Here is a 57671-nt window from a genome sequence, read left to right on the forward strand (position 1 = left end):
GACGTGAAGCGCTTCTGGCTGCACCAGGCCAACCTCAGCATGAACCACCTGATCGTCAAGAAACTGCTGGGCCGCGATGCGACCGAACAGGAAGCCCCGGTGATTCTCGACACCTACGCCAACACCAGTTCCGCCGGTTCCGTGATTGCGTTCCACAAGAACCAGGACGATCTGGCCGCCGGTTCCCTGGCGGTGCTCAGCTCGTTCGGCGCCGGTTACTCGATTGGTAGCGTGTTGCTGCGCAAGCGCTGATTCTGCGGCTTGAAAAGATCGCAGCCTGCGGCAGCTCCTACAGGAACGGATTTCAACGTGATACCGCGGTGAATCCGGTCCTGTAGGAGCTGCCGCAGGCTGCGATCTTTTTTGCGCGGAGTTTTTGTCTTGAGGGCTTTTGTGGCGAGGGGGCTTGCCCCCGTTCGGCGACGAAGTCGTCGTAAAACAGGCCGCTGCAGGCATGTCTGGCAAATCGCGGTGGCTGGTTCCGGGACCGCTTCGCAGTCCAGCGCGAGCAAGCTCGCTCGCCACAATTGAATGGGTGCAGGCTGGGATAAGAAAACAGTCTCGCGTTGATGCATCGGAGGATGATGGGGACCGACACATCAACACCAGGCTGTAAAAGGGGCCCGGGCTTCCTTGCCCGAGTCGTGTGGCGGGGTGAATCAGAACTTGGCTTCGGCATCCAGTTGCAGGGTGTTGATGTCCGAATCCTTCTTGTTGATGTTGGCGTTGGTCTGGTCCGAGGTCGCCATGTAGTAGGTCGCGCCCAGGGCAAAGTTCTTGTCCAGGTCGTAGCTCACTTTCAGCTTGCTGCCGCGCGAACCGGTGAAGCCGTTGGCGAAGTCGGAGTCGGTGAAGGCACCCACCACAGCGTTACGCTGCACGTCGCGGTAGTTGTAGTCCACGTTGAAGCCGTAGAGCTTGGACTTCACACCGGCCAGCCAGCCAGTGTCCTGGTCGTTGCTGGCATCGGCGTTGTTCACGTACTGACCGTAGATCGACAGCGGAACCGGCAGGTTGCTGAAGTCCAGCTGACCAAAGCCTTCATACAGTTTGAACTGTTCGCCCGGGCTGTTGCCGTTGACGGCCAGTGCGCATGGCGCAGTAACGGTACCCGAGGTCGGGCAGGCGCTGCTGTCATCGTTGTCGTAGGCGTAGAGACTGCCGCCCAAAGTCATTTTCATGCTGTCGGTGATGGCGAAGCGCGCACCCAACTGGCCAGCGTACAGACGCAGGTCGTGCTTGAATTGCACGCCTTCGCCGTCGACGTTGTCCTTGAGGGTGTAGTGACCGGCGCTACCGAACAGCTCGGTGCTGCCGCTCAACGGGTACTTGTAGGTGACGGCCAGGCCTTCCGGGTTGATGTCGCTATCCCAGATGATGTCGCCCATGCTCACCCATTGTTGCGGCATCTTGCCGCCAACCAGGTGCAGGTTCTTGATCGCGTCCGGGTGGTAGTCGATGTAACCCTGGTCCAGCCAGATCTGCTTCTTGTCGAAGTAGTTGTTCAGGTCCTGGTTGGTCGAGCGAGCGTCGTCGTTGCTGCCGGTGGCGATACGGATGCCGGTGTCGACCTGCGGGTTGATTTCGCTGTAGGCACCCAGGCGGGCACGAATGCGCTGACGATCCTGGTCCTTGTTGTTTGGCACGCCATCGTTGTGGACGTTTTCCTGACGGAAGCGCACGTCGCCCTTGAACTGGGTCTTGGCCGCCCAGGCGAGTTTCTGGTCGAAAGCACTCAGTGTGTCGGTTTTCTTCGCGGTGGCCGCGATTTGCTCGTTGGTCTCTTGCTGAGCCTGACGGGCAATCTGCTGTTCTTTCTGATCCCTGGCCAGCTCGGCTTGCAGTTCGCTGTACTGCGCGTTGGTGATCGAGCCGTTAGCCTTGAGCATGTCGAGCAGTTTGGCGTCGACTGCGGCACTGGCCGGAACACTCATGGCCAGCAACAGGCCACCGCATAAGGCCGCCGCAGTTTTCATGGAAGCAAGACGCATATCAATCTCCGAAGATGAGAGGGGATGACAGAGCCATCCGGGGCACAACCGACCGTAAGGGGCGGAAAACTGTGGCCGGGTATAACCCGGCGCTCTAAAAACAGGCGCCAGTATCGCGATGGATTATTACAGGGCGGTGGCAATGTGATGTCATGTCCATGACGATACAAAGCCGCCGTGAACCATTGAGTTAGAGCACTGTCGTCGCTTTGCCCGTGTGCAAAGTGGAGCGATAGGCGATACTCGCGGGGCTTTCACGCCATGAAGAGTGAGGACGGTGATGCCGTTGCAACGCCTGCAAAAACTGTCAGAAATCGCCCCGCCGACCTGGGATGCCATGGTGCCGGAGAGCCAGCCTTTTCTGCGTCACGCTTTTTTGAGTGCACTGGAAGACAGCGGCAGTGTCGGCCCCCATTCCGGCTGGCAGCCCGAGCATCTGCTGCACGTTGAAGGTGATCGCCTGATCGCCGCGCTGCCCGGTTATCGCAAGTGGCATTCCTACGGCGAATACGTGTTCGATCACGCCTGGGCCGATGCCTGCGAACGCGCCGGCATCGATTACTACCCCAAACTGTTGACCGCAGTGCCGTTCAGTCCTGTCGCCGGGCCGCGGCTGTTGGCGGCCACGGTCGAAGACGGTTTTGAACTGTTGAACAGCCTGCCGGGCTATCTTGAGCTCGAAGGGCTCTCCAGCGCCCACATCAACTTCACCGATCCATTCACCGATGCGGCATTGAGCGAGCAGCCCGGCTGGCTGCAGCGTGTTGGCTGTCAGTATCACTGGCAGAATCGCGGTTACCGGGATTTCCAGGACTTCCTCGACGTGCTCAGTTCGCGCAAGCGCAAACAGATGCGCAAGGAGCGTGAACAGGTGGCCGGGCAGGGCTTCGAGTTTGAATGGCTGGAGGGGCGGGAACTGAGTGAGGCGCAATGGGATTTCGTCTATGCCTGCTACGCCAATACGTACGCGGTGCGTCGGCAAAGGCCGTATCTGACGCGGGAGTTTTTCAGCCTGTTGGCCGAACGCATGCCGGAGTCGATTCGCGTGGTGCTGGCCAGGCAGGGGTCACGGCCGGTGGCGATGGCGTTCAGTCTGGTGGGGGGCGACAGCTTTTATGGTCGTTACTGGGGTTGCCTGGCGGAGTTCGATCGCCTGCATTTCGAGACCTGTTTCTACCAGGGGATGGACTACGCCATCGCCAACGGTTTCCAGCGTTTCGATGCCGGTGCGCAAGGCGAGCACAAACTGATTCGTGGATTCGAGCCTGTCATCACCCATTCCTGGCACTACCTGCGGCATCCGGGGTTGAAGGCGGCGGTGAAAGACTTTCTGGAGCAGGAGCGGCTGGGGGTGCTGGCTTATGCAGAGGATGCGAAGTCAGCCTTGCCTTATCGACAAGGCTGATCTTCACCCTATGGTGTGTCAGTTGTCTTCCTTGCCCAGCCAGCGATACAGCACGCCGCCGACCACTGCGCCGAGCAGTGGTGCGACCCAGAACATCCACAGTTGTTGAATAGCCCAGCCGCCGACGATCAGCGCCGGGCCGGTGCTGCGCGCCGGGTTGACCGAGGTGTTGGTGACCGGGATCGAAATCAGGTGGATCAGCGTCAGCCCCAGGCCGATGGCGATCGGCGCCAGTCCTGCCGGTGCACGTTTATCGGTGGCGCCGAGGATGATCAGGATGAACATCGCGGTCATCACCAGTTCACAGACAAACCCTGCCGCCATCGAATAGCCGCCGGGCGAGTGTTCGCCGTAGCCGTTGGACGCCAGGCCTCCCGCCAGTTCGAAACCGGGTTTGCCGCTGGCAATGAAGTACAGCAGGGCGGCAGCAATCACGCCGCCAATGACCTGGGCAATGATGTAGGCCGGCAACTCCTTGGCCGGAAACCGCCCACCCACCACCAGGCCGAGGGATACCGCAGGATTGAGATGACAGCCGGAAATATGGCCGATGGCGAAGGCCATGGTCAGCACGGTCAGGCCAAACGCGAAGGACACCCCGAGCAAGCCGATCCCTACCTCTGGAAAAGCCGCGGCCAACACCGCACTGCCGCAACCACCCAATACCAGCCAGAACGTACCTACCAACTCAGTCGCCGAACGTTTTAACAGAGACATAAGAAAGTGCCCTTTCGAGATTATGCTGCCTTGAGCATCCAGCCGATGGACTGCAGAACCACCTCCAGAACGTTGCAGTGAGTACAGCACGGTTTTTTCAGAATTCCAGCAGGCATAAAAAACCGCCAGGCCCCGTTGTTGACGGGGCCTGGCGGTTTTTTCAATCTTCGGTATGACGCTTATCCTTGTGGGAGCGAGCTTGCTCGCGATAGCGGTGGATCAGACGCCATTTTTGTCCACTGACACTCCGTCATCGCGAGCAAGCTCGCTCCCACAGGGATTGGCGTGTTGTTCAGGGACTCAATCGATCCCGACAAACCCGCCAGTCTGGTGTTGCCACAACCGCGCATACAAGCCGCCATGGGCGAGCAACTCGGCGTGGGTTCCGGTTTCGGCGATCTTGCCGTTTTCCAGCACCACCAGCCGGTCCATCCGGGCAATGGTCGAGAGCCGGTGGGCGATGGCGATCACGGTTTTGCCCTGCATCAGGGTTTCGAGACTTTCCTGGATCGCCGCTTCGACTTCCGAATCCAGCGCCGAGGTGGCCTCGTCCATGATCAGGATCGGCGCGTCCTTGAGCAGCACACGGGCAATGGCGATGCGCTGGCGCTGGCCGCCGGAAAGTTTCACCCCGCGCTCACCGACATGGGCATCGAAACCGGTGCGGCCTTCGGCGTCCGACAGTGCAGGAATGAAACCGTCAGCCCGGGCCTTGTGCACCGCTTCCCAGAGCTGGGCGTCGGTGGCGTCGGGTTTGCCGTACAGCAGGTTGTCACGGATCGAGCGGTGCAGCAGCGAGGTGTCCTGGGTGATCATGCCGATGCGTTCGCGCAGGCTTTCCTGGCTGACGTCGGCGATGTTCTGGCCGTCGATCAGGATGCGTCCGCCTTCGACGTCGTACAGGCGCAGCAGCAGGTTCACCAAAGTCGATTTGCCGGCGCCGGACGGGCCGATCAGGCCGATTTTCTCGCCAGCCTTGATGGTCAGGTTGAGGCCGCCGATGATCCCGCTCTGCTTGCCGTAGTGGAAGTCCACCTGCTCGAAACGCACTTCGCCACGGGCCACCGTCAGGGGTTTGGCCTGGTCGCGATCGGTGACGCTGACCGGTTGCGAGATGGTCTGCAGGCCGTCCTGCACCATGCCGATGTTTTCGAAGATGCCGGTCACCACCCACATGATCCAGCCGGACATGTTGACGATGCGAATCACCAGGCCGGTGGCCAGGGCGATGGCCCCGACGCTGATCAGCGACTGCGTCCACAGCCACAGGGCCAGGCCGGTGGTGCAGACGATCAGCAGGCCGTTCATGCTGGTGATGACCACGTCCATGCTGGTGACCACGCGGCCGGCCAATTGGGCTTTTTCGGTCTGTTCCTTGATCGCTTCGCGGGCGTATTGCTGTTCGAAGTTGGTGTGGGCGAACAGCTTCAGGGTGGTGATGTTGGTGTAGCCGTCGACAATCCGCCCCATGAGTTTGGAGCGCGCATCGGACGCCACCACCGAGCGATCCTTGACCCGTGGCACGAAGTACCAGAGGGCGCCGATGAAGGCGAAGATCCACGTCAGCAGCGGGATCATCAGGCGCCAGTCGGCTTCGGCGAACAGCACCAGCGAACTGATGGCGTAGATCAGCACGTGCCACAACGCATCCACCGCTTGCACGGCGGAGTCACGCAGCGAGTTGCCGGTTTGCATTATGCGCTGGGCGATGCGCCCGGCGAAGTCGTTCTGGAAGAAATTCAGGCTCTGCTTGAGCACGTAGCTGTGGTTCTGCCAGCGGATCATGCTGGTCATGCTGGGGCTCAGGGTCTGGTGCACCAGCAGGTCATGCAGGCCCACGAATATGGGGCGCAGCACCAGCGCCACCACCACCATCCAGGTCAGTTCGAGGGCGTGCTCGCGGAACAGATTGGCGTTCGGCGTGCCTTGGGCCAGGTCGATGATGCGGCTCAGGTAGCTGAACAGCGCCACCTCGATCAATGCACCAATCAGGCCGACGATCAACAGGGCGGCGAAGCTCGGCCAGACCTGCTTGAGGTAATAGGTATAAAAAGGGAAAACCCGGTCCGGCGGAGACGCCGTCGGTGCTTCACGGAAAACATCGATCAGTTTTTCAAAACGGCGATAAAGCATGAGTTGTTCGCCCGCGCGCGGGCTCTCCTTTTAACGTTTTGAGCGTTGCCGGCAAACGCCGGCAACGGCTCGGACATCCTTGTCCAGCTTAGTCTCAGTCGATGCGCTTGGCCGACTTGATGAACACCGGGTCGGCCGGCACGTCCTTCATGCCGCTACGAACGGTGGTTGGCGAATTGACGATGATGTCGACCACGTCCATGCCTTTGACCACTTTGCCGAACACGGCGTAGCCATCACCCTGGTCAAGGAAGTCGTTGTCCTTGACGTTGATGAAGAACTGGCTGGTGGCCGAGTCAGGCACCGAGGTACGGGCCATGGACAAGGTGCCGCGAACGTTGACCAGGCCGTTGCTGTGTTCGTTCTTGATCGGCGCCTTGGTGTCTTTTTGCTGCATGGCCTGGGTGAAACCACCGCCCTGAACCATGAAGCCGGGGATCACGCGGTGGAAAATCGTGTTGTTGTAGAAGCCGCTGTCGACGTACTCAAGGAAGTTCTTGGTACTGATCGGCGCCTTGACCGGGTCCAGTTCGATTTCGATCTGGCCGTTGGTGGTTTCCAGCAAAACGTGCGGCGCCTTGGCGGGCGTTGCGGCCATCAGGTTGGCGGCAAACAGGACGGTGCCAGCGGCGAGGGCGATTTTTTTCAGCATGGGTCAATGATCCTGAGTGGTGGTGTCGACTGCAGTCAGAAAATCCAGCAGCGTTTGGTTGAAGTGTTCCGGCTGGTCCAGTGGCGTGGCGTGGCGTGAATCGGTGATCACCACCAGCCGCGCATCGGGCAGCAGTTTTACGTAGTTTTCCTTCAGCGCCACCGGTGTGTAGTCACGATCGGCACTGACGATCAGGGTTGGACAGGTGACCTTGGAAAGTCGTTCCTGGACCCCCCATCCAACAATGGCATTGAAGCTGGCGAGATAAGCATGTTTGTCGTTTTTTGCCCAGCGCTCGGCCATTTTTTGTCGCAAGTCGGCCTGCTCGGGCTTCGGGAACAACTTGCTGCCCAATGCCTTGCCGATGGTGCGCAGGCTGAGTGCATGCATCAGGCTCCAGCGCTTGAACCACTGCCAGTAATCATCGCGGCTGCGCAGTTTGACCTCAGGCGCACTGTTGACGATGCACAGGCTCTTGAGCAGTGTCGGCTGGTCCACACCCAGCTGGAAGCCGATCATGCCGCCCATGGACAAACCGACATAGTGTGTCGGGCCGAGATTGAGGTGCTCGATCAGCGCGATCAGGTCAGCGCTGAAACCGGCAATGCTGTAGCGCTCCCGGGGTTTGTCCGAACGGCCGTGACCGCGTACATCCGGGACGATCACCCGGTAGCGGGTGGCCAGTGCCGGGATCTGCCTTTCCCAGTCCAGGGTGCTGGAACCGAGGCCGTGGACCAGCAGCAGCGGCGTGCCGTGGCCATATTCCTCATAGTGCAGGTTGCAACCTTCGTGTTCGAAATAGGCCATGCATACACTCCGTGTCAGGCTTGTTCGGGGGCGGCGAACGGGGCGTCCAGTGGTGCGGTGTCAAAGGTGCGCAGCAGTTCGATGAGAATCTGCGTGGCCGGTCCCAGGGGTTTGTCCTTGTTCGAATACAGGTAAAAGCTCGGGTTGCGGCTACCGCCCTGATCCAACGGTAGCAGCTTGAGCGTTCCTTCCTTGAGTTCCCGTTCGATCAGGTGCCGGGGCAACCAGGCAAAACCCAGGCCGCTGCTGACGAAGGTCGCGGCGGTGGCCAGGCTGCCGACGGTCCAGCGCTGTTCGGCTCCGAGCCAGCCGACGTCCCGTGGTTGCTGGCGGCCCGAGTCGCGGATCACCACTTGCATCTGGCTTTCCAGGTCCTGGAAGCTCAGTTCGCGGTTGAGGCGGTGCAGGGGATGCTCGGGGTGGGCGACCGCAACGAACTCGACGTCGCTCAATTCCGCGCCCAGGTAACCGGGAATACTGAAGCCGGTGATGGCCAGGTCGGCCACGCCTTCGAGCAGGACTTCCTCCACGCCCGACAGCACTTCCTCACGCAGGCGCACCCGGCAGCCACGGCTTTGCGGCATGAACGCGGTCAAGGCGCGGACGAGGCGGGCGCTTGGGTAAGCGGCATCGACCACCAGGCGCACTTCGGCTTCCCAGCCCTGTTCCATGTGATGGGCCAGGTCTTCGAGTTGGCTGGCCTGTTTCACCAGTTGCCGGGAGCGGCGCAACAGCACGCCGCCGGCTTCGGTCAGCACGGCCTTGCGTCCGTCGATGCGCAGCAGCGGCACGCCGAGTTGATCCTGCATGCGTGCCACGGTGTAGCTGACCGATGATTGCGAGCGATGCAGCGCCTCGGCGGCCTGGGCGAAACCACCGTGATCGACCACGGCTTGCAGCGTTCGCCATTGATCAAGGGTCACGCGGGGCGCTTTCATGTTGAGCTCCTCTTGTCCTAAGCTGGCAGCCCTGACTGGAGGCTGCTGAATGAAAAAAATCTGTTGTGTGCTGTTGGCGCTGCTGCCGCTGACGGCGATGGCTTACCCGATCGATGTGAAGAAAGACCTCAACGGCATGAAGATCGATTACCAGACCTACGACACGGATAGCGACATCGGCTCCATCCAGGTGGCCAACTACGGCGACGTCGATGCAAGCTGCAAGGCCGTCTTCATCAATGGCCCGGAAGCCCCGCGTACCCGCAAGATCGACGTACCGGCCGGCAAGCACAAAAATGCCACCGCCAAATTCAGCCGCAACATCATCAAGCTGCGCATCGAGCTGAGCTGCACCCCGAAATGACCTCGATCTACTGTGGGAGCGAGCCTGCTCGCGAAGGCGGTGTGTCATTCAACGTTGATGTCGACTGACACGGCCTATTCGCGAGCAGGCTCGCTCCCACAGAGGCACGGTTTGCTTATAAACGAATTTATTGATGGGTTATAGCAGTTATTTGCGCTTTTTCATCGATATGACTCTGTTTAACCTTCTCTCCATCGACCTACAGCATTCTCAGATGGAGGCTACATCCCATGTCCCGCGTTCTGATCATCGAAAGCAGTGCCCGTCAGCAAGACTCGGTTTCCCGTCAACTGACCCAGACGTTCATCAGCCAGTGGAAAGCCGCTCACCCGAATGACCAGATCACTGTCCGGGACCTGGCCGTCAAGCCAGTGCCGCACCTGGACATCAACCTGTTGGGTGGCTGGATGAAACCCGCCGAGCAGCGCAGCGACATCGAACAGGCGTCCCTGGAACGCTCCAACCAGTTGACCGACGAATTGCTCGCCGCCGATGTACTGGTCATGGCCGCGCCCATGTACAACTTTGCGATCCCCAGCACCCTGAAAGCCTGGCTCGACCACGTGCTGCGTGCCGGCGTGACCTTCAAGTACACCGAAACCGGTCCGCAAGGCCTCCTCACAGGCAAGCGCGCCTACGTATTGACGGCTCGTGGCGGCATCTATGCCGGCAGCACCGCCGATCACCAGGAACCCTACCTGCGTCAGGTCATGGGTTTCATCGGCATCCACGACGTGACGTTCATCCACGCCGAAGGCATGAACCTGGGCGGTGACTTCCAGGAGAAAGGCCTGAGCCAGGCGAACGCCAGGCTTGCGCAAGTGGCCTGACCCGTTAATCGCCAGATAATCGCTGGATGGTCTAGTGATCTGGCGCAACCCTTCAAGCCTGTACGCGCATCGAACCTCCCTTCGCACTTTTAGCTCCTGAGTGCTCTGGCCCGATTGAACGCTTTAGCGAGATCGGGCTTTTTTTTGCCTGTGATTTAACAAGCACCTAAAAAACCTGTGGGAGCGAGCTTGCTCGCGATGACTGAGTGTCAGTCGACAATGATGTTGACTGATCCACCGCTATCGCGAGCAAGCTCGCTCCCACAATGGATTTTTGTATGGTTTGGGGGTTCGCGATCAGTAGCAAAACCCGCTATCGTCGCCGCCATTCGAAACGAGGCGAGCATGGGCTATCTACTTTTTGTCACGCTGATCCAGGCGTTTTCCTTCAGTTTGATCGGCGAATACCTGGCCGGTCATGTCGACAGTTACTTCGCGGTGCTGGTGCGCGTGCTGCTGGCCGGGCTGGTGTTCATCCCGCTGACCCGCTGGCGCTCGGTGGAACCGGCGTTCATGCGCGGCATGCTGCTGATCGGCGCCTTGCAGTTCGGCGTGACCTACGTCTGCCTGTACCTGAGCTTTCGTGTACTGACGGTGCCGGAAGTGCTGCTGTTCACCATCCTCACGCCGTTGCACGTGACCCTGATCGAAGATGCTCTGAATCGTCGCTTCAACCCCTGGGCACTGGTCGCGGCACTGGTGGCGGTGGCGGGGGCGGCGGTGATTCGCTTTGACCGAATCAACCCGGACTTCTTCATGGGGTTCCTGTTGCTGCAACTGGCCAACTTCACCTATGCCGCCGGGCAGGTGCTGTACAAACACCTGGTCGCCCGCCATCCGAGCGATCTGCCGCATTACCGACGTTTCGGCTACTTCTACCTCGGCGCACTGGCGGTGGCGTTGCCGGCGTTCCTGCTGTTCGGCAAACAGAATTTCCTTCCCGAAGCGCCTTTGCAATGGGGCGTGCTGCTGTTCCTCGGCCTGGTCTCCACTGCGCTGGGTTTGTATTGGTGGAACAAGGGCGCGTGCATGGTGAATGGCGGGACCCTGGCGGTGATGAACAACCTGCATGTGCCCGTGGGCTTGCTGATCAATCTGCTGATCTGGAACCAGCATGAAGAGCTGGGGCGATTGTTGCTCGGCGGTTCGGTGATTTTGCTGGCGGTGTGGATCAGTCGGTTGGGGATCAGCAAGGGCGCACAAACTGCGTAGGAGCTGCCGCAGGCTGCGATCTTTTGAACTTGAAATCAAAAGATCGCAGCCTGCGGCAGCTCCTACAGAAGATTTGTGGTGTTACATGACGTGCTTTTCTGGCTCGGGGATGTGGCTGGCGCCCAACACCGCCGGCAGCAGTCCCGCACGTAGATCCGTCCCGCTCGGTTGCTGATACAGGCTCAACCCGAACTCCGGCAGCACCGCCAGCAGGTAGTCGAAAATATCCCCCTGGATCCGCTCGTAGTCGGCCCAGGCCGTGGTGCGGGTAAAGCAGTAGATTTCCAGCGGGATGCCCTGGGCGGTGGTCTGCATCTGGCGGACCATGCAGGTCATGTTTGGCTGGATTCCCGGATGACTCTTCAGGTAGGCCAGCGCATAGGCGCGCAAAGTGCCGATGTTGGTCATCCGCCGGCGATTGGCCGACATGGCCGCGACGTTGCCCTGGGCCTCGTTCCAGGCCTTGAGTTCGGCCTGCTTGCGGGTCATGTAGTCGGTGAGCAAGTGCACCTGAGACAGCTTCTGCTCCTCGTCGTCGCGCAGGAAGCGCACGCCGCTGGCGTCGATGAACAGGCTGCGCTTGATCCGGCGGCCACCGGAAGCCTGCATGCCGCGCCAGTTCTTGAACGACTCGGACATCAGGCGCCAGGTCGGAATCGAGACGATGGTCTTGTCGAAGTTCTGCACCTTGACCGTGTGCAAGGTGATGTCCACCACATCGCCATCGGCGCCCACCTGGGGCATTTCGATCCAGTCGCCGACCCGCAGCATGTCGTTGCTGGTCAATTGCACGCTGGCGACGAACGACAGCAGTGTGTCCTTGTAGACCAACAGAATCACCGCCGACATGGCGCCCAGGCCCGAGAGCAGCAACAGCGGCGAGCGGTCGATCAAGGTCGCGACGATGACGATCGCGCCAAACACGTACAACACCATTTTCGCCAGTTGCACATAGCCCTTGATCGAGCGGGTACGGGCGTGTTCGGTGCGGGCGTAGATGTCCAGCAGGGCATTGAGCAGGGCGCTGACCGCCAGCAGCAGAAACAGGAAAGTGAAGGACAGGGCGACGTTGCCGAGGAAATTCAGACTGGTCTTGCTCAGGTTCGGCACCAGATTGAGACCGAACTGGATCACCAGCGAAGGCGTGATCTGCGCCAGGCGATGGAACACTTTGTTCTGCAGAAAATCATTGACCCAGTGCAAGGCCGGCTGGCGGCTGAGCATTTTGGCCGCGTGCAGGATGAGGTAGCGCGCCACCCGTCCGAGGAACAGCGCAATGGCCAGCAACAGCAGCAGCGCCAGGCTGGAATGTACGAGCGGGTGCTGGTCGAGGGCCCCCCAAAGGTCCAGGACGTTGATCCAGAGCTGTTTGATATCCATGGTTAAAAACGATTCTTCTGTAGGGCGCGAGAGGCGATTAGAGCATTTAAGACGCTTTGTATTGCGTTTTGGGAAAAACAAGGCAACAAAAAACCAACTGTTTACCGCCATTTGCATAAAGAAACTCGGCCTGAGCGCTCGAAACCGTTACCCTATGCAGCTGTTTTTTTGCATTTCTTCGAGGTAGCACCCGTGTTTTCCCAATTCGCCCTGCACGAACGCCTGCTCAAAGCCGTGGCCGAGCTGAAATTTGTCGAGCCAACGCCTGTGCAAGCCGCGGCCATTCCGCTGGCGCTCCAGGGGCGTGACCTGCGGGTGACGGCGCAAACCGGTAGCGGCAAGACCGCTGCATTCGTTTTGCCGATCCTCAACCGTCTGATCGGCCCGGCGAAAATCCGCGTCAGCATCAAGACCCTGATCCTGCTGCCGACCCGCGAACTGGCCCAGCAGACGCTGAAGGAAGTTGAACGCTTCTCGCAGTTCACCTTCATCAAGTCCGGCCTGATCACCGGCGGCGAAGACTTCAAGGTCCAGGCCGCGATGCTGCGCAAGGTGCCGGACATCCTGATCGGTACGCCGGGCCGGATGATCGAGCAACTGAACGCTGGCAACCTCGACTTGAAAGAGGTTGAAGTCCTGGTGCTCGACGAAGCCGACCGCATGCTCGACATGGGCTTTGCCGAAGACGTGCAGCGTCTGGTGGACGAATGCACCAACCGTCAGCAGACCATGCTGTTCTCCGCCACCACCGGTGGTTCGGGCTTGCGCGAGATGATCGCCAAGGTCCTGAACAACCCTGAGCACCTGCAGCTCAACGCGGTCAGCCAGCTGAACGACACCACCCGCCAGCAGATCATCACCGCTGACCACAACCAGCACAAAGAACAGATCGTCAACTGGTTGCTGGCCAACGAGACCTACCAGAAGGCCATCGTCTTCACCAACACCCGGGCCATGGCCGACCGCATCTACGGCCGCCTGGTGGCGCAGGAATACAAAGCGTTCGTGCTGCACGGCGAGAAAGACCAGAAGGATCGCAAACTGGCGATCGACCGTCTGAAGCAGGGCGGCGTGAAAATCCTCGTGGCCACCGACGTCGCCGCTCGCGGCCTGGACGTTGACGGCCTGGACCTGGTGATCAACTTCGACATGCCGCGCAGTGGCGACGAGTACGTGCACCGTATCGGTCGTACCGGTCGTGCCGGTAACGATGGCCTGGCCATCTCGCTGATCTGCCACGGCGACTGGAACCTGATGTCGAGCATCGAGCGCTACCTCAAGCAGAGCTTCGAGCGCCGCACCATCAAGGAAGTCAAAGGCACCTACGGCGGACCGAAGAAGGTCAAGGCCTCGGGCAAGGCTGTCGGCGTGAAGAAGAAAAAGACCGACGCCAAGGGCGACAAGAAGAAAACTGCCGCCAAGACCCCGACCAAGCGCAAGAGCGCCAACCGGCCGAAGAGCGATTCCCTGGTCAGCAAGGACGGCATGGCGCCGCTCAAGCGCCGCAAGCCGGAAGCGCCAGCGGCTGAGTAAGCCACTGTAAGCGACCCAGGAAAAACCCGGACAGTGTCCGGGTTTTTTTATTCCTGGCGTCTATCAGCTTTCGGCTTTCTTCTCGGCAGCGCCCAGCTCCTTCAAGCGCTGGTCGATCAACTGGCACTTGTCCGGCAAGTCTTTCGAGGCAGTGCCCAGATCCATTTTTTGCAACTCGTCATTGATCTCTTTGGCCTTGGTCGGGTTCTGCTCGGTGAGCTTGGCCACTTCCTGGGCCAGTTGTTCGCGTTTGGCGTTGGCTTCCTCGGGAGTGCAGGCCCAGGCGGGCAGGGCACAAGCGAGGGCAGCGGCGAGAGTGAGCTTCTTCAGCAGTGGTTTCATGGGCAAGGGCCTCAGCTTCGGTCAAGGCGGGTTATCCGGTTGAGCGCTGGCCCCTGGGGAAAGTTCAGTCTGTGATATTTGCGTGGGTTGTCAGGACCCCTTCGCGGGCAAGCCCACAGGTTTTGTGAACAACACGGAAAACTGTGGGAGCGGGCTTGCCCGCGAAGGCCTCGCCTCGGTGCCTGGGGCTAATCACCATGGCAGCAACTCGACCTGGCCTGTTCCTCATATTTGTCATGGTGCCGCACCCACTCCATGATCTCCTCCTCGTTGCGCCCCTTGGGCGTCAGGTCGAGGTAGTTGTAGGCGCCGACCAGCATGTCCAGGCCGCGGGCATAGGTGGAGTAGGTGTGGAAGATTTCGCCGGCTTCATTGCGATAAAACACGCTGAGTCCGGGGAGTTCTTCCTCGGCGCCGTCGGTTTTTTCGTAGTTGTACGTAGCCTTTCCTGCGGCGACCTCTTCGGCCCGGGCACAGACGCCAAAGTCGTAGTTGAAGTCGCATCCTGCCGACGACACCCAGTCGAACTTCCAGCCCATGCGCCGCTTGAACGCCTGGAATTCGGCGAACGGTGCGTGGGAAACCGCCACCACGGAAATGTCGTGGTGGGCCAGGTGCTGGTTGGCGCCGTCGATGTGATCGCTGAGGTACGAGCAACCGGGGCAGCCCTCGTCCCAGCCCTCGGCGAACATGAAGTGGTAGATGACCAACTGACTGCGGCCGCCGAACAGGTCCGCCAGTTTCAGTTCGCCATTGGGCCCCTGGAAATGGTAGTCCTTGTCGATTTTCACCCAGGGCAGGGCGCGGCGTTCGGCGCTGAGTTTATCCCGTTCCCGGGTGAAGGCCTTCTCGTGGATCAGGTGCTGTTTGCGGGCGGCGAGCCATTCTTCCCGCGAAACGACGGGGTGATTCTGGATGTTCATGTTGTTTTCTCCTGCGTGGGGCTGGGAGGTGACGTACACAGCCTAGTCGTTTGGCTCGGGTGGAATTCGACATACCGCCGGTCGGTCGTCAGCGAAAGCCTGGCTGAACGGCTGCCGGGCGTACCGGTCACAACCTTTAAGGCCCGTTCAATTGCACGGGCATCCATCGAACGGACACCGGAGGTTGAATCAGGATGACGACTTACAACTGGGACTTGATTGAGCGCTTGCTGCATGAAGTGCAAAACAGCGCGGGCCACAACTTCACGCCGCGGCCTTACGCCGAACAGCATGCGGCGCAGAAGGCCGCGGAAGGCGAGTCGATTGAAAATCTTGATCACTTGAAAACGGTGGCTGGCGAGTACGAAAAGCTGCTGCTGTTGCGTGGCTATATCGAGCCTCGGCCGGAGGACGAAGGTGGTACGGGTGCCAATTACATTTTGACGGCGCGGGGTTCGCGTTTGTTGAGCCTGATCGACAGCAGTATTCCCGGTAATGATCACCCGCGGCAGGTGCTCGATGAGCAGGACGATGCGCTTGATGAAGCGACATTCGATGAGGTGGCGTCGAAGGCGCAGATTGCTTGAGATGCCGTTGTGCCCTTGTGGGAGCGGCGGTGCGACGATTCGACTTGCTCGCGAAAGGGGGCTGTCAGTCACATCCATGCTAGATGTGACGACGTCTTCGCGAGCAAGTCGAATCGTCGCACCGCCGCTCCCACAGGGGGGGTGTTTTGCACTTAGCCTTGTTTCGCCGCTTTCAGGCACTTCAGGTCACTGAAGTCCTTTCTTACACCTTCGATTTTCTTCAGTAATCGCTCACGCTGGCTCGGTGTGCTTGCCGCCATGAGATCCACGAACAGCGAACGTGCCTGGGCCTCGGTGTTGGCAAAGGCCTGACGATAGGCGGGTGTCCACAAACTCTCGCGATTGATCAGAAGTGTCTCGATTCGTTGTGGGAATTGTGGACTGTGGCGTTGCGCAACGGCCGCGCTGAACTGTTTCTGCCAATGGACACGATTGGCCAGCCACTGCGTATTCTGATCACCCAAGGCCCTGGACCATGTGGCCACCCGCTGTCGCTGGGTGTTGCTCAGTGGGCCGAGCCAGTCGTTCAGGCGCTTCTCCATGCGTGCGCTGCGCTCCTTGATCTGCTGGTCGAGGGTGGGCTTGAGGTATTCCTCCTGGCGTTTGCGCCGGTCCCTGGCGAAGGCATCGTTCATTTCGGCGACTTGCTTGTCATCCAGCCCTTGCAGCAACTCGATGGCCGACGGGGTGATTTCCCGCGCGGTCTCGGCGATCGCCTGTTCGGCTTCGTGGGCACGGGCCTTCAAGGCGGCATCGGTGACCTGGTTGGTCGCGATCATGGTTTGCAAGCGGTCCAGCCAGTCGAGGTAGCCGGGCAACTGGGTGGTGCAGTGCCAGCTCAGGTGTTCCTTCAGGCGTTCGTCCAGCCAGCTTTTCTGCTCGCCGTTCATGTCCAGGTAGTCGCTGAGCGTCCACGGGATGATCACATCGAGATTGCGGTAGGCCAGGCCCACGCGGCTGCAGGCGCCGAGGGCGAGGGCAACGGTCAACACAACGGCGATATGTTTGAACCAGCGGGACATGGGCGGATCCTTGCGAAAGCCAGTCTTCGGGGTCTGATTCTCTTGTGAACCCAGGAGAGGGCCGGCAGTTCAGCCGATCAATAGAATGCGTGTTCGGCCTTGAGCGTCACCAGCCCGTCGCATTGGCTGTTGTGCCCGGCATAGGCCGAGCAACCGCTGCCGCTCAGGCTGGAGTCACTGTAGATCAGGTCGAGGTCGATGCCCATGAACGGGCGGGACAATTTCAGCGACCAGTCGGTAAAGCTGCCTACATACCCGCCGTCCACCGCCACTGGTGTATTGAATTGGTGGGTGGTGTATTTCAGGCTGATGCCGACACCGAACGGTTGATTGCCGCTCAAGTCAGCGAACAGCGTGTTGTTCTGTTTGTCCGGGTCATTGCTGAAGGCGATGCCGAAACGGCTGCCGAGCAAGGTCAGGCCGCCGAACAGTTCCTGGCTGGCAGGGGTGGTGACTTCGGGGTAGCTGTAGCGAATCAGGCCAACTTCGTAGCCGAGGGTTTGGTCAAAGGGTTGTTTAAAGCCCGCGTAGGAGTCGATCTCGAGGTCTTTCCCCGGGCTGATGCCCATGCTGGGTGACCATTGGCCCACGTAGAAACCGCTGTCGTGGCTCAGGTCCAGGCCTCCGTGGAACGAACCGACAGCCGAGGGTTTGACCAGGCCTTGAGCCATGCTGCGGGTGGGGGTGGTGCCCATCTTGAGATCGAAGGCACCCAGCTCACGCTGAAAGATTTGTGCGTGTGCTGCGGAGCAAACCAACAGGCCGCCGAGCAATGCCGATAAACAGAAAGGTTTGAACATGCGTCACTCCATGAACAGCGAGGGCAGGCTGGCGAGCCCGCTGAAACGCTTGATCCAGACGCGTGCAAGGATACCGGCGAATGATCGGCAGCGAAGGCCGTTCGTCGATTTCCATGGATTTGAAGGGGTGTCGGAGGGGGTGACGAGGGTTCCAGTCCAAGCGCTTCGAGGCTCAAAGCGCTTTGGGACCAGGTGACGCGAGGGGGTTACTTTTTGCCCAGGGTGATCTGCTTGGACGGGCCGAACGTCTGGCCGCTGACGCCTTTGGCAATTTGCTGGATTTCACCGCCGGACTTGAGGAACGCTGCGATCTGGCTGTTGATCGACTCGCTGGTTTCAACGGCTGGAGCTGGCTTTGCTTTGCTGGTGGATGCTTTTACGCGCATGGCGGCCATTAACCTGTAGAAAATTAACTTGGCCAGGCATCGTACAGGAATTACCTGATAATTGCTTGGCAAATATCCCCTCGCAATAATCCTGAGGTCGGGGTAATCAGTCCTCGGACAATATTCGAAATATGCGCCTAAGCCGCTGTTTTAAATAAGAACATCGCCTTGAAAAATGGCGAGTTACGCTTGTCTGGGCATGGCGTAAATGCCCGGATCGGTCTGACGAGCGGCCAGGCATGCGATGAAAGCCCGTGAAAATCAAGGCCTTCAGAGGATTTTCTCGCACCACCGGGCCGGGGGCCGAACGCGGCGCTTAAAACCGGGTAGAATGCCGCCCACGCAATGAGGGTATTGGACATGGCTTTAGTCGGGCGTTACAACAGTTTGCAAGTGGTTAAACACACTAACTTCGGTTTATATCTGGACGGTGGCGCGGATGGCGAAATCCTTCTGCCAAATCGTTATATTCCAAAAGATATTCCTAGCGAAGATGAAGACTGGCTCAACGTTTTTATATATCTGGACAGCGATGACAAACTCATCGCCACTACTGAAAAACCAAAAGTTCAAGTGGGTGAATTCGCCAGTCTGAAAGTTGTTGAAGTCAACAGCATCGGCGTATTCCTGGACTGGGGCTTGCCCAAGGACCTGTTGCTGCCGTTCTCCGAAGAGAAGCGTCAGATGACGGCGGGCGAGTATGTGGTGGTACACGTCTACCTCGACAAGCACACCCGCCGCATCACCGCGACCGCGCGCCTGGACCGCTACCTGGACAAGACCCCGGCCAACTACACGGCTGGCCAGGAAGTGGACTTGCTGGTGGCCGAAGCCACGGACATGGGCTTCAAGGCCATCATCAACAACAAGCATTGGGGCCTGATCCACAAGAACGAAATCTTCAAGTTCATGCGCGCCGGTAAAGAAGAAAAGGGGTTCATCAAGGAAGTTCGCGCCGACGGCAAGATCAGCCTGAGCCTGCAGCCGGTCGGCCAGGAAGCGGCCACCAGCCTGAACTCGAAGATCCTCGCCAAGTTGCGTGAAAACAACGGCACCCTGGCCGTGAGCGACAAGAGCGATCCGGCGTTGATCAGCAGTCTGTTCGGTGTCAGCAAGGGCAACTTCAAGAAGGCCATTGGCGCGTTGTACAAGAATGGCCAGATTGTCATTCATGCCGATCGTATCGATCTCAGTTGATCCCACTCTGCCCCTGTAGGAGCTGCCGAAGGCTGCGATCTTGATTTTAAGGATCAAAAGATCGCAGCCTTCGGCAGCTCCTACAAGGGCATTTTCCGGCCGTCTGGTTGATAATCGACTGCTTTTACTGCCGAGTCTTTGCCATGGATTGTGTTTTCGAGGTGTTCCGGTGAGCGCCACCCGGCGCAGTACCGACGGGTTCGCCCTGCAAGTGATGGTCGGGTTGTGCCTGATCTGGGGCGTTCAGCAGGTGATGATCAAGTGGGCGGCGGCCGATATCGCGCCGGTGATGCAGGCGGCCGGGCGTTCCGGCATGTCGGCGTTGCTGGTCGGGCTGCTGATCTGCTGGAAGGGTGGCTGGAGCCAGGTGAGTACGACCTGGCGCGGCGGTCTGCTGGCCGGTGCCTTGTTCGGCCTGGAGTTCTTTTTCATTTCCGAAGGCCTGCAACTGACCACGGCGGCGCACATGTCGGTGTTCCTCTACACCGCGCCGATCTTCACGGCATTGGGTGTGCACTGGTTATTGCCCAGTGAGCGCTTGCGCCCCCTGCAATGGCTGGGGATTGTCCTGGCCTTTATCGGCATTGCCATCGCGTTTGCCGGCGGGGTGTCCTGGGACAACCTTGATTACCGCATGTTGATGGGCGATGCCTTGGGGGTGCTGGCGGGGGCCGCCTGGGGCGCGACCACGGTGGTGGTGCGCGCCTCGCGCCTGTCGGAAGCGCCGGTGACCCTGACGCTGTTCTATCAATTGATTGTCGGTTTCTTCGGTTTGCTGTTGATCGCGCTGCTCAGCGGCCAGATCACCCATGTCAGCCTGACCACTGTAGCGGTCACCAGTGTGCTGTTTCAGGGCGTGGTCGTGTCGTTCTTCAGTTACCTGGTCTGGTTCTGGCTGTTGCGCCGTTACCTGGCGGCGAACCTCGCGGTGTTTTCGTTCATGACGCCGTTGTTTGGCGTCACCTTTGGTGTCGTGCTGCTGGGCGAGGAACTGAGCCTGAACTTCATTCTCGGCGCCGTGCTGGTGTTGGCGGGCATCACCTTTGTCAGCGCTGAGCAGTGGCTGCGCCGTCGTTTGCGCAAAGCTCTGGGGCAGCACTGACCGGCGCGAGCAACAGACCGCCGGCGACCAGCAAGCCGCAGCCGGCGACCACCAGTGCCGGCTGCAAGCCGCCACTGAAATGACTGCTGAGCGCCGCCAGCAATGGCCCGCTGAGCTGGCCCACGGCAAAGCAGGCTGTCAGCAGGCCGGCATTGCGTTGAGTGGCATGGGGAGCCAGTTCCCGGGAACGCTGGATCACCAGTTGCATGCAGGCCAGGAACGGCGTGCCGCACAGGATCACACCCAATGCCAGCCCCGGACCGTTGGCCAGCAGGCAGGCAAACACGCCCGCAGCTTGCAGCCATAACGTTGCCATCAACCAGCGCCGCGTTGCGCCCGCTTTATGGCGACGCAGACTCACCAGTACCACTCCCGTAGCCGCCGCAAGACCGAAGCACGGCCAGAACAGGTCGGCCTGCCATTGGCCATGGAATTGCGCATTGGCCATTTGCGACAGAAAGGTCGCCGGGATGATGTAGCCCAACCCGTACAAGCCGTAGATCAAGCCCAGGCGAGCGATGCCTTGAGTGCTCGGTGCGCTGGCGCCGGGCGCAGCGGTCGCGGTTGCGCTCGCTTGCGGCAGGAACGGCAGAATTCCCAGCAGCATCGCCAGCCCTGCAGCGGCGTACACCAGCCACAAGGTGGCAGAAGTCTGGCCCAACAGATTTGAGCCCAGGGCCAACAAACCTGTGAGAAAAATCCCCAGGCCCGGTCCGGCGAAGACCAGAGCGCCGAGCCGGGGACGACCGGCCGCTGCCGCGAGCGGCTGGCTCAGTGCGGTGATCATCACCAACACCCAGGCGCTGGCTACACCGGTGCCGAAGCGCAGCAGCAGGTGCGACCAGAACCCGTTGGCCCAGAACGACGCCAGGGTCAGCAACACGCAGAGCCACAACCCGCCCAGCAAGCGCCGGCGCACTTGCGCGGGACGCCGGGAAAACATGGCGTCCACCGCGCCGATGAAATAGCCGAGGTAGTTGGCGGCGGCAATCAGCCCGGCGGCGGTCAGGTCGATCTGACCTTCGCTGAGCAGGTGTGGCAGTTGCGGCGTCAGGGCAAAACGGCCGATGCCCATGGCCATCATCAGGGCAACGAAACTGGCGGATAAGCGAATCAGAGGAGACATGGTCTGGATACCGTTCAGAGGATCGATGACCGTCAGGCTAGGGCTGATTGACTTTCTTTAAAAATGAATAATAGTGAGTAACTTGTTCTTTTTTGGAGAATGTCGTGGAGTTCAGCCAATTGCGCATCTTTCAGGCGGTGGCGGAGGAAGGGTCCATCACCCGGGCCGCCGAACGGCTGCATCGAGTGCCGTCGAACCTGTCGACCCGGCTCAAACAGCTGGAAGAGCAACTGGGCGTCGAGCTGTTCCTGCGCGAGCGTCAGCGCTTGCAGCTGTCGCCTGCGGGAAAAGTCCTGCTGGACTACACCGCCAAGCTGTTTGCGCTGCGCGACGAAGCCAGCGCGGCGGTGCAGGGCGGGCAACCGGCGGGCGACTTCGTGCTCGGCACCATGTACAGCACGGCCGCTATTCACCTGCCGGGGCTGTTGGCGCGCTATCACCGCTTGTATCCGGCGGTGAATCTGCAAGTGCAATCCGGTCCAAGCGGTGAACTGCTCGAAGGCCTGCTCACCGGTCGACTCGATGCGGCGCTGGTGGATGGCCCTATGGAGCTGGCCGGGCTCGACGGTGTGCCCTTGTGCGACGAGCGCCTGGTGCTGATCAGCGAGGCCGATCATCCGCCCGTGCGCAACGCGCTGGATGTGGAAGGTCGCGCGGTGTTCACCTTTCGCCAAGGCTGCTCCTACCGCATGCGCCTGGAGGCCTGGTTCGCCCATGACCATGCGGCGATGGGCCGGGCGATGGAGATCGAGTCCTATCCGGGAATGCTTGCGTGTGTGATTGCCGGTTCCGGTGTGGCGCTGATGTCGGAGTCGATGCTCGCCAGTTTGCCGGGCCGCGAGAGTGTGGCCGTGCATCCGTTGGCCGAACCGTTTGCCAGCGCGACCACCTGGCTGATGTGGCGCAAGGGCATGGTCGGGGCCAACCTGAATGCCTGGATCGAGCAGCAGCAGGCGGTTTTTCCGCAGGCAAAGGTGCAGGCGCAGGAAATTGCCTGAACGCCGGCTGATTGTGATGGATTCAGTAACAGATCATTGCGACTTTGCACGAGCATTGCGTAGGACTTCGGACTATTATCAGTGCGAAGGGGCTACAGAATTTTGGCCGCTCGGCACTACCCTGAAGGGGGCACCATGAAAGAGAAAATCCAAAACTGGCTGCATGACCTGGGCGTGGCGCTCGGCTTGATCGAACCGCCTCTGCAACCCGTGCCTGTTCGTACTGACGATGAGCAGCGTCGGCGCCAGCAGCGACGCCGGTAATGGCTCCGGATCGCCAGTGAGAGGGGCTTGCTGTGGCGAGGGGGCTTGCTGTAGCGAGGGAGCTTGCTCCCGCTGGGCTGCGAAGCGGCCCCAAATAGTCACTGAGTTTTAGCAGGTCATTGGATTGCAGGTTTTGCGACTGCTGCGCAGTCGGACGGGAGCAAGCTCCCTCGCCACGATTCAGGTCGTTGACGATCAGCCTCAATCCCGCCCAATCTCCAGCAAAAACCGGCTCAAATCATTCACCGTCCTGGCGGTCTTGAGCATCCGGTCTTCTTCCACGGTAAACGCCGTCACACCCAGCTCATCTTCCAGATGGAAGATCAGCTCTTCGATATCTTTTTTGTCCAATCCCAACTGCGCCAGGCTGGCGTTGTCGTCAAAGTCATCCCGGCCTTCCAGCAGGCGGCTGATGTAGCGATGTACGACAGCACGAAGGGCGGCTTCTTTCATGATCGTTCTTCGAGGAGGTGGGTGCAGTTCTCCCTGCCGGTACAGTCCCTGCCGTTGAGTACAGCAGGCTTTAGCCGTGTGAGCGCTGCCATTCGTCAATCATGCTGCGCAAATGCTCTCCGGAAAAACTGCCGAAATGCCCGCCATGCACCGTGCGGATCGGCAGCGCATGCAGGCGTTGCAGGCTGCGTGCGTAGTCCTCGAGGTTGGAATGGTAGGCGTCTTCGATCAGCGGCCCGTCGTAGATGATGTCGCCGCTGAACAAGGTCTCGCTGGCGGCTTCGTACAGGCAGATGCCACCCGGCGAGTGTCCCGGTGTGTGCACCACCTGCAACACGCGGTTGCCCAGGTCCAGCACATCTCCATCTTCGACAAAACCCGTGGCCGGCGCGGCCTTGACCCGGTATTCGGCGTAGCACAGCGGGCAATCGGGGTGCGCCTCGAACATGTCGTCGCCGACAAAGGCTTTGCTCAAGTCGTTGTCGCCATCCGGCGCGGCCAGGATGTCCGCCTCGGCCGGATGCACCAGGCGCTCGGCGAATTCGTGATGACCGGCGATGTGATCGAAATGGCAGTGGCTGGCCACGGCCACCAGCGGCCGCTCGGTGATCCATGGCAGTTGCTCGCGCAGGCTGACCAGGCCCGAGCCGCTGTCCAGCAGCAGGTCCTTGTCACGGCCCTGGATGTGCCAGAGGTTGCAGCGGTAGAAAGGCCGGATGTACGGCTCGTGAATCAAGCGGATGCCGTCGCTGAGATGTTTGACTTCGAACCACTGATCGCGGCTGACGATCTTCATGAGCAGTTTCCTTCAGACGAAAAAAAACGAGTGTGGCAACCGACGCCACACCCGTCGAAGAAAGCATCGAGTCGTTATGTTTCAGCTTAGGCGGCGCTCGCCACCACAGCCGTGCGACGGGACAACAGGCTGACCAGCACGAAGCTCACCAGGCCTACACCGAGGCTGTAGTAGATCGGGGTGTTGGCGTCCAGGCCGTCCTTGAACATGAACAGCAGCGCGGTGGCGAAGCCCATGCCCATGCTGGCGATGGCGCCGGCAGTGGTGGCGCGTTTCCAGAAGATCGCGCCCATCAGCGGGATCAGCATGCCGCCCACCAACAGGTTGTAGGCCAGGGTCAGGGCGCTGATCACGTCGTTGACCACCAGGGCGATACCCAGCACCACAATACCGGTCAGCATGGTGACCAGGCGGTTGAGGCCCAGGCTCGACTGTTTGCCGCCACGCAGTTTCGGCAGCAGGTCTTCGGTCAGGGTGGTGGCAGCGGCCAGCAGGCCGGCGCTGGCGGTGGACATCATGGCGGCCAGTGCGGCAGCGATCACCAGGCCACGGATACCGTCCGGCAGGGACAGTTTGACGATGGCGGCGAAGGCGTTGTTGACGTTGTCCAGATCCGGGATCAGTACGTGTGCAGCCATGCCGATCAGGGCGCAGGCCAGACCGTAGAGGATGCAGTAGATACCGGCAGCGGTACCGGCAACCTGAGCCACTTTGGCGGTCTTGACGGTGAACACCCGTTGCCAGATGTCCTGACCGATCAGGATGCCGAAGAAGTAGATCATGAAGTAGGTGATGATGGTGTCCCAGCCGATGGTGGTGAAGCTGAAGCTCGCCGCCGGCAGTTTCATTACCAACTCATCCCAGCCGCCGACGCGGTACATGCAGATTGGCAGCAGGATGAACATCAGGCCCACGGTCTTGATCACGAACTGGACGATATCGGTCAGGGTCAGGGACCACATGCCGCCAATGGCCGAGTAGATCACCACGACGCCACCGCCCAGCAGTACCGAGATCCAGAACGGCAGGCCGAACAACACTTGCAGAACGGTGCCGATCGCCAGGATCGAGGTCACGCCGATCATCAGCGCGTAGGCCAGCATGATCACCGCGCTCGCGGAGCGGGCCATCGGGTTGTAGCGTTTTTCCAGCACCTGGGTAACGGTGTAGATCTTCAGCTTCAGCAGCGGTTTGGCGAGGAACAGGTTCAGCGCCACGATCCCGCAACCCAGCGCGGCACACAGCCAGAAGCCGGAGATGCCATGCACGTAGCCCAGACGCACGGTGCCCACGGTGGACGCGCCGCCCAGAACGGTGGCAGCCATGGTGCCCATGTAAAGGCTTGGGCCGAGGTTACGACCGGCGACCAAAAAGTCTTCGTTGGTCTTGGCCTTGCGCATGCCGTAGTAGCCGAGCAGCAGCATCGCGGCGGCGTAGATGAGTACAACGAATAAATCCAAAGCCATTATGGCGTGTCTCCGATTGTCTTTTTTATGTGAAACAAAGGCGTTTCTGTGGGGCTGCTTTCTGTGGGAGCGAGCCTGCTCGCGAAGGCGATCGGTCAGTCACATCGATGTTGAATGTGCCGCCGTCTTCGCGAGCAGGCTCGCTCCCACAAGTGGATCTGTGTCAGGCGGGCTGACGTATTTCAGGTTTTGCAACGGCGCTGGCACCACGGCTACGAACATCGTTCGGGCCGAACACTTCGCGCGATTCCGGGAACAGGCTCAGCAGCGCCAGGTACACCAGCGAGGCCAGGCCCAGGGTCACTGGCAGGCTGATGTCGATGCCACCGGCCATTTCGCCCAGCGGCCCGACAAACTGACCCGGCAGGTTCACGAAGCACAGGCCGACGGCCGCGCTCGGGATCCAGGCACCCAGGCCACGCCAGTTCCAACCGTGGGTGAACCAGTAACGGCCACCTTTCTCGCCGCGGGTGAACACTTGCAGGTCATCCGGGCAGTAGAAGCCGCGGCGCACCAGCAGGCCGATGATCATGATCACCATCCAGGGGGTGGTGCAGGTGATGATCAGCACGGCGAAGGTCGACACGCTCTGCACCAGGTTGGCGGCGAAGCGCCCGATGAAGATGAAGGCAATCGACATCACACCGATCAGCAGCGTGGCCTTGACCCGCGACAGTACCCGTGGGAATACGCTGGACATGTCCAGGCCGGTGCCGTACAGCGAAGTGGTGCCGGTGGACATGCCGCCGATCACCGCAATCAGGCATACCGGCAGGAAGAACCAGCTCGGCGAGACTGCCAGCAAGCCGCCGACATAGTTGTTGGCCGCGATGTAGTCCGGTGCCTTGATCGCTACGATGGTGGCGGTGGTCAGGCCGAACAGGAACGGGATGAACGTTGCGATCTGCGAAATCACCACCGCCGCCATGATGCGGCGCTTGGAGGTGTCACGCGGAATGTAGCGCGACCAGTCACCGAGGAACGCACCGAAGGAAATCGGGTTGCTCATGGCCACCAGTGCCGCACCGATGAAGGCAGCCCAGAAACCCGGTTGGCCCATGTTGACGCTACCGGCGTAGTTCGCATCGAAGGGACCGGCGAAGGCGAAGATGCCCAGCAGGAACAGCAGGCTGGCACTCCACACCGCGATCTTGTTGACCCACAGCAGGAAGCGGAAACCATAGATGCACACGGTCAGCACCAGGATCGCGAACAGACCGTAGGCCAGGCCCAGGGTCAGGTCGGTTTCCGGCAGGCCGATCAGGCGTTTGGCGCCACCGATCAGCGCATCACCCGAACTCCACACCGAGAGCGAGAAGAAGGCGATGGCGGTCAACAGCGACAGGAACGAACCGACGATCCGCCCGTGCACGCCGAAGTGCGCACCGGAAGACACGGCGTTGTTCGTGCCGTTGATTGGGCCGAACAGGCCCATTGGCGCGAGGATCAGCGAACCCAGCAACACGCCCAGCACAATCGCCCAGACGCCCGCCTGGAAAGACAGGCCGAACAGGACCGGGAAGCTGCCGAGTACGGCGGTTGCAAAGGTGTTGGAACCACCGAAGATCATCCGGAACAAGTCCGTCGGGCCTGCGGTGCGTTCGTTGTCAGGGATCTGTTCGACCCCGTGGGTTTCAATTTGCGTAAGGCTTTGGTCTTTGTTGTTGTTATTCATGATCAGCTCCGATCATAAAGGCGCGCTCATCGTGCGTGAGCGTCACCTGTGTTGGCTAAGGGGGTGGCAGCCCTTCCGGCATCGCGGACAAATGTTCGTGGCAGGCCAGCCATAGGCCTTGTTGTTCTTGGCCAGACGCTTGTTTCTTGAAAACAATCGTCTCGCGCTCCTGGCTAAAGTGCTGCTCCCCTTGCATGCGCAGCTCGGTGGCTACGTCATGGATGAAAATCGCCACGTCACCCTGCAGGCTGACGAAAGCGTTGCTCGAGGTGCACGAGAGCACCTCGAAGCCATCCTCGGCGCGCCAGCCGTCCCACATCGCCTGGTAGGCGTCGCGCGACAGCAGGGGCTTTTCGAGGGTGTAGAAGACGAAGCTGGCATCGGTGCTAAAAGCGCCGAAGTAGGCTTCGCGATCGTTACGGGCAAAAGCGGACACCAGATCAGCGGCAGCTTTCAGAACCTGATCGCGTTCGTTCATGAACCATCCTCAGCGGTGGACTACGCCAGGCAATACGCAGAGCATTTCGTACAGCAGGTTGGCGGCCAGCAGCGAGGTGTTGCCGGTGGTGTCGTAAGCGGGCGAGACTTCTACCAGATCGCAACCGACCAGGTCGAGGCCTTGGCAGCCGCGAACGATCTCGATCGCCTGAATGGTCGTCAGACCGCCGATTTCCGGGGTGCCGGTACCTGGCGCCCAGGCCGGGTCGATACCGTCGATGTCGAAGCTCAGGTAGACAGGACCGCCACCGACTTTCTCGCGGACTTCAGCCATCAACGGCTCCAGCGATTTGTGCCAGCACTCTTCGGCCTGAACCACACGGAAGCCCTGGTTGCGACTCCAGTTGAAGTCGTCAGCGGTGTAGCCCTGGGCGCGCAGGCCGATCTGCACCACGCGGTCCGGGTCAATCAGGCCTTCTTCGACGGCGCGACGGAACGTGGTGCCGTGGGCGATTTTCTCGCCGAACATGTGATCGTTCACGTCAGCGTGAGCGTCGATGTGCACCAGGCCGACCTTGCCGTGCTTCTTGTGGATGGCACGCAGGATCGGCAGGGTGATGGTGTGGTCACCACCCAGGGTCAGGGGGATCACGTCGTGTTCGAGGATGTTGTCGTAGGATTCTTCGATGATCCGTACGGCATCCAGCAGGTTGAAGGTGTTGATCGCGATGTCGCCGATGTCGGCAACCGACAGCGAGTCGAACGGCGCAGCGCCAGTGGCCATGTTGTACGGGCGGATCATCACCGATTCAGCGCGGATTTCCCGAGGCCCGAAACGGGTGCCAGGGCGCAGCGAGGTACCGATGTCCAGCGGCACGCCTACGAAGGCAGCGTCCAGGCCGGCAGCGGTATTCAAGTGGGGGAGTCGCATCATGGTGGCGATGCCGCCGAAGCGCGGCATTTCGTTGCCGCCCAGTGGTTGGTGAAGAATCTTGTCCACGGGTAGGGCCTCATCGTCGTTGTTTTATTTATAGGGTTGCGCCGTTCACGGAAGGTACGGGCACCGTTGTGGGCCGATTCTGCGAAATGTAGTGGTCGGGAAGAATCGCTACGGGCAAATACTTAGTTCAGATTTTTCTAAACTAATGGCCAGGGCGGCGGTAGACTTCACCACTCGTTTAACAGCTGATGGCTAACCCTGTAGGAGCTGCCGAAGGCTGCGATCTTTTGATCTTTACTCTTGGCGACCATGAAGCCGCCGAAAATCAAAAGATCGCAGCCTTCGGCAGCTCCTACAGGGATTTAGCTGCTGCGACCCGGTGTTTGGAGTACTCATGGCCAACGCTTTACCCGACCTGAAACTATTGCGCATCTTCGTCAGCGTGGTGCGTCACCAGGGCTTCGCCAACGCCCAGCAGGAGCTCAACCTCTCGACGTCGGCCATCAGCACCTACATGAGCCAGCTCGAAGCGGCCCTCGGCCTGGTGCTCTGCCATCGCGGTCGTGGCGGGTTCAGCCTGACCAGCAAGGGTGAGTTGTTCCATCAGGAAACCCTGCGTCTGTTGGGCGAACTCGAAGGCTTCGAGCAGTACGCCGCCGCGCTGAAGGGCGAGTTGCGCGGCACCTTGAACCTCGGGGTGATCGACTCCACGGTCAGCGACAAGGCCCTGCCGTTCGCCGAAGCCATCGGCGCCTACAGCCAGGAACACCCGGCCGTGCACTTGCACCTGTCGGTGATGAGCCCTTACGAACTGCAACTCGGCGTGCAGGACAACCGTCTCGACCTGGCCATCGGTGCGTTCTCCACGCGCATGAGCGGTCTGGTGTATATGCCGCTGTACCGTGAGCAACACTGGTTGTATTGCAGCACGCGGCATCCGCTGTTCAACGAGCGGCGCATTCCCGAACAGGTCATCACCCAGCAGCGCATGGTCGGTCGCGGCTACTGGAGCCAGGCCGAGCTGGCGCGTCACGGCTTCAAGCACAGCGCCGCGACCGTGGAAAGTATGGAAGCCCAGCTGATTCTGGTGCTGTCGGGCGCCTACATCGGCTACCTGCCGGAGCACTACGCCCAGGCCTGGGCCGACAAGGGCGACTTGCGGGTGCTGTTGCCGGCGACCTTTGGTTATCAGGCGCCGTTCTCGATGATCGTGCGCCGGGGCCGTAGCCGCGAGCCGCTGATCCAGACGTTCCGCGACTTGCTTAAAGCCCAACTGAATCAGGCCTGAGAAGATGTCCAGAATCCAATGCCCGCGCTGCCTGCGTCCGCAATCTCACTGCCTGTGCCCGTTGATCCCGAGCCTCGACAGCCGCACCCGGGTGTTGCTCTTGCAGCATCCGAGCGAAGTGAACCATGCGCTGAATACGGCGCGGTTGGCGGCGTTGGGCTTGGAGAATGCCGAGTTGATCGTGGGTGAGGTGTTCGAGGATTTGCCGGTGTTGTTGAATCAGCCGGGATATCAGGCACGCTTGTTGTTCCCCGGCGAGGGTGCGCAGCCGATGCAGGTTTATGCCCCGACGGACGAACCGTTGTTGCTGGTCGTCCCGGATGGCACCTGGCGCAAGGCGCGCAAGATGCTGCACCTCAATCCGCTGCTGGCGGCGTTGCCGAGGGTGACGCTGGCCGAAGGCGGTGTGTCCCGTTATCGGCTGCGCAAGGCACCGGGACCGGGGGCGTTGTCGACAGTGGAGGCGATTGTGCAGGCGCTGGAAACCCTCGAAGCACCGACTTCGTTTGTACCGTTGTTGAAGCCGTTCGAAGCGTTGATCGAGGGGCAGATTGCGGCGATGGGGGAGGAGGTTTACCAGCGTAATCATTCTGAAAAATGACCGGCCCCTTCGCGAGCAGGCTCGCTCTCACATTCGACCGGGTTCCTCCAGGAGAAATACGATCGAATGTGGGAGCGAGCCTGCTCGCGAAGGCGGAGGAACAATCACCCAAAATCTCAGCCAGAATCTACCGCTCCCGCATCGCCTCGGTTCGCGCTTTCAACACCGGCTTAAGCAAGTAATCGAGCACCGTTTTCTCCCCGGTAATAATGTCCACCGTCGCCACCATCCCCGGGATGATCAGCAGCGGTTTCACATCCCCGCCCAGATGGTTTTTGTCAGTGCGTACCTGAATCAGATAAAAGCTGTTGCCCTTATCGTCGGTGATGGTGTCGGCGCCGATCAGTTCCAGCTTGGCGCTCAGGCCGCCGTAAATGGTGTAGTCGTAGGCGCTGAACTTGACCATGGCTTTCTGGCCCGGATGCAGGAATGCAACGTCCTGCGGGCGGACCTTGGCTTCGATCAGCAGGTTGTCTTCCAGCGGCACGATTTCCACCATGTCACTGCCGGGCTGGACCACACCACCGATGGTGTTGACCTTCAACACCTTGATGATGCCATGCACCGGCGAGACCACGGTGGTGCGGGTCACGCGGTCGTCGATGGCGATGCTCGACGCCGTGATTTTCGACAGGTCGGTGCGCTTCTCGTTCAGCTCTTTGGCCGCTTCGGAACGGAAGGTCTGTTCCGATTCGTCGATCTTGCTTTTGATCTCGTTGATCGCCGATTCCGCCCGGGGGATCGCCAGGGTGGTGGCGTTCAGCGAGCCGCGAATCTCCACGGCGCTGCGTTTGAGGCGCAGGATTTCCACCGGTGACACGGCACCGGTGCCCACCAGCGGTGTGGACATGTTCATCTCTTGCTGCAACAACGCCAGGCTTGAACTGAATTGCCCCTGTTTCGAGCGGAACTCTGCCAGTTCCTGGGTTTTTTGCCGAAGTTGTTCGGATAATGTGCGCTGTTCGCTCGCGAGTCGCCGTTGCCGTTGCTCGTATAGCGAGCGCTCGTCTTCGGCCACTTGCGGAGCCTTGGCGATCACTTCTTCTGACAGCTTGAACGGCCGGCCTTCGGCTTCGGCCGAGAGCCGTTCGACCTGCGCGGTCAAGGCGTAGCGATCGGCTTCGCTTTCACCCTTGTTCGACAGATAACGCGTGTCATCCAGGCGCAGCAAGGTGTCGCCCTTGTTCACCATCTGCCCTTCGCGGACGAATATTTCGGTGACGATGCCGCCCTCCAGGTTCTGGATCACCTGGACCTTGCTCGACGGTATCGCCTTGCCTTCGCCCATGGTGACTTCCTGCAACACGGCGAATTTGGCCCAGACCAGCGCGCAGATCAGCAGTGCGGCGGCCAGCCACACGGTGATCCGTGACCAGCGCGGTGAGTCCTGCAATGAGGCGCCGGCGGTTTCCGGCATGAATTCGACTTCGGCGCTTTTGCCGAAGCTGTTGAAGTAGCCTCGGGGCGCTGAATCTGGCGTTTGAGCAGACATGGGCGATACCCGTCAGTTAAGAGAAATAGTGCCGAACACAATCCTGTGGCGAGGGAGCTTGCTCCCGTCCGGCGGCGAAGCCGTCGTAAAAACTGCTGGCGCGATCCAGATGACACAACGAGGGGGCTGCTTCGCAACCCAGCGGGAGCAAGCTCCCTCGCCACAGGTTGTGTATTTGCATCCAGAGGGCCACTCCTAGACGGCCGCAGAGCCGACACGGCCCTTGCGCAGTGCATCGATGACTGCTTCTTTCGGCCCGTCGGCGACGATCCGTCCGTTGTCCAGCACCACCAGCCGATCCACCAGGCTCAGCATCGAGGTGCGGTGAGTCACCAGCAGCACGGTTTTGCCCTGGACCCAGCCGTGGAGTTTTTGCCGCAGGACGTCTTCGCTGCTGTTGTCCATGGCGCTGGTCGGTTCGTCGAGCAACAGGATCGGCGGGTCGAGCAACAAGGCCCGGGCCAGCAAAACCGCCTGGCGCTGCCCCCCGGACAGCAACTGTCCGCGCTCGCCCACGGGCCGGTCGAAGCCTTGCGGGTGTTGCCGGGCCAGTTCGGTGACGCCGGTGAGCTCGGCCACTTCGAGCATGCGTGAGTCACTGATGTAGCGCGCGCCGAGGGTCAGGTTATCGCGCAGGCTGCCGGCCAGTAGTGGCAGGTCATGAGCGACGTAACCGATCTGATGGCGCAGGTCGGCGACGTCCAGCTGTCGCAAGTCCAGGCCATCGAGCAATAGCTGGCCTTCTTCCGGTTCGTAGAAACCCATCACCAGCCGCGCCAGGGTGCTTTTGCCCGAGCCGCTGCGACCGATCACGCCGATTCGCTCACCGGGTTTCACGCTGAAACTGACGTTGGCCAACGCCGGGGTATTCTGGCCGTTGTAGTGGAAGGTCACGCCGACAACATCCAGCGCCCCTTGCAGTTGCGTGCGCTCCAATGGCCGTTGTTTAGCATCGCGCTCCTGGGGCAGGCCCATCAGCGCGTCCGTGCTTTTCATGGTCAGTTGCGCTTGCTGGTAGCGGGTGATCAGGCCGGCGATCTGTCCCAGTGGCGCCAGCACTCGACTGCCGAGCATGTAGCTGGCCACCAGGGCACCGACGCTGAGATTGCCGGCGATGATGCTGTAGACCCCGGCGACGATGGTCGCCATGCCGGACATCTGCTGGATGAACAGCGTGCCGTTGGTGGCCAGGGCCGAGAGGTTGCGTGCATGGCTGTCGAGGCGGGTGAGGGCGCCGTGGGTACTTTCCCATTTGTGCTGGCGTTCGCTTTCGGCGCTGCAGGCCTTGAGGGTTTCCAGGCCGCTGAGGGTTTCGATCAGCAACGCCTGGCGTTCGGCACCGAGGCTGAGGCTTTTCTGTACGGTGTCACGCAGGCGAACCTGGATCACCATGGCGAAAATGATGGTGATGGGAAACGCCAGAATCGGAATCACTACCAGCCAGCCACCGAGCAGGCCGATCACCAGCAGCATCAGCAGGCAGAAGGGCAGGTCGATCAGGCTGGTGAGGGTCACGGCGGTGAGAAACTCCCGCAGGCCCTGGAAGTCATGGATGCTTTGGGCAAAACCCCCGATGGTCGCCGGTCGTGCTTTCATCGCCATGCCGGTGATGCGCTCGAACAGGGTGGCGGACAGGATCACGTCGGTTTTCTTGCCGGCGGTATCCAGCAGGTGCGCGCGAACGACCCGCAGCACCAGTTCGAAAGCGGTGCCGATCAGCAGACCGATCGCCAGCACCCACAAGGTCGAAGTGGCCTGGTTCGGCACCACCCGGTCGTAGGTCTGCATCACGAACAGCGGCACCATCAGCCCCAGCAGGTTGATCAGGAAACTCGCCAGGATCGCATCGCTGTACAGCCATTTCGACAGCTTCAGCGTATCGCGGAACCAGGCCTGGACCCGAGGCACCAGCGGCGAGCGCAAGTCTTCGAGTTCGTGGCGTGGCCGGGCAAACAGCGCCTGGCCACTGTAGTGTTCGGCCAGCTCTTCAGGGCTGAGCCATTGTTCGCCGCCGTCGGCTTCGCTGGGCAGGATCAGCACCTTGCCGTCCTCGGCATAACGACGCAGGACCGCCGTGCGGCCGTTGTTGAGCAACAGCAGCACGGGCAGGTTGAGTGGCGAGATGTCCTTGAGGTCACGGCGCAGCAGGCGCGCCTGCAAACCGGCCCGGGCCGCTGCACGGGGCAGCAGGTCCAGGCTCAGGCGTTGGTGTGCCATGGGAAGCCCGGCACTGAGGCTGGCGCGACTGACCGTCGCACCGTGGAGTTTGCAGAGGATCAGCAGACCGTCCAGAAGCGGGTCATCGAAGCTCAGGCGCGGATCGACACCGGTGTTGCCGGGTTCCATGCTGGTCAAATTGATTGCTCCCATTGCTCTGCGGCAATTGACAAACTCACTGTAGGAGCTGCCGCAGGCTGCGATCTTTTGACTTTGCTTTTCAGCAAACACGATCAAAAGATCACAGCCTGCGGCCGCTCCTGCACGGGTACTTCGTTATTTCATTTCCGGCAGACGAGCTTCGTTTGTCACTTCGGTCTGGGCGATTGCGTCGGCGGGCAGTACGACCCGTTGTTTGCTCAACAACTGACCCATGTTCGCCAGGATGCGGTACATCGAAAACTCTTCGGTGTAGCGCACTTCGGTGTAGCGACGGTTGGCGTTGTAGAGTTCGTTTTCGCTGTCGAGCAGGTCAAGCAGGGTCCGCTGGCCGAGGCCGAACTGATCCTGATAGGCAATGCGTACGCGCTTGCTGGTGTCGGCGTATTCACGGGCGGTCGGGGTTTGTTTCTTGGCATTGACCATGGCGTTCCAGGCCAGGTGAATATTCTCGTTGAGCTGGCGCAGGGCATTGTTGCGGATGTCCATGGCCTGGTTGATCTTGTGCGCGTCGGAGGCCAGACGCGCCTTGTCGCTGCCGCCGCGGAACAGGTTGTAGTTCATTACCACGCCGACCCGCCACTCGTTGTCGTGGCCTTCGTCACCCTGCACGTTGTTGTTCGCGCCCACTGCCGCCTCGGCGTCAAGGCGTGGGTAGAAGGGCGACTTGGCAACTTCGTACTGGCTTTCGGCCGATTGCACGTCGGCCTGGGCGGATTTCAGGTAAGGGTTGTTTTCCACCATGCTCTGCTGGGCTTCGGGCAGGGAGGTTGGGACTTCACCGCGAATCGACGGCGGGGCTTCGAGTTCATCGGGCATACGCCCGACAACGGCGTAAAAGTTCGACTCGGCGTCAGCCAGATTGACTTCGGCGGTGTCGAGGTTGTTTTCTGCCAGTGCCCGGCGAGCGCTGGACTGGTCGGCATCGGCGTTGCTACCCACGCCGCGCTGGGTGCGCAGGCCGATCTGGTCGTTGACCCGCAAGTGCGCTTGCAGGTTGTTCTTGGCCAGGGTCACCAGTTCGCGGTGCTTGAGCACCTCGAGATAGACCTCGGTGGTACGCAAGGCCAGATCCTGAGCCGTTCCCTGAGCGTAATAGGCTCGCGAGTTGACCACGCCTTTGGTGCGCTCGACTTCATTGGCGGTGTTGAACCCGTCAAACAGCATTTGCCGCAGGCGCAATTCCGACTGAGTGTAATTGAGGATTTCGGTGTGGTGATTGCCGAGCGCCCGGGTATTGGTGTTATCGCTGTACCCGCGCCCGTAAGCAGCGTTCAGATCGACCGATGGATAAAAGCCCCCTTTGGCGACCTTCACGTCTTCGTCAGCCGACAGACGGCTGTCCACCCGGGATGCCAGTTCCGGGTGCGTCGCGATGGTGCTCTGGATCGCTTCGGTCAGCGTCATGGCCTGAGCCTGGGACGAGCAGGCCATGGCCAAAAGAACCGCGCTGCAGAGGGGGGTTAATAGGCGCATGTACATCTCCCTGATTCCTGATGGTGCTTATCAGTCGCCAATTATTTGACGACATTTATAGGTAAAGTTGTTTCATGTCTTTAACAAAAGAGCTAAGAACATTCTGGAGCGTAGCTAAGAAATTTTTTTCATAACGGTTATGCCAAAAAAAACTTATGCGCTCTGCGAAATCCAGCACATTGTTCAATGCGAAAGCCCTTGTTTTATGAGCTCTGGGGCGCTCGTCGGGGTTTGAGGAAAGTTCCAATCCACTTATCGACTTAGAGCGGAGAAGTGCTGGAGGGGAGGGACGCTAGCGATCTAAGGGTGACGGTTTTTTGTCACTTGAGTGATTCAAGATCGTTACGCATCGTTCACAGGCAAGGTTGTTGCGTACAGGGATCCGATGCCATTGATTGCAGAGGAGTTTTCCCTAAACCGCAAACAGCGCCGTGAGCGAATGGCTGGGCGAGATCGTTGCCGGGGCCTCGGCTTACTTAAGTAAACCGGGACCCCGGAACACGATCCGCCAGACAACCCGCTTGAGCCATGAGCACGTTCTTCGCACAAACAAGGTGCCGACAGCGGTTGGCAGCGGAGGAAGTGCACATGGCTACGCTCATCGGAATCGTCAGTAAGGTCATTGGTCAGGTGTTCGCGGTCGCGAGCGACGGCACCCGGCGCGCGCTGGTCGAGGGGGACAAACTGTTCGCCGGCGACCAACTGAGCACCGGCGCCGAAGGCGCGGTAGCGGTGCATCTGCAAAATGGCCAGGAACTGACCCTCGGGCGCGGCAGCAGCATGCAGATGACCCCGCAATTGCTCGCCAATCAGATTCCCCACGTGGACTCGTCCGAGGCGGTGACGCCGAGCCAGGCGCAGCTGACGGATGTCGAACAGCTGCAAAAAGCCATTGCGGCGGGTGACGACCCGACCCAAACCGCTGAAGCCACCGCTGCCGGGCCTACCACGACTGCCGGTGTACCGGGTGGCATCGCGGGCAGCGGCCATAGTTTCGTCATGCTCGAAGAAGTGGGCGGGCGAGTCGACCCCACCATCGGTTTCCCCACTGCCGGTTTCAACGGCATTCCCGAATTTCCCGAAGAACGCCTGAACGCTGATCCGGACAATAACGCCGTAGCGGCCGATACCCCTGTGGTGCCGCCAGTGACGCCCGAGGTGCCGAACTATCCGGTCACCCTTGATGGCCTGTCGGTGGAGAATGGCGAGTTGACCGTCAATGAAGCCAACCTGGCCGACGGTTCGGCGAGGAACCCGGGTGCGCTGACCCAAAGCGGCACCTTCACCGTCAATGCCCCCGACGGGCTGGCCAACCTCAGCATCGGCGGCATCAACGTGATCAGCGGCGGCGTGGCGGCAGGTTTTCCGCAGTCGATCACCACCCCGCTGGGCAGCACGCTGACTGTCACCGGCTATAACCCGGCCACGGGCGTGGTCAGTTACAGCTATACCCTCAACGGTGCCGAAACCCATGCAAGCGGTGAGACTGCCAATACGCTCGGCGAACACTTCGTCGTGGTGGCCGGCGACAGCAATGGCGATAGCGCCACCGGTTCGCTGGATGTCAACATCGACGACGACGTGCCCCAAGCGGTCGACGACAGCAATGGCATCGCCTCGGAAACCTTGCTGACGCTTAACGGCAACGTGCTGACCAACGATGTGCAAGGCGCTGACCGTGTGCCGGTCGGTGAAAACAGCGGGCCGATCACGCCCGGCACCTTCACCGGCATCTACGGCACCCTGGTGCTGAATGCCAACGGCACCTACACCTACACGCTCAACACCAGCGATGCCGATTTCAAGGCGTTGCACGGCGGTGGCGACGGCACCGAAAGCTTCACCTATACGCTGACGGACGCCGATGGCGACAGCAGCACGGCGACCCTGGTGCTGCAGATCCACAACAACGATGACCCGGACACGATTGGCGGATTGAATGTCGGGGGCGGCGAGTTGACCGTCTTCGAGAAAAACCTCGGCGACGGCAGTGCTCCGGATACCACGGCGCTGACCCAGAACGGCACTTTCACCGTCACCGCGCTGGACGGCGTGACCACCTTGACGGTCGGCGGTATCGCCGTGGTCACGGGAGGCGTAGCAGCGGGCTTCCCGCAATCGATCACCACGCCGTTGGGTAGCACGTTGACCATCACCGGCTTCAACGCCGCGACCGGTGTCGTGAGCTACAGCTACACCCTCAATGACAACGAAGCGCATCCGACCGCCAACGGTGCCAACACTCTGCCTGAGCAGTTCGCCGTGACCCTGGTCGATGACAACGGCACCACCGCCACGGGTAGTCTCGACGTGAACATCGTCGACGACTTGCCACAAGGCGTGAACGACAGCAACGCTTCGACGGCGTCGGAAACCCTGTTGACCCTCAACGGCAACGTATTGACCAACGACGTACAAGGCGCTGACCGGGTAACCATTGGTGAAGGAACTGGCCCGATCACCCCAGGCACCTTTACCGGCACCTACGGCACCTTGGTACTCAACGCCAATGGCACCTATACCTACACGCTAAACACCAGCGATGCCGATTTCAAAGCCCTGCACGGCGGTGGCGACGGCACGGACACCTTCACCTACACCATCACCGACGCGGACGGCGACAGCAGCACCGCCAACCTGGTGCTGCAGATCCACAACAACGATGATCCGGTGACGATTGGCGGTTTGAACGTCGAGGGCGGCGAACTCACCGTCTTCGAGAAAAACCTCGGCGACGGCAGTGCTCCGGATACCACGGCGCTGACCCAGAACGGCACCTTCACCGTCACCGCGCTGGACGGTGTCACCAGCCTGACCGTGGGCGGCATTGCCGTGGTCACTGCGGGTGTGGCGGCGGGCTTCCCGCAATCGATCACCACCCCATTGGGCAGCACGCTGACCATCACTGGCTTTAACGCGGCGACTGGCGTGGTCAGTTACAGCTACACCCTCAACGACAACGAAGCGCACCCGACCGCCAACGGCGCCAACACCCTGCCTGAGCAGTTCGCCGTGACCCTGGTCGATGACAACGGCACCACCGCCACGGGTAGTCTCGACGTGAACATCGTCGATGACCTGCCACAAGGCGTGAACGACAGCAACGCTTCGACCGCTTCGGAAACCTTGCTGACGCTGAACGGCAACGTGCTGAGCAACGACGTGCAAGGCGCTGACCGGGTAACCCTTGGTGAAGGCACTGGCCCGATCACCCCTGGCACCTTCACCGGTACCTACGGCACTTTGGTGTTGAATGCCAACGGCACCTACACCTACACCCTCAACACCAGCGACGCCGACTTCAAGGCGTTGCACGGCGGTGGCGACGGCACCGACACTTTCACCTACACCATCACCGACGCGGACGGTGACAGCAGCACGGCCAACCTGGTGCTGCAGATCCACAACAACGATGATCCGGTGACGATTGGCGGTTTGAACGTCGAGGGCGGCGAACTCACCGTCTTCGAGAAGAACCTCGGAGATGGCAGCGCTCCGGATACCACTGCGCTGACCCAGAACGGCACGTTCACCGTCACTGCGTTGGACGGTGTCACCAGCCTGACCGTGGGCGGCATCGCCGTGGTCACCGGAGGCGTGGCCGCGGGCTTCCCGCAATCGATCACCACGCCGTTGGGTAGCACGTTGACCATCACCGGCTTCAACGCCGCGACCGGTGTCGTGAGCTACAGCTACACCCTCAACGACAACGAAGCGCATCCGACCGCCAACGGTGCGAACACCCTGCCTGAGCAGTTCGCCGTGACCTTGGTCGATGACAACGGCACCACCGCGACCGGTTCACTGGACGTGAACATCGTCGACGACCTGCCACAAGGCGTGAACGACAGCAACGCTTCAACCGCTTCGGAAACCTTGCTGAGCCTCAACGGCAACGTATTGAGCAACGACGTGCAAGGTGCCGATCGGGTAACCATTGGTGAAGGCACTGGCCCGATCACCCCGGGCACCTTCACCGGCACCTACGGTACTTTGGTGTTGAATGCCAATGGCACTTACACCTACACGCTGAACACCAGCGATGCGGATTTCAAAGCGCTGCACGGCGGTGGCGACGGCACGGACACCTTCACCTACACCATCACCGATGCGGACGGCGACAGCAGCACCGCCAACCTGGTGCTGCAGATCCACAACAACGACGATCCGGTGACGATTGGCGGTTTGAACGTTGAGGGCGGCGAACTCACCGTCTTCGAGAAAAACCTCGGCGACGGCAGTGCTCCGGATGCCACGTCGCTGACCCAGAACGGCACCTTCACCGTTACTGCCCTGGACGGCGTGACGACCCTGACTGTGGGCGGCATCGCCGTGGTCACGGCGGGTGTGGCGGCGGGCTTCCCGCAATCGATCACTACGCCATTGGGCAGCACGCTGACCATCACCGGCTTCAACGCCGCGACCGGTGTGGTGAGCTACAGCTACACCCTCAACGACAACGAGGCGCACCCAACCGCCAACGGCGCCAACACCCTGCCTGAGCAGTTCACCGTGACCGCGGTCGACGACAACGGCACCACGGCCACGGGCAGCCTCGACGTGAACATCGTCGACGACTTGCCAAAAGGCGTGAACGACAGCAATGGCACCGCCTCGGAAACCCAACTGACCCTCAACGGCAACGTATTGACCAACGACGTACAAGGCGCCGACCGGGTAACCATCGGTGAAGGCACTGGCCCGATCACCCCCGGCACCTTCACCGGTACCTACGGCACCCTGGTACTCAACGCCAACGGCACCTACACCTACACCCTCAACACCAGCGATGCCGACTTCAAAGCCCTGCACGGCGGTGGCGACGGCACCGACACTTTCACCTACACCATCACCGACGCGGACGGTGACAGCAGCACCGCCAACCTGGTGCTGCAGATCCACAACAACGACGATCCGGTGGTCCTCAACGGCCTCAACGTGTACGGCGGCGAACTGACGGTCTACGAGAAAAACCTCAGTGACGGCAGCAACCCCAACGCACCAGCCCTGACCCAGAACGGCACGTTCACCGTCACCGCACTGGATGGCGTGACCACCCTGACCGTGGGCGGCATCGCCGTGGTCACCGGAGGCGTGGCAGCGGGCTTTCCGCAATCGATCACTACGCCATTGGGCAGCACGCTGACCATCACCGGCTTCAACGCCGCGACCGGTGTGGTGAGCTACAGCTACACCCTCAACGACAACGAAGCACACCCAACCGCCAACGGCGCCAACACCTTGCCTGAACAGTTCACCGTGACTGCGGTCGACGACAACGGCACCACGGCCACGGGCAGCCTCGACGTCAACATCATCGACGACCTGCCAAAAGGCGTGAACGACAGCAATGGCACCGCCTCGGAAACCTTGCTGACCCTCAACGGCAACGTGCTGAGCAACGACGTGCAAGGCGCCGACCGGGTGACAGTTGGAGAAAACGCCGGCCCGATCACCCCCGGCACTTTCACCGGTACTTACGGCACCCTGGTACTGAACGCCAACGGCACCTACACCTACACGCTCAACACCAGCGATGCCGATTTCAAAGCGTTGCACGGCGGTGGCGACGGCACCGACACCTTCACCTACACCATCACCGATTCGGACGGCGACAGCAGCACCGCCAAGTTGGTGCTGCAGATCCACAACAACGACGATCCGGTGGTCCTCAACGGCCTCAACGTGTACGGCGGCGAGCTGACGGTCTACGAGAAAAACCTCAGTGACGGCAGCAACCCCAACGCACCAGCCTTAACCCAGAACGGCACCTTCACCGTTACCGCGCTGGACGGCGTGACCACCTTGACGGTCGGCGGCATCGCCGTGGTCACCGGAGGCGTAGCGGCGGGCTTCCCACAATCGATCACCACGCCATTGGGCAGTACCCTGACCATCACCGGCTTCAACGCCGCCACCGGTGTAGTGAGCTACAGCTACACCCTCAACGACAACGAAACGCACCCAACCGCCAACGGCGCCAACACCCTGCCTGAGCAGTTCACCGTGACCGCGGTCGACGACAACGGCACCACCGCCACCGGTTCACTGGACGTCAACATCGTCGACGACCTGCCAAAAGGCGTGAACGACAGCAATGGCACCGCCTCGGAAACCCAACTGACCCTCAACGGCAACGTATTGACCAACGATGTGCAAGGCGCCGACCGGGTGACGATTGGTGAAGGCACTGGCCCGATCACCTCCGGCACTTTCACCGGCACTTACGGCACCCTGGTGTTGAATGCCAACGGCACCTACACCTACACGCTGAACACCAGCGACGCCGATTTCAAAGCCCTGCATGGCGGTGGCGACGGCACCGACACCTTCACCTACACCATCACCGACGCGGACGGCGACAGCAGCACCGCCAAGTTGGTGCTGCAGATCCACAACAACGACGATCCGGTGACCCTCAATGGCCTCAACGTGTACGGCGGCGAGCTGACGGTCTACGAGAAAAACCTCAGTGACGGCAGCAACCCCAACGCACCAGCCTTGACCCAGAACGGCACGTTCACCGTTACCGCACTGGACGGCGTGACCACCTTGACTGTCGGCGGCATCGCCGTGGTCACGGGAGGTGTGGCCGCGGGCTTCCCACAATCGATCACCACGCCATTGGGCAGTACCCTGACCATCACCGGCTTCAACGCCGCCACCGGTGTAGTGAGCTACAGCTACACCCTCAACGACAACGAAGCGCACCCAACCGCCAACGGCGCCAACACTCTGCCTGAGCAGTTCACCGTGACCGCGGTCGACGACAACGGCACCACCGCCACGGGCAGCCTCGACGTCAACATCATCGACGACCTGCCAAAAGGCGTGAACGACAGCAATGGCACCGCCTCGGAAACCCTGTTGACCCTCAACGGCAACGTGCTGAGCAACGACGTGCAAGGCGCCGACCGGGTGACGATTGGTGAAGGCACTGGCCCGATCACCCCCGGCACTTTCACCGGCACTTACGGCACCCTGGTGTTGAATGCCAACGGCACCTACACCTACACGCTAAACACCAGCGATGCCGATTTCAAAGCCCTGCACGGCGGTGGCGACGGCACGGACACCTTCACCTACACCATCACCGACGCGGACGGTGACAGCAGCACCGCCAACTTGGTGCTGCAGATCCACAACAACGACGATCCGGTGACTCTCAACGACCTCGATGTGTATGGCGGCGAGTTGACGGTCTACGAGAAAAACCTCACTGACGGTACTGACCCCAACACACCGGCCCTGACCCAGAACGGCACCTTCACGGTCACCGCTCTCGATGGCCTGCAAACCCTGACCGTGGGCGGCATCACCGTCGTCAGCGGTGGCGTGGCCGTCGGCTTCCCGCAAACCACCGTCACGCCGCTGGGCAGCACCCTGACCATTACCGGCTACAACCCGACCACCGGCGTGATCAGCTACAGCTACACCCTCAACGACAACGAAGCCCATCCAACCGCCAACGGCATCAACAGCCTCACCGAGAACTTCAACGTCGTCGCTACCGACACCGATGGCGACATCGCGAACGGGCAGATCAACGTCAACATCATCGACGACCTGCCGACCGCCAAAGCCGATGCGGACTCGGTGCAGGAGGGCGGCACCGTCAGCGGCAATGTCCTGGACAACGACATCGCTGGAGCCGATGGCCCGGCTGCCGCTGGCGCCGTGGTCGGCGTGCGTGCGGGTAGCGATACATCAACTTCGGCCATCGGTGGGCTGGGCAACCCGATCAACGGCACCTACGGTTACCTGACCCTCGATGCCAACGGCAACGCCGTGTATCACAGCACGCCTAACGCGGTGAGCAGCCCCGGCGCGGTGGATGTGTTCACCTATACCGTGCGCGACTCCGACGGTGACGAAAGCACCACCACCATCACCATCGACGTCTACAACAGCTGCCTGAAAGCGGTCAGCGACAACGATGTAACGGTCTACGAAAAAGCCCTCGACCTGAGCCAGGGCGGCCAGGACCTGGCTGCCGGTACGGTCGTCGGCAGCGATCCGACCAGCACGGGCGAAACCGCTTCCGGCACACTGGTGGGTTCGGTCACTCACGCCGTCGGCGCGATCACCTACGCCCTGGTCGGCAGCAACGTGGGGACCTACGGACAGATTCAGCTCAACGCCAACGGCACCTACACCTACACCCTGACGACCCCGCCGAGCACCACACCGAACGCCAATGACGGCCCGAACGTGATGCACGAGACCTTCAACTATCAGGCTACCGACTCGCTGGGCAATATCGTCACCAGCACCATCGTGGTGGACATTGTCGATGACATGCCCAAAGCGATGAACGACAGCAACCTCGGCACCGCCTCGGAGACGGTGGCGAGTCTCAGCGGCAATGTGTTCAACAACGACGTGATCGGCGCCGATAAAGTCGCCATCGACCTGAATGCCGGCCCGGTGACCCCAGGTACCTTCACCGGCACCTACGGCACTCTGGTGCTCAACGCCAACGGCACCTACACCTATACGCTGAACCCCGGCGACACGGACTTCAAAGCCCTGCAGGGCGGTGGCAACGGCACCGAAACCTTCACCTACACCATCACCGACTCGGACGGTGACATCAGCACCGCCAACCTGGTGCTGAACGTTCACAACAATGACGACCAGGTCACCCTTGGCGGCCTCGACGTGTATGGCGGCGAGCTGACGGTCTACGAGAAAAACCTCAGTGACGGCACCAATCCCAACTCGCCGGCCCTGACCCAGAGCGGCACCTTCACGGTCACCGCCCTAGATGGCCTGCAAACCCTGACCGTGGGCGGCATCACCGTGGTCAGTGGTGGCGTGGCCGTCGGCTTCCCGCAAACCGCCGTCACGCCGCTGGGCAGCACCCTGACCATCACCGGCTACAACCCGACCACCGGCGTGATCAGCTACAGCTACACCCTCAATGACAACGAAGCCCATCCAACCGCCAACGGCATCAACAGCCTCACCGAGAACTTCAACGTCGTCGCTACCGACACCGATGGCGACATCGCGAACGGGCAGATCAATGTCAACATCGTTGACGATCTGCCGACCGCCAAACCTGACTCGTCGTCGGTAACGGAGGGCGGCACGGTCAATATCGGTGTGCTGGGCAATGACATCAACGGCGCCGATGGTCCGGCGACGGTAGTCGGCGTGCGCGCCGGCGGCAATACCGCGACCTCGGCCATCGGCGGGCTGGGCAACCCGATCAACGGCACCTACGGTTACCTGACGCTCGATGCCAACGGCAACGCGGTGTATCACAGCAATCCGGATTCGGTCGGCGCTGCCGGGGCCACGGACACGTTCACCTACACCGTGCGCGACGCCGACGGCGATGAAAGCACCACCACCATCACCATCGATGTGGCCAACAGCATTATCAAGGCCAACCCCGACAGCGACGTGACGGTCTACGAAAAAGCCCTCGACCTGAGCCAGGGCGGCCAGGACCTGGCCGCCGGTACGGTCATCGGTAGCGATCCGGGCAATACCGGTGAAACCGCGTCCGGGACCCTCGTCGGATCTGTCTCGGGTGCCAGCGGCGCGCTCACCTACACCCTGGTCGGCAGCGCCACCGGCACCTACGGGCAGATCCTGCTCAACTCCGACGGCAGCTACACCTACACCCTGACCTCGGCGCCAAAAACCTCGCCGAATGCCAACGACGGTCCGAACAGCCTGAGTGAAAGCTTCACCTACAAGGCCACCGACGCGTCGGGCAACAGCAGCACCAGCACCATCGTGGTCAACATTGTCGATGACGTGCCCAAGGCGGTGGCATCGGATCGCTCGGTGGCAGCAGTGGAGATCGATTCCAACCTGCTGATCGTGCTTGATGTCTCCGGCAGTATGGCCGACGCTTCCGGCGTACCGGGCCTGTCGCGCCTGGCCCTGGCCAAGCAGGCCATCAGTGCCTTGCTGGATAAATACGACGACCTGGGCGATGTAAAAGTGCAGCTCGTCACCTTCAGCAGCAGCGCTACCGACAGGACCTCGGTGTGGGTCGATGTCGCCACCGCCAAGACGCTACTCGCCGGTCTGACTGCGGACGGCGGCACCAACTACGACGCGGCCGTGGCGACCATGCAGACTGCGTTCAACACCTCGGGCAAACTCACCGGTGCGCAAAACGTCGGCTACTTCTTCTCCGACGGCAAGCCCACCACCGGCCAGGAAATCGGCACCGCCGACGAAACCGCGCTGAAAGCCTTCCTCGATGCCAACAACATCAAGAACTACGCGATCGGCCTGGGCAGCGGCGTGAGCAACGCCAACCTCGATCCGCTGGCCTATGACGGCAGCAGCCACACCAACACCAATTCGGTGGTGGTGACCGACCTCAACCAGCTCAACTCGGTGCTGTCCGGCACTGTGATCGGCGCACCGGTGACCGGCTCGCTGCTGGGCGAGGGCGGAACCTTCGGTGCCGACGGCGGCTTCATCAAGACCATCACGGTGGACGGCACCACGTACACCTACGATCCGAGCGGCAACAGCAATCAGGGGGCGCTGACCTACAGCGGCGGGGTCAACCATGGCACGTTCAACACCGTGAACAACACGTTGAGCATTGCCACCAACAACAGCGGTACCTTGCTGGTCAATCTGGATACCGGCGAATACACCTACATTTCGCAGAAAACCACCTCGGTGGTGATCACCGAAAACGTCGGATTCACCGTCAGCGACAACGACGGCGACCTGGCCAGCTCCACCCTGACGATCAAAGTCATTCCGAACGCACCGCCAGTGGCCGCCGATGACCACGTCATCACCAACGTGCTCTCGGGCACCGTCGTGGTGCCGGGTGAGCTGTTGCTGGCCAACGACACCGACCCAAATGGCGATCAGCTCTCGGCGACTCCAACCTCCTTCAATACCGGCTGGATAGCGAGGGGAGCGGACTTCATTGGCACCAATTCGAGCTTCGGTTTCACCGGCAACAATGCGAAGACCGTGACCATAGCCCGCAGTGCCTTCGTCGCCGACGCGGTGGCCATGACCGCTATGCTGGTGGTCAGTGGCGCGCTGGGTTCGGTCGGCAGCAATACCGGTGAAGACTTCATTACCGTCAACCTCAAGGACGGCGAGACCCTCAACCTGAATCACAACCTGGCGGCCGGGCGTATCAGCATGGAGTACTCGGTCAACGGCGGTGGGTTCACCTCCATCACCGACGGCCAGACCATTACCGCGACAGGGGATGGGACCTACCAGATCCACGTCACCAACATCCCCAACAGCTCGGGTGGTGGCAACGGTTCTGAAAATTATCAACTGACCATGACCGTCAACTACGCCGGGGCCCATGACATTGCCCCGGATTTCCACGGCACCTACACCGCCAACGACAACCACGGCGGCAGCGACTCGGCCAACCTGACCATCAGCTATCAGGATGGCCACACCCTCACCGGCACCAGCGGGGATGACGTCCTGGTAGCGGGCACGGGCAGCAACATCATCAATGCCGGCGACGGCAACGATGTGCTCACCGCCGGTTCCGGCAACAACGAGCTGCACGGCGACGCCGGCAATGACTTGCTATTCAGCGGCCAGGGCAATGACACCCTGGATGGCGGCACGGGCATCGACACGGCCAGCTATGCCCACGCCACCGCCGGGGTCACGGTCGACCTCAGCCTGCTCGCTGCGCAGAACACCCTCGGCGCGGGCACGGACACCCTGACCGGTATCGAAAACCTCACCGGCTCTAACTTCAACGACACCCTGACCGGCAATAATGCCAACAACGTGATCAACGGCGGCCTGGGCAATGACATCCTCAATGGCGGGGGCGGCGATGACTTGCTGATCGGTGGCCTGGGCAACAACACCCTCACCGGCGGGGCAGGGGCCGACACCTTCCAGTGGCTCAAGGGCAACAGCGGCCATGACGTGATCACCGACTTCACGCCCGGCACCGACAAGCTCGACCTGTCGCAACTGCTGCAAGGGGAAAACGGCACCACGGCTTCGCTGGACGACTACCTGCACTTCACCGTCACCGGCAGCGGGGCGTCGACGGTGACCAGCATCGACGTCAGCGCCATGGCCGGCGCCGCACCGAACCAGACCATCGACCTGGCCGGCGTCAACCTTGCCAGTCAATACGGTGTCACGCCGGGAGCGGGTGGCGTGGTCGCGAGCGGGCATGACACGGCGACCATCATCAACGGCATGCTCAACGATCATTCGTTGAAGGTGGATACCGTGTGAGCTGAAACCTTAAGCGAAAAAACCCGCCATCCCTGTGCAAGGGATGGCGGGTTTTTTATTGCCCGAGACAAAGGAAAATGTCCGACCAGTGGTAGCAAAACCTGTAATTTCTGACAGTAGCCAGCCATTTGTAACTGCCTTTAAATCGAGTCATCGATCAAGCGACAGCATCGGTGCACACACACTCGAGTCCCCCGTGTTTTTCGCCCGGATTCAGCGGTAGCGGGCGTATGCCAGCTTTATCGAACAACCGCCGGTCTTTGATTTACCGGGCGTCAGATAGTTACACCGTTGGCGCATTGCGTCCGGTCACGGAAAGGAACTACGAAATGTCGACATTCAATAAATTGTCTGCTCAACAGCAACGGCTGCTCGATTACAACGCGATGCTACGCAGGCGCCGAACCGAAGATGATTTTCCAGCACCGGAGCCAATGCCAAACAAGTTGTTGGATGCGACGGATGATGACCCGGGCAATCAAGTTCCAAAAAGTGAACAAGGGCTTCCCATGCCTTTTAAAGTCCCCAAGTTTGCGGATTATGGTGAGGAGGATAACCGGCTAGTAACAATGCAGCTCAAGTTTGACGGTGCTGACGCCGGCACTCCCTTGACAGGTAGGAGACCTTTGGATGAAACCTGGTTTGATCAGCGAATAATCTTACCGGCTGGATACACCAACAGGCCCGGTCAGCATAAGGTGCGGATTTTCTTGGTAGTAGGTTTTAATGACGCTGACTCGGAAGAATTTGTATTGAATGTAGATACACAGCCGCCTACCCCAACGGTGAAGCCCGTAGTTCCGGACAGAATTAAAATTGAGGGGATTACAGCAGAGTATTTCGATGGCAGTCCCCATGTGTTACTGAGTTATCCAGGCAATTATGGCGATGCAAAAATCGGTGATGTCGTTGAGTTTATGCTGGCGAAATATAAGGCAAATGGTGATGTGGATTTTGATACCGAACGACTTATCGGTACGGCGGTGCGCTCGACCCCTACGACTCCGCTGCAAACAACCAATTTGGACAAGGATTTTCTTGAGCGTGGAGGCGATGAGGGTGACCGGGCTATTTTTGTTTATGTGACGGATCGAAAAGGCAATAAGAGCGACGCTACTCTTAACGAAAAAGTTGATGTTTCATTGATTCCAGCGCCAAAAAATCAAGCCGTTACTGTTGCGCTGCATGATGATGATAATCTGATTTTACTGGCGGATGCACAGCCGTCGATCATCGCCAAGTTTAATTACGATAACTTTCAGGCTGGAGATCAAATCAGGGGCTGGATCGATAAAGAGCCACTGGGTGATATTCCGGTGAACAGCGTTCCTTTTGACTTGGATCTGACGTATAGACAGCTGTTTAATGAGAATCTTGGCCCTAAGACGATAGATTTGGAATGGCAGGTTCGGCGCAATAATAAATTATATCCGCGTGATACGCGAGAAAAGAAACCGTTAAATATAGACCTGAGAAAGCCGGGTATGCCCGTGGACCCGGATAAACCTGGTACTCCTGGTTCGCCGGATCCGAGGTTACAACCGGTCACGGTACTAGGAGTGAACAAGCTGGAGCCTAATAAGCTAGGTAAGTTGGATATCGAGAACGGGGCATTGGTTACCGTTCCAATTTATGAAGGCCATAAAGCCAAAGATCGAATTCAACTTCGTTATATGGGTGTTGAGATACTTGAAAGCGAGGGCGGGGTTGTGATACTTGCTGGTGATGAAACAGCTGAGACCGTTCTTGAAATGAGGATTCCTGGGGAGCTTGTTGAAGCAGTTGGGAACAATGATAATGCCTTCGCGGATTACGAGATCAGTCATGAAAGTGTGAACGAGACCATTGCGGTTGCGCCTCGTCAGAAAGTTGTGTCTTACATGGCGCCCGGTGTAATGGTTCAGCCTAATTTTGAGAGGTCTGACGTTGGTGATGACGGTCCTGAACTGCATTGCAAGTCTTTGGTTGTAGATCCGGATACGGCGCGAAAGGCTGTGGAGGTCAAGTTTTCCGGTGACGCCAGATTGAAAGACGTCGATGTCAAGTTCTATGTGCAGGGTTATGAGAATGCTAAAGAAGACGGTACAGACAAAAATATCCGGGGGGAAATCATCCTCGAGGCTGCGGCAATGGTAGAGAAGACCCCCAATGAGGATGAGGCGAGTACCGGTTTCAGTGTGTTTTTCCCATGGGAGGTATTTGACAAGATTCGCGATGGCTGGTGCACGTTGCACTGCTCGGCAAAACTTAATGGATACACAACACCCTCTGTTCCGAAGTTGTACAGGGTGGGGATGTTCAATCCGGGTAATGGCGACTTCTGTAACCTGATTTAATAACCAATAAAGGGAGGTGCGTAGGCGTCTCCCTTTTTTATGCATTCGGTGTTTGACGGACGGGGCTGAGAGAGGCTTTAGGATTACTCCTACATTTTTTTGTCGGAAGAGAGGCTATCTTGCGCCGCCCTTGTAGTCCTCCAGCCCGTTTGATCGGCGAGGACGGATCGATGAATAGGAAATTACCATGGCAATCGACAAACCGGCATCTCGTCCAGCTGTCATTTCAGGCTCCAACGCAAGGCTGGCATTAGTGCCAGCTTTTTTTTTCATGAGTTCTACCGTTTTTGCGGCAGTGATTGTCGATAACGGATCCACCCTGGATATCGATTCAACGGCTGCACCTGACAGCTATTCGGTGAGAAACAACAGTACGTTGAACATGACCGATGCGACCACCCGAAATGTCTCTGTCCAGACCGGCTCTACCCTGAACATCAATGGCGCGACCGTCACCGGTAACCCGGGCCAGGCGGGGATATCCATCAACACCAGCCGCGCAACCATTGATCGGGCGACGGTCAGCAGCGACACCATTGCGTTGCTGGTCAATCGCACGGTAGGAGGAAGGACTGGCTCGACCGTAACCGCCGCCAACAGCGTATTCAGTGGTGGCTCTGCCGGTGCCGTGGTGACAGGGTTCAGCACCCTCGAGCTGATCAACTCCGAAGTCACCGGAACGGGCGCTGGCAGCTTTGGCCTGATCGTGGCGGGAGGTTCCGTCACCGCATCCGCCGATACGCGAATCATCGGTGAAGCTGCAGGTGTGCGATTTGAAACGGATCCACCCGTGGGCACTGCGTCGCTGGTGCTGGACGGCTCAAGCGTCGTGGGCCGCGATGGGCCGGCGATTCAAGTGGACGACGGTGTCGACGCCAGTATCGAAGTGTTGAACGGTTCCACGCTGGCGGGCAGTAACGGCAACCTGCTGGAAGTGCTGGGAGCATCGACGGCCGCCATGAGAGTGGCCGGCAGCGCCTTGCAAGGCAACGTGCAAGTCACTGACTCCAGCACCGCCAACCTGACGTTTGATCAAGGGCAGATGATTGGCGACGTGGTGGTCGAGGACGGTTCTACTGCCAATGTCACCCTGCAAAATGGCTCGAAATTCACCGGTCGCCTGGATAACGTCACGGGCGTCACCCTCGGTCAATCGAACTGGACCATGACCGGCAATGACACCATCGGCAGCCTGAGCATGGATGGCGGCCGGGTGGATTTCGGTGATGCCGGGGGGGCATTTCGTCAACTGAACGTTGGCACCCTCGATGGCACCGGCACCTTTGCCATGAAGGGCGATTTCTCTACCGGTGCCGGTGATTTTCTCAATGTGACCGGCGCAGCCAATGGTCAATTCGGCCTGGAGGTCGCGGCTTCCGGTACGGATGCGGTGGCCACGCAACCATTGGCACTGGTGCGCACCGCCAGCGGCGATGCGCAGTTTTCGCTGGTCGGCGGTCGGGTGGACCTGGGTACCTGGTCCTACGATCTGGCGAGTGCCACCGATGGCAGCGGCGGTACAGAGTGGTTCCTCGACCCCGCCACCAAAACGGTCAGCTCCGGTGCCCAGACAGTGATGGCGCTGTTCCGCACCGCGACGACCATTTCCTATGGCGAGCTGAAATCACTCGAAAACCGTATGGGTGATTTGCAATCGGACGGCAAGTTGCATGGCGTTTGGATACGACCTTACGGCAACAAATACAACGTTGGCGAGGGCGCGGGCGTGGCCTATCAGCAACGGCAACAGGGTGTTTCCATGGGTGCAGACACCCGTCTGGGCGATGGTCCGTGGAGCGTCGGGGTGCTGGCCGGTTACAGCCAGTCGGACATTGACCTCAAAGGCGGAAGCAGCGCAACGGTCGATAGCTTCTACGCCGGTCCATACGTTGGCTGGCAGGATGCGGACACCGGCTACTACATGGGTAGTGCACTGAAATTCAACCATTTCCGCAACGACTCGAAAGTCCGTTTGAGCGACGGAACCCGCGCCAAAGGCGACTACAGCAACTCGGCGGTCAGCGCCTTGGTGGAAGTCGGCCGCAACATCCGGCTGGCAGATGACTGGCGGGTCAAACCCTCCGCGCAATTGTCGGCCGGCGTCATCGAGGGCGCGAGCTATGACCTGGACAACGGCATGGACGCCGACGGCGACCGGACACGTTCGTTGCGCGCCAAGCTGGGTGTCGCTGCCGGTCGTGACTTCAAGCTGGGCAGCGGTACCGTCGTGCAGCCATACGGGCGGGTCGCGATGGTTCATGAGTTTGCCAACAATGACAACGTGCATGTCAACGGCAACGAACTGAACAGCGATTTGTCGGGTAGTGGTGTTGAGGTGGGTGGCGGAGTGGCCGTTTCCCTGGCGTCTAATGTACGGGTGAGTGCGGACGCCGACTACGGCAAAGGGGAGAATTACGAGCAGCCATGGTCGGTGACGCTGGGGGTGAGCTACGGGTTTTGATGGCTAGGTATAAAGGAATGAAAAAAACCGCGTAAAGCGGTTTTTTTCATCCAATAGTTTCTAACTGAAGATCTGCCTGAGCAAACGGTGAATCATACTGGAGTTACATGATAGCTCCAGTATTGAGACAGTTGACCATCGGCATCTCTAACTCTAAGTGTGTATGGGCCACCTGGAGTTACTGGCGTGTTAGTCACAAATTGCCACGTTCCCTTGGCGCTGGCATTTATGTTCGACACTGGATTGTGGTTCCACAATAAGGTGACTCGTCTGTCGGGGGCGGCACCATACCCGTCGATAGTCAATTTTCCACCAGGCGTACTGCCTCCATTAGAAACGGGGTCACCTGCACGGTTAGTGACACTTTCGATGGTCGGCCTAAGAGTCTCAACCACCTTGAATGTCCGGGGCGGGTCGGTGATTTCGTTGTCGCCATAGTTCGCGTGAGCGGTCAGGCTGTAGTCACCGTCTGTCACATCGAGCGTATATTTCCAGACGCCAAATTCGAGATCGGCAGTTGCGATGGCACCTTCAATCGGGTCGCTGCCATTGAATAGCTGAATGCTCTCACCGGGCCGGGCATGCCCCGTGATGAACAACGGGGTCTTGTCGGTGGTCCCAGCTTCATCGACAGGGGGCCCGCCCTCGAATTCGAGGACGTCATCCAGGCTCAGCTTTTCGTCCTCCTTCACGGAAACACGGAAGTTGAACACATCGGACTCTTTACCATTGGCTGCCTTGATCTTGATCTTGTAGGTGCCATCGGTGAGTCCATCGAGGGTGAGTTTGAAAAAGCCGTCAGGGTTAACGTTGATTTTCTTGCCCGTGGTTGTGCCGTCGTTGAACGCTTCAACTTCCATACCGGGAGGTGCGTAGCCGGAGAACTCCAGTGAGTCGCCGGTGTAGGTATCGTCATCGTTAATCGGGCCATCTTTGCCAGTGACTACCTTGATGATCGGCGTCTCGGTCGCCCATATGAAATCGTACGGGGTCGAGCTATTTTGAGGTGGGTCTATTTCGATGACATTAAGGTTGAAAGGCTTGAATTCCTGGTGGCTAAAGTTGAGTCGTTTAATCCAGATTCCTGACGGGAGAGTCTCCACATCACTGATAGGGTTAAAACGATCGAGAATTTTGAGCATCCTGCCTGCGTCAGCCTTACCCTTCAATTCCAGTATTGGGTCATAAGTAACAGTGTTTTTTGGAACGAGATTACCCTTGCTGTCCGTGATTGAATCGAAGGTTACTCTATCTGTTGTTTCATTTTGTTTGTTTGACGTAAGTGCTGAAGTGTTTGGTGCTTTAGCGGTCATGATGATGACTCCGGGCATGAAAGTGAATGTGCCCGGGTGATTTAAACCCTGCTCTGATAGCTTGCCTACTATCATAAATAACAGGGGCGAGGTGGTTTCCGATCAATAGACGAGATGCATTGGCTGCATTGCTTTCGGCGGCTCGATCTGTTGTCTCCCGTCCCGAATACAGACCGGCTCTACCCTGAACATCAATGGTGCGACCGTCACCGGCAACCCGGGGCAGGCGGGGATTAGTGAATGAAAAAACCGCGTTAAGCGGTTTTTTCATTTTGCCGGATTGACGGAGTCTTCAACTTCTACCGAAGTAGAAGAATGACAATGTCATCAATTTCGTAGTCATTGCCTCCGTTGCTTCCGCTTCCCCCGCCTCTGTCTTCATGACTGTTTATGTCTATCTGGTAACGATCTCCGGTCGCGGGTACTGAAAACTCTCCCTGCATAGGGTGCCACTCTCCGTCCCGGGGAATACTATATTCAGGCAAAATCGTTGCGCCACCTCTCGAAACCGACAACCTTGGAGGTTTGTTCGTTTCATCGGCACTGAAGTTACGAAGTCGATAACTGAATGAGTAGGTTCTATCTTTTTCGAATCGGAAAAAATTGGAAAACACGACACCTGCGTTTCCGGTCGCGTTTACCGTTTGGTGGTGAAACACACCGTTGGTTATTTCTCCTCCCAAAGCGGCAGGTCCTCGGCTCCAGCTTCCAGAGCTACCATCATTGAAATCTGTTATCGAGTCGCTCCATTCAGGTCTGATCTGACGCACGATAATGTCATCCAGTTCGTAATCGTTGCCTCCATCCGGCCCAGTGCCGCCACCTCGATCCTCATTGCTTTTTATGTAAAGCGTGTAGTTGTTGGTGCGAGGGACCGAAATTCGCGCCGACAGCAAATGCCATTGTCCGTCTCTAGGCACATTGAAAACAGGAATCAACTCCTCGGCTCCTATGGTGACGCTGAACTTCGGAGTCAGGTTAGTGGGTTGGCCGCTAATGTTTCGAACGCGGAAGGTGAATGAGTATTGCTCATTGGCATCGAAGACAAATGCTTGTGAAAGTACGGGTCCGGCGTGGCCAGTCGCACTGGTTGTCACGTTACGGAGGACTCCCTGGGTTACGACACTCTGAGTAAAGGCAATGCCTTTCTGCCACTTGCCGAGCGTATCATCGTTAAAAGTTGTGACAGAGTCTGGCCAATTTATGACGGTAAAACTTTGAGTGTCGGAGTCAGGTACACCGGTACCATAAAGTGGTTTTATTTTGAGGTCGTAGGTTTTTGCAGTCAGCCCGTTCAAGTCCTTGCTAAAAGTATCATCAGGGCCGACCAGGGCTTCGGTCAGCCGGTTTGTACCGTCCCATATCTCGACTTTCTGATCCTTGTGGGCACGTCCTTCGACTGTCACGGCCCTTTCGATGGTCGTGGCGTCTGGGTCAATAGGCCCCAAAGCACCCTTGATGGCGCTGATACTTGGCCTGAGTGCAGCCGCAACAGAAATCGTCCATGGGTTGGACTCGTCATTGTCACCATAGTCTGCCTCCGCGATGAACTCATACTTGGTTCCGTAGTTCAGATTTTGAACGAGTCTGGCCCATTTGCCCGTATCGTCGGTCGGTTCCGGTTTCGGGTCGGTGACTCCGTTGATCTTTAGCTTGATCGTCGCTAGCGGCGCCGCTACACCCCTGACAATTACATAGTTGTATAGGGTTGTACCGAAGTCCTCGATCAGGCCGTCCAGGTCGAATGCACGGGTGTTGTGCGGCTTGATGATGGATACCACGGTAAAGGTGCGGGGCGGGTGGGTGGTTTCGTTGTCGCCATAATTCGCCTGAGCGGTCAGGCTGTAGAAACCGTCTTCCACATCGAGCGGATATTTCCAGATGCCAGATTCGGGATCGGCAGTTGCGATGGCACCTTCTATCGGTTTACCGTGATTGAGTAGCTGAATGCTCTCACCGGGCAGGGCATGTCCAAAGATGAACAACAGCTTCTTGGCGGTGGTCTCACCTTCATCGACAGGGGGGCCGTCTTCGGATTCGAGGACGTCATCCAGGCTCAGCTCGAGGTCCAGCACCACGTTAAAGGTGCGGGGCGGGTGGGTGGTTTCGTTGTCGCCATAGTTCGCCTGAGCGGTCAGGCTGTAGAAACCGGCTTGCACATCGAGCGTATATTTCCAGACGCCAGATTCGGGATCGGCAGTTGCGATGGCACCTTCTATCGGGTCTCTGCCATTGAATAGCTGAATGCTCTCACCGGGCCGGGCATGTCCCGTGATGAACAACGAAGTCTTGTTGGTGGTATCACCTTCATCGACAGGGGGGCCGCCCTCGAATTGGAGGACGTGATCCAGGCTCAGCGCGACGTCCTCCCTCACGAAAAAGGTGCGGGGTGGGGCGGAAAACTCTTCATCGTCGTAAAGTCCCTTGACGGTAAGTTCGTGTTCTTCGGGCGGGGCCACATCAAGTTCGATTTCCCAGTATCCGGTCACCGCGTCGGAGGGTGTCGCTGGTCCGATGGAATCACCACGAGTGTGCAACTGCACGCGTTTGCCGGGCCTGACATAGCCGCAGATCTTTACCTTTTTATCGTAGGTGGTGCGGCCCTCAAGGACCTCCCCCTTGGAGTCGAAGACGTGATCCAGGCTCAGCTTGACGTCCACCGCCGCATCAAAGAGATAGGGAAATTTGGAAGTTTCACCCTCGCCATAAAGCGCCATGGCGGTAAGGCTGTACGACTTGGGGGGGGACAACTCAAATTCGATTTTCCAGTGTCCGTCAGGCTCCTCGGCGGTCCCTATTGCTCCGTCGACAGGGTCGTCGAAATCGAGCAGTTGCACCTGTTTGCCGATCCAGGCAAAGCCTTCGGCCCTAACCCATTTGCTGTAGGTGGTATCGCGTTCAGTGATAATCTTCCCGCGGGAATCGTAGACCCTATCAAGGATCAGTTCTATATCCGATGCGACATGGAAGGTGAACACATCGGACTCTTTGCCATTGGCTGCCTTGATCGTGATCTTGTAGGTGCCAGCGGTGAGTCCATCGAGGGTGAGTTTGAACAAACCGTCAGGATTAACCTCGACTTTCTTGTCCGTGGTTGTGCCGTCGTTGAACGCTTCAACTTCCATACCGGGAGGTGCGTTGCCGGTGAATTCCAGTGGTGAGGTACCGGTGTAGGTATCGTCATCGTCAATCGGGCCATGCTCGCCAGTGACTACCTTGATGATCGGCTTCTCGGTCGCCCATATGAAAACGTACGAGTTCGAGGTATTTTGAGGTGGGTCTTGTTGGATGGCATTAAGGTTGAAACGCTTGAATTCCAGGTTGCTAAAGTCGAGTTGTTTGTTCCAGATTCCTGACGAGAGAGTCTTCACCTCACCGATAGGGGTAAGACGATCGCGAATAGTGAGCATCCTGCCTGCGCCAGTCTTACCCTCAAATACCAGCATTGAGTCATAAGTAACGCCGTTTTTGGGAACGAGATTACCCTTGCTGTCCTTGATTGAATCGAAGGTTACTGTATCTGTAGTTTCATTCTGTGTGTCTGACGTAAGTGTTGAAGTATTCGGTGGTTTAGCAGTCATGATGATGACTCCGGGCATGAGAAGTGAATACGCCCGAGTGAT

At 59.6% G+C, this 57671-nt stretch carries 40 protein-coding genes (1 of these 40 cut by a window edge); 16 read left to right on the plus strand and 24 right to left on the minus strand.

Annotation, left to right across the window (positions count from 1 at the left end; genetic code table 11):
• Window positions 1–252: the final stretch of a beta-ketoacyl-ACP synthase III gene (locus KW838_RS16420; RefSeq protein ID WP_102698950.1), read on the plus strand. 870 nt of this gene lie to the left of the window's left edge; the window shows 252 of its 1122 coding nt (coding positions 871–1122); its start codon lies beyond the left edge, outside the window; it ends in the stop codon at window positions 250–252.
• Between the two features lie 407 nt (window positions 253–659).
• Here the strand turns inward: KW838_RS16420 and KW838_RS16425 are convergent, their stop codons facing one another.
• Complete coding sequence (locus KW838_RS16425; RefSeq protein ID WP_218501750.1) at window positions 660–1991, minus strand: putative porin; 1332 nt, start codon at window positions 1989–1991, stop codon at window positions 660–662.
• Window positions 1992–2271: 280 nt separating this feature from the next.
• On the opposite strand from KW838_RS16425, the gene KW838_RS16430 reads away from it, so the two are divergent.
• Window positions 2272–3396 carry a GNAT family N-acetyltransferase gene (locus tag KW838_RS16430; protein WP_218501752.1) on the plus strand — a complete coding sequence of 375 codons (1125 nt, stop codon included), beginning with the start codon at window positions 2272–2274 and terminating at the stop codon, window positions 3394–3396.
• Between the two features lie 18 nt (window positions 3397–3414).
• Here KW838_RS16430 and aqpZ read toward each other — a convergent pair whose 3' ends face one another.
• The 5 genes from aqpZ to KW838_RS16455 form a co-directional block, all read right to left on the minus strand.
• Window positions 3415–4113, minus strand: a complete 699-nt coding sequence (gene aqpZ, locus KW838_RS16435; RefSeq protein WP_218477163.1) for an aquaporin Z — start codon at window positions 4111–4113, stop codon at window positions 3415–3417.
• A gap of 300 nt (window positions 4114–4413) precedes the next feature.
• Window positions 4414–6246 (minus strand): ABC transporter ATP-binding protein, encoded by a 1833-nt coding sequence (locus tag KW838_RS16440; RefSeq protein ID WP_218501753.1) that lies wholly within the window; start codon window positions 6244–6246, stop codon window positions 4414–4416.
• Window positions 6247–6340: 94 nt separating this feature from the next.
• Window positions 6341–6898, minus strand: a complete 558-nt coding sequence (locus tag KW838_RS16445) for a peptidylprolyl isomerase (protein WP_218501756.1) — start codon at window positions 6896–6898, stop codon at window positions 6341–6343.
• A 3-nt stretch (window positions 6899–6901) separates the two neighbouring features.
• The gene (locus KW838_RS16450) at window positions 6902–7705 is read right to left on the minus strand and encodes an alpha/beta fold hydrolase (protein WP_218501759.1); all 804 of its coding nucleotides are present in this window, start codon (window positions 7703–7705) and stop codon (window positions 6902–6904) included.
• A gap of 14 nt (window positions 7706–7719) precedes the next feature.
• Entirely contained in the window at window positions 7720–8643 is a 924-nt protein-coding gene (locus KW838_RS16455) for a LysR family transcriptional regulator (protein ID WP_007972479.1), read from the minus strand.
• Between the two features lie 49 nt (window positions 8644–8692).
• Between KW838_RS16455 and KW838_RS16460 the strand changes: the two genes are divergently transcribed.
• The 3 genes from KW838_RS16460 (at window position 8693) to KW838_RS16470 (ending at window position 11049) form a co-directional block, all read left to right on the plus strand.
• A complete protein-coding gene (locus KW838_RS16460; protein ID WP_007972481.1) occupies window positions 8693–9007 on the plus strand; it encodes a hypothetical protein in 315 nt (104 codons plus the stop codon).
• Between the two features lie 230 nt (window positions 9008–9237).
• The gene (locus tag KW838_RS16465) at window positions 9238–9837 is read left to right on the plus strand and encodes an FMN-dependent NADH-azoreductase (RefSeq protein WP_102698944.1); all 600 of its coding nucleotides are present in this window, start codon (window positions 9238–9240) and stop codon (window positions 9835–9837) included.
• A gap of 345 nt (window positions 9838–10182) precedes the next feature.
• The gene (locus KW838_RS16470) at window positions 10183–11049 is read left to right on the plus strand and encodes a carboxylate/amino acid/amine transporter (protein WP_218501761.1); all 867 of its coding nucleotides are present in this window, start codon (window positions 10183–10185) and stop codon (window positions 11047–11049) included.
• 81 nt (window positions 11050–11130) lie between these two features.
• On the opposite strand, the gene KW838_RS16475 is transcribed toward KW838_RS16470, so the two are convergent.
• On the minus strand, window positions 11131–12429 hold the full coding sequence (locus KW838_RS16475) for a mechanosensitive ion channel family protein (protein WP_102698942.1): 1299 nt from the start codon (window positions 12427–12429) through the stop codon (window positions 11131–11133).
• A 192-nt stretch (window positions 12430–12621) separates the two neighbouring features.
• Between KW838_RS16475 and KW838_RS16480 the strand changes: the two genes are divergently transcribed.
• Window positions 12622–13962 carry a DEAD/DEAH box helicase gene (locus tag KW838_RS16480; RefSeq protein ID WP_007972492.1) on the plus strand — a complete coding sequence of 447 codons (1341 nt, stop codon included), beginning with the start codon at window positions 12622–12624 and terminating at the stop codon, window positions 13960–13962.
• 63 nt (window positions 13963–14025) lie between these two features.
• Here KW838_RS16480 and KW838_RS16485 read toward each other — a convergent pair whose 3' ends face one another.
• Together KW838_RS16485 and KW838_RS16490 are read right to left on the minus strand one after the other, a co-directional pair.
• Window positions 14026–14304 (minus strand): hypothetical protein, encoded by a 279-nt coding sequence (locus tag KW838_RS16485; RefSeq protein ID WP_218501763.1) that lies wholly within the window; start codon window positions 14302–14304, stop codon window positions 14026–14028.
• Between the two features lie 188 nt (window positions 14305–14492).
• A complete protein-coding gene (locus KW838_RS16490; RefSeq protein ID WP_218501765.1) occupies window positions 14493–15227 on the minus strand; it encodes a thioredoxin family protein in 735 nt (244 codons plus the stop codon).
• Between the two features lie 194 nt (window positions 15228–15421).
• On the opposite strand from KW838_RS16490, the gene KW838_RS16495 reads away from it, so the two are divergent.
• The gene (locus tag KW838_RS16495; RefSeq protein ID WP_102698939.1) at window positions 15422–15814 is read left to right on the plus strand and encodes a transcriptional regulator; all 393 of its coding nucleotides are present in this window, start codon (window positions 15422–15424) and stop codon (window positions 15812–15814) included.
• A 152-nt stretch (window positions 15815–15966) separates the two neighbouring features.
• Here KW838_RS16495 and KW838_RS16500 read toward each other — a convergent pair whose 3' ends face one another.
• From KW838_RS16500 to KW838_RS16510, 3 genes are all read right to left on the minus strand, one after another.
• Window positions 15967–16836: a DUF6279 family lipoprotein gene (locus tag KW838_RS16500; RefSeq protein WP_218501767.1), complete on the minus strand. Its 870-nt coding sequence runs from the start codon at window positions 16834–16836 to the stop codon at window positions 15967–15969.
• 77 nt (window positions 16837–16913) lie between these two features.
• Window positions 16914–17636, minus strand: coding sequence for a TorF family putative porin (locus tag KW838_RS16505; RefSeq protein ID WP_102698937.1), 723 nt, complete (start codon window positions 17634–17636; stop codon window positions 16914–16916).
• Between the two features lie 206 nt (window positions 17637–17842).
• Window positions 17843–18031 carry a hypothetical protein gene (locus KW838_RS16510; protein WP_015096330.1) on the minus strand — a complete coding sequence of 63 codons (189 nt, stop codon included), beginning with the start codon at window positions 18029–18031 and terminating at the stop codon, window positions 17843–17845.
• Between the two features lie 351 nt (window positions 18032–18382).
• On the opposite strand from KW838_RS16510, the gene KW838_RS16515 reads away from it, so the two are divergent.
• Together KW838_RS16515 and KW838_RS16520 are read left to right on the plus strand one after the other, a co-directional pair.
• The gene (locus KW838_RS16515) at window positions 18383–19219 is read left to right on the plus strand and encodes a S1 RNA-binding domain-containing protein (protein WP_007972500.1); all 837 of its coding nucleotides are present in this window, start codon (window positions 18383–18385) and stop codon (window positions 19217–19219) included.
• 169 nt (window positions 19220–19388) lie between these two features.
• On the plus strand, window positions 19389–20321 hold the full coding sequence (locus KW838_RS16520) for a DMT family transporter (protein WP_218501769.1): 933 nt from the start codon (window positions 19389–19391) through the stop codon (window positions 20319–20321).
• Here the strand turns inward: KW838_RS16520 and KW838_RS16525 are convergent.
• A complete protein-coding gene (locus KW838_RS16525; protein WP_218501771.1) occupies window positions 20266–21447 on the minus strand; it encodes an MFS transporter in 1182 nt (393 codons plus the stop codon). The two genes, KW838_RS16520 and KW838_RS16525, sit on opposite strands and share 56 nt — an antisense overlap.
• A gap of 104 nt (window positions 21448–21551) precedes the next feature.
• Between KW838_RS16525 and KW838_RS16530 the strand changes: the two genes are divergently transcribed.
• Together KW838_RS16530 and KW838_RS29530 are read left to right on the plus strand one after the other, a co-directional pair.
• Complete coding sequence (locus tag KW838_RS16530) at window positions 21552–22445, plus strand: LysR family transcriptional regulator (protein ID WP_218501773.1); 894 nt, start codon at window positions 21552–21554, stop codon at window positions 22443–22445.
• Window positions 22446–22580: 135 nt separating this feature from the next.
• A complete protein-coding gene (locus tag KW838_RS29530) occupies window positions 22581–22709 on the plus strand; it encodes a PA1414 family protein (protein WP_007972508.1) in 129 nt (42 codons plus the stop codon).
• A 201-nt stretch (window positions 22710–22910) separates the two neighbouring features.
• Here the strand turns inward: KW838_RS29530 and KW838_RS16535 are convergent, their stop codons facing one another.
• The 6 genes from KW838_RS16535 to speB form a co-directional block, all read right to left on the minus strand.
• Window positions 22911–23162 (minus strand): phosphopantetheine-binding protein, encoded by a 252-nt coding sequence (locus KW838_RS16535; RefSeq protein WP_095963797.1) that lies wholly within the window; start codon window positions 23160–23162, stop codon window positions 22911–22913.
• Between the two features lie 70 nt (window positions 23163–23232).
• On the minus strand, window positions 23233–23958 hold the full coding sequence (locus tag KW838_RS16540; RefSeq protein ID WP_218501782.1) for an MBL fold metallo-hydrolase: 726 nt from the start codon (window positions 23956–23958) through the stop codon (window positions 23233–23235).
• Window positions 23959–24044: 86 nt separating this feature from the next.
• Window positions 24045–25424: a sodium:solute symporter gene (locus KW838_RS16545; RefSeq protein WP_102698932.1), complete on the minus strand. Its 1380-nt coding sequence runs from the start codon at window positions 25422–25424 to the stop codon at window positions 24045–24047.
• Between the two features lie 163 nt (window positions 25425–25587).
• On the minus strand, window positions 25588–27099 hold the full coding sequence (locus tag KW838_RS16550; RefSeq protein ID WP_218501784.1) for a cytosine permease: 1512 nt from the start codon (window positions 27097–27099) through the stop codon (window positions 25588–25590).
• Between the two features lie 55 nt (window positions 27100–27154).
• Entirely contained in the window at window positions 27155–27577 is a 423-nt protein-coding gene (locus tag KW838_RS16555; RefSeq protein ID WP_218501785.1) for a nuclear transport factor 2 family protein, read from the minus strand.
• 9 nt (window positions 27578–27586) lie between these two features.
• Entirely contained in the window at window positions 27587–28537 is a 951-nt protein-coding gene (gene speB, locus KW838_RS16560; protein WP_007972517.1) for an agmatinase, read from the minus strand.
• A gap of 334 nt (window positions 28538–28871) precedes the next feature.
• On the opposite strand from speB, the gene KW838_RS16565 reads away from it, so the two are divergent.
• Both KW838_RS16565 and KW838_RS16570 read left to right on the plus strand, forming a co-directional pair.
• Complete coding sequence (locus KW838_RS16565; RefSeq protein ID WP_007972518.1) at window positions 28872–29765, plus strand: LysR family transcriptional regulator; 894 nt, start codon at window positions 28872–28874, stop codon at window positions 29763–29765.
• A gap of 4 nt (window positions 29766–29769) precedes the next feature.
• Window positions 29770–30366, plus strand: coding sequence for a tRNA-uridine aminocarboxypropyltransferase (locus KW838_RS16570; protein ID WP_218501787.1), 597 nt, complete (start codon window positions 29770–29772; stop codon window positions 30364–30366).
• 127 nt (window positions 30367–30493) lie between these two features.
• On the opposite strand, the gene KW838_RS16575 is transcribed toward KW838_RS16570, so the two are convergent.
• The 3 genes from KW838_RS16575 to KW838_RS16585 form a co-directional block, all read right to left on the minus strand.
• Window positions 30494–31858, minus strand: coding sequence for an HlyD family type I secretion periplasmic adaptor subunit (locus KW838_RS16575; RefSeq protein ID WP_102698927.1), 1365 nt, complete (start codon window positions 31856–31858; stop codon window positions 30494–30496).
• Window positions 31859–32053: 195 nt separating this feature from the next.
• Window positions 32054–34213 (minus strand): type I secretion system permease/ATPase, encoded by a 2160-nt coding sequence (locus tag KW838_RS16580; RefSeq protein WP_218501789.1) that lies wholly within the window; start codon window positions 34211–34213, stop codon window positions 32054–32056.
• A gap of 138 nt (window positions 34214–34351) precedes the next feature.
• Window positions 34352–35710: a TolC family outer membrane protein gene (locus KW838_RS16585; RefSeq protein ID WP_102699035.1), complete on the minus strand. Its 1359-nt coding sequence runs from the start codon at window positions 35708–35710 to the stop codon at window positions 34352–34354.
• A gap of 588 nt (window positions 35711–36298) precedes the next feature.
• Between KW838_RS16585 and KW838_RS29535 the strand changes: the two genes are divergently transcribed.
• The 3 genes from KW838_RS29535 (at window position 36299) to KW838_RS16620 (ending at window position 52735) form a co-directional block, all read left to right on the plus strand.
• Window positions 36299–47938, plus strand: coding sequence for a retention module-containing protein (locus KW838_RS29535; RefSeq protein WP_256358868.1), 11640 nt, complete (start codon window positions 36299–36301; stop codon window positions 47936–47938).
• 329 nt (window positions 47939–48267) lie between these two features.
• Window positions 48268–50274, plus strand: coding sequence for a hypothetical protein (locus KW838_RS16615; RefSeq protein WP_218501790.1), 2007 nt, complete (start codon window positions 48268–48270; stop codon window positions 50272–50274).
• 271 nt (window positions 50275–50545) lie between these two features.
• Entirely contained in the window at window positions 50546–52735 is a 2190-nt protein-coding gene (locus KW838_RS16620; protein ID WP_256358869.1) for an autotransporter outer membrane beta-barrel domain-containing protein, read from the plus strand.
• Between the two features lie 92 nt (window positions 52736–52827).
• Here KW838_RS16620 and KW838_RS16625 read toward each other — a convergent pair whose 3' ends face one another.
• Both KW838_RS16625 and KW838_RS16630 read right to left on the minus strand, forming a co-directional pair.
• Entirely contained in the window at window positions 52828–54048 is a 1221-nt protein-coding gene (locus KW838_RS16625; protein ID WP_218501794.1) for a carboxypeptidase regulatory-like domain-containing protein, read from the minus strand.
• 299 nt (window positions 54049–54347) lie between these two features.
• The gene (locus KW838_RS16630) at window positions 54348–57629 is read right to left on the minus strand and encodes a carboxypeptidase-like regulatory domain-containing protein (protein ID WP_218501797.1); all 3282 of its coding nucleotides are present in this window, start codon (window positions 57627–57629) and stop codon (window positions 54348–54350) included.
• Window positions 57630–57671: the final 42 nt, after the last annotated feature.

Origin of the sequence: Pseudomonas sp. PDM27 (assembly GCF_019219205.1) — a bacterium.
In the GTDB taxonomy this organism is placed as follows: Bacteria; Pseudomonadota; Gammaproteobacteria; order Pseudomonadales; family Pseudomonadaceae; genus Aquipseudomonas; species Aquipseudomonas laurylsulfatiphila.

Coding starts and splice junctions, on each gene's coding strand:
- KW838_RS16630 (WP_218501797.1), bottom strand. CDS start 57,629: ATGACTGCTAAACCACCGAATACTTCAACACTTACGTCAGACACACAG.
- KW838_RS16475 (WP_102698942.1), bottom strand. CDS start 12,429: ATGGATATCAAACAGCTCTGGATCAACGTCCTGGACCTTTGGGGGGCC.
- KW838_RS16585 (WP_102699035.1), bottom strand. CDS start 35,710: ATGCGCCTATTAACCCCCCTCTGCAGCGCGGTTCTTTTGGCCATGGCC.
- KW838_RS16440 (WP_218501753.1), bottom strand. CDS start 6,246: ATGCTTTATCGCCGTTTTGAAAAACTGATCGATGTTTTCCGTGAAGCA.
- KW838_RS16445 (WP_218501756.1), bottom strand. CDS start 6,898: ATGCTGAAAAAAATCGCCCTCGCCGCTGGCACCGTCCTGTTTGCCGCC.
- KW838_RS16540 (WP_218501782.1), bottom strand. CDS start 23,958: ATGAAGATCGTCAGCCGCGATCAGTGGTTCGAAGTCAAACATCTCAGC.
- KW838_RS16550 (WP_218501784.1), bottom strand. CDS start 27,099: ATGAATAACAACAACAAAGACCAAAGCCTTACGCAAATTGAAACCCAC.
- KW838_RS16425 (WP_218501750.1), bottom strand. CDS start 1,991: ATGCGTCTTGCTTCCATGAAAACTGCGGCGGCCTTATGCGGTGGCCTG.
- KW838_RS16490 (WP_218501765.1), bottom strand. CDS start 15,227: ATGAACATCCAGAATCACCCCGTCGTTTCGCGGGAAGAATGGCTCGCC.
- aqpZ (WP_218477163.1), bottom strand. CDS start 4,113: ATGTCTCTGTTAAAACGTTCGGCGACTGAGTTGGTAGGTACGTTCTGG.
- KW838_RS16615 (WP_218501790.1), top strand. CDS start 48,268: ATGTCGACATTCAATAAATTGTCTGCTCAACAGCAACGGCTGCTCGAT.
- KW838_RS29535 (WP_256358868.1), top strand. CDS start 36,299: ATGGCTACGCTCATCGGAATCGTCAGTAAGGTCATTGGTCAGGTGTTC.
- KW838_RS16525 (WP_218501771.1), bottom strand. CDS start 21,447: ATGTCTCCTCTGATTCGCTTATCCGCCAGTTTCGTTGCCCTGATGATG.
- KW838_RS16505 (WP_102698937.1), bottom strand. CDS start 17,636: ATGTTCAAACCTTTCTGTTTATCGGCATTGCTCGGCGGCCTGTTGGTT.
- KW838_RS16450 (WP_218501759.1), bottom strand. CDS start 7,705: ATGGCCTATTTCGAACACGAAGGTTGCAACCTGCACTATGAGGAATAT.
- KW838_RS16495 (WP_102698939.1), top strand. CDS start 15,422: ATGACGACTTACAACTGGGACTTGATTGAGCGCTTGCTGCATGAAGTG.
- KW838_RS16510 (WP_015096330.1), bottom strand. CDS start 18,031: ATGGCCGCCATGCGCGTAAAAGCATCCACCAGCAAAGCAAAGCCAGCT.
- KW838_RS29530 (WP_007972508.1), top strand. CDS start 22,581: ATGAAAGAGAAAATCCAAAACTGGCTGCATGACCTGGGCGTGGCGCTC.
- KW838_RS16570 (WP_218501787.1), top strand. CDS start 29,770: ATGTCCAGAATCCAATGCCCGCGCTGCCTGCGTCCGCAATCTCACTGC.
- KW838_RS16535 (WP_095963797.1), bottom strand. CDS start 23,162: ATGAAAGAAGCCGCCCTTCGTGCTGTCGTACATCGCTACATCAGCCGC.
- KW838_RS16575 (WP_102698927.1), bottom strand. CDS start 31,858: ATGTCTGCTCAAACGCCAGATTCAGCGCCCCGAGGCTACTTCAACAGC.
- KW838_RS16465 (WP_102698944.1), top strand. CDS start 9,238: ATGTCCCGCGTTCTGATCATCGAAAGCAGTGCCCGTCAGCAAGACTCG.
- KW838_RS16500 (WP_218501767.1), bottom strand. CDS start 16,836: ATGTCCCGCTGGTTCAAACATATCGCCGTTGTGTTGACCGTTGCCCTC.
- KW838_RS16470 (WP_218501761.1), top strand. CDS start 10,183: ATGGGCTATCTACTTTTTGTCACGCTGATCCAGGCGTTTTCCTTCAGT.
- KW838_RS16625 (WP_218501794.1), bottom strand. CDS start 54,048: ATGACCGCTAAAGCACCAAACACTTCAGCACTTACGTCAAACAAACAA.
- KW838_RS16430 (WP_218501752.1), top strand. CDS start 2,272: ATGCCGTTGCAACGCCTGCAAAAACTGTCAGAAATCGCCCCGCCGACC.
- KW838_RS16515 (WP_007972500.1), top strand. CDS start 18,383: ATGGCTTTAGTCGGGCGTTACAACAGTTTGCAAGTGGTTAAACACACT.
- KW838_RS16620 (WP_256358869.1), top strand. CDS start 50,546: ATGAGTTCTACCGTTTTTGCGGCAGTGATTGTCGATAACGGATCCACC.
- KW838_RS16565 (WP_007972518.1), top strand. CDS start 28,872: ATGGCCAACGCTTTACCCGACCTGAAACTATTGCGCATCTTCGTCAGC.
- KW838_RS16460 (WP_007972481.1), top strand. CDS start 8,693: ATGAAAAAAATCTGTTGTGTGCTGTTGGCGCTGCTGCCGCTGACGGCG.
- KW838_RS16545 (WP_102698932.1), bottom strand. CDS start 25,424: ATGGCTTTGGATTTATTCGTTGTACTCATCTACGCCGCCGCGATGCTG.
- KW838_RS16555 (WP_218501785.1), bottom strand. CDS start 27,577: ATGAACGAACGCGATCAGGTTCTGAAAGCTGCCGCTGATCTGGTGTCC.
- KW838_RS16455 (WP_007972479.1), bottom strand. CDS start 8,643: ATGAAAGCGCCCCGCGTGACCCTTGATCAATGGCGAACGCTGCAAGCC.
- KW838_RS16485 (WP_218501763.1), bottom strand. CDS start 14,304: ATGAAACCACTGCTGAAGAAGCTCACTCTCGCCGCTGCCCTCGCTTGT.